The following is a 43,543-nucleotide window of genomic DNA, read 5'->3' as shown; positions in this document are numbered from 1 at the left end:
GGATCTACCACTGGTGGCTTTGGATCTACCACTGGTGGCTTTGGATCTACCACTGGTGGCTTTGGATCTACCACTGGTGGCTTTGGATCTACCACTGGCGTATTTGGATCTACTGAAGGCTTAGCGTTCGGATCTACCTGTAACTTAGGGTCCACTGGTGTATTCGCCTCGGTTGGTGACTTAGGAATATCCGCCACAGGTCCAACCATATTAGTTGGCAAATCTAACTTTTGTGGAGTTGGTGCATCTGATAATTTGATTTGTGGATCTTTCTTTTCCACCGATACTTCATCAGGTTTATACGTTACTGGTGTAATTGGTGATTTATTATTTCCAATTAAATCTGCTAAATTAATAGTTGGTTTTTCGCCGGGTTTTTCATCTTTTTTTGCAGGATCAGCGACTAAATTTGGGAACATAGATTGTAAATCGCCCCCTGTAATACGATCATCTTTTTTCTCTTCTGTATTACTTGCTAGTTTTACTGGTTCTTTTCCTGCTGTCCTAAAGCCTTTGTCATAAACAAGATATCCTGACGTTCCTAGTAAAGCTACTGACATTACTGATATAGCGACTTTTTTCCCTAAGTTATTATTGTTTTCCTCCATGTCCTTTTCCCCTTTTCCTATCTTTATTGAATCCAACCGTTTGTTTTCATTTCTGTTAGTTTTTCTTGCGCGGCTCTTACTTCAGATTCATTTTCATTTGCCTGCACTGTTTTTCTTAAGAAGCGACTTGCTTCCTCGTATTTTTTCTGTTTAATTTTAAACATCCCGAATGCAAAATTCACATGCGGATTTTCATCGTTTTGTGAGTATGCTTCTGTGAAAAGCTTCTCTGCTTCATTTCCTTGTCCCACTTTATCGTATAAAATCCCTATATTTACAAGTGTATTTATGTCGCGTGTTCCACTGCTGACAACTCTATTGTAAGCTTCTAACGCTTGCTGATATGCAGCAGTACTCTTTGCGCCATCTCGCGTTTCATAAAACTGGCCCGCTTCGTAATACACAATTCCTAGTTGATTTAACAACTCAATATTTTTCATATCTTTTTGAATCGCTACTTGTAAAATGTGCGATGCTTGTTGATAATTTATTTCTTTCTTCGCACTATCAATTAAGTTTGTTTTATTCCAAAGCACATATAAATTTGAAAGTTCAATTGTATATATGGCATTCTTTGAATCTTGCATAATAGCTTCTTTAAAGAAAGATTCTGCTTTGTCTAACTGTACAGTTGCTGTTGAAAGTTGACCTTTTAAATACGAAACAATTGCCTTATCCTCATTTGTTTTCGTGCTCATTTTGACAATAACATCTTCTGCCTTTTCAAATTCTTTCATTTTCATATGACTTACAGCTAAATCTCGCATCGCATCTTTTTTGTATGGTTCAATTCCTTTTGCATTATTCGCTAACGCTTGTTCAAAATTTTGCACTGCTTCTTGATATTTTCCAATGCGGAAATTTGCTGAAGCTAATAAATAAGCAGCTTCATTATTTTCTTTATCTATTTCTCTATCTTTTATTAGTTTTGTAATATAATCGATTGCAATTTTATTTTTTCCTTCAGCAACGTAAATCGTTGCTAATTGGAGATATGCCTCGTCTTTACCCTTCACAGCAATTGCATGCCCAACAGCTTCTTCTGCTTTTATATATTTTTTATCATCATAAGCTTGTCGTGCTTGTTCCATAAACTTTTGATATTTAGCGTTTGTTGTGTAGAAATAAAATAACGTTGAACCACCTATAACAACCACTACAGTTGAACCAATAATCAAAATTCGCTTTTTATTCTTTTTCCACCATGTAGAAAAAGCTGATGGTTCACTTTGTTCATGCGCTACTGTAAGTGGTTGATTTGATGCTTTTGCATTTAAAATCTCATCATCTATATCATATTCCACTTGTTTTTTCGTCTGTTTCCGGCTCTGTAGAATACTATTTGGAACTGTAATTGTAGCTGCTACTTCTTGCTGCGACTCTGTTCCTTGTCCTTCTTTTATCTCTTCAATAATGCTTTCAATTTCCTGCTTTAATGCCTGATCAATGTTTGGAAATTGTACGATTCGTGAATAGACGAAACAAGCAAATGCTGCATTGTTTTCTCGTTCCAATTCAGTAGCTAATTCCAAATAATGCTGTAGGACCATTTTTTTATTTATTTCAGGCTCTTGACTCTCCATAGTTTGAATGATATATGCGAGTTCTTTTTGCAGAGCTGTTGATGGATTGAGTGAATTGAAAATTATTTTATACTCATATAATGCCGCTTGTTTAAATCCTCTCTCTTCTAATAATCTTGCAATTTCCAAACATTTTGATACAAAAAGAGAGTGTTCTTCTGCTGACTGCCTTTCCGCATCAATTTTTATTCTTTCTCTCACGCTATTAAATACATCGTACCACTGTGCAAAGCTTGGGCATTCTGCGAAAGAGTTACTACTCCATGCCTGCTTAAATAATTTTGCAATTTCCCCATTCCATTGATTATGTAATACTTGCTGAAGTAACGTATATCTTTCACATTCTGTCTGCATTTCTTCCGTTTTAAAGTAACTTGCATCCGTCCATTTTTTATTTCGAACTTCTTCACTACACCAACTCAATATTTCTCCTAATAAAATGGCACCTGCAAATCGATCGGCTTCTTTTTGCCATACTCCACTTTTTAAATACATTGGTGCGTAGCCCGCTGAACCTGCTGGCAATAACGAAGGTCTTTTCGTTTTTGGACCATACATTTGCTCAACATCAACAAGTTCGATATAGTGTTGGCCTTCAATTCGATTTTCACTTAAGAAAGGTATGAGTACGTTGCTAGACGATAAATCATTATGAGCAACTTCATTTTCCTCCATCATTTTAAGTGTTGTAAGAAATGCTTCTGCAATAAAGAAGCATTGTTCTTTTGATAACATTAGTTGTTCTTGTAAAATATCAGCCCAAGTTGGACCTTCAATCCAAGGCATTACAATACTATTAGCAAGATCTTCTGATTTTTCGATTGCAGATGTATGTTCTTCTTTAGTAACGATATAGCGTGAACATACTTTAAGACCTACTAAGGAAGAAAGTGGTTTCAAAAATGCTAGTTGATGTTTTTCCTCGCGATAGCGTTCCTTAAAAACTTTTAATGCAATTCGTTCCACACCATTTTCCTGTTGTAATTGATAGACTGTTCCTTGTCTTCCCTCTTGACCATAGGGCATTTCAATACCAATTACAGCTGGGTGTTTCTCAAAACGATAAACATCTTTATTAAGACTAATTTTTTCTCCTACTTCTGGTCGGAATCCCATTTTATCCCCTTACTCTCGTATAACAATTTTTCAAAAAAAAGACCAGGAACAATAGCTCCTGATCTTTTGCAATTGTTCTATTCTTAGTATGCGTTATCTGTGTTACGGAATTTATCAGCAATACGTTTTAAGTCTGTTGAAATACCCTCTAAGATTGGAATATATTGCTGCATTGCTTGTTTAGATTGGATAAATTCTCCACGGAACTTCGCTTGTGTTGCCCCAGCCCATTGTCCTTCTAAACTATTAATATCGCCTTCAAGTCTATTAATTTGACTTTGTGCTTCTCCTGCTGCGTTTTTAAAGTTTCCTGCGATTCTTTCAAGTTCTTCTGGTGTGATTTTAATTTCTGCCATCGTAATAATTTCCCCTTTCAAATCATAAATGATACAACAATTAGATTATAAACTATATTCATACAATTTTAAAAGAGTTAAATTACAAAAAAATTCTATTTTCTAGTAATTTAACCCTATTTTAATATTATTTCACTTTTAATTCAGACCATTTCACACTAATTTTATCTGTCATCGTGCGAAGTAAATGTAATGGTGTATATGCACATTTTATTTTGATTGGCTTTCTACGTATGCAATATCCATCCCCGCTTAATAATTCTTGATCCATTTCAGTATGTGGCAGTTTCATATTAAAGAAATACACATCGTTATTTTGTGTCGTTCCCAATAAATAACCAATACTTCTCTTTCTAATTTCTGCAAACCATTTTTCATGTGAATAGCTATTTAAGCTAGACGTAGTAGCCGCAGTCATAAAGTGAATCCCTTTATTTTTACAATTTTGGACTATTAGTTCCATTTTGTTTTTTGCCTCATAATCAGTAGATAATACAGTTAACATTTGATCAATATCATCAATTGCAATGATTATCCTCTTATATGAAAACTCCACTGTTACGTTTGAATCTATAGAAGGCATTACTGCTTCTCTATTATTTATTAACTCTAACAATTCATCTAACATTTCTTTTAATTGCATACTATCTGTAACCTTCTTCTTTACATGAGGTAAATCTCCCAGAGCTAATATGCCTGTAGGTCTTTCACCAAGATCTACTAAGTATAGCTCAACCTTTTCTGGAGAGTATTGGTATGCAGTCGTGAACAGAAGCGTTTGTAATAGCGATGTTTTTCCACCTTCTATTCTTCCCCCAACAAATATATGACTCATTTCGTCTAAAGAAAAACTTTGCAAACGAATGTCCTCTGTTTCTATACCTGCTGAAATTTGGGCTGTTTCTAATTCTTCAATCATATGCTCTACAAATATTTCTTTAGGTACCATTGGAATAGCTTTTGCTTTTTCACCATTCCATTCTCCATTCATTTTTTGAATAATTGTTTTTAATTGTTGAGAGTACTCAAGTTCACTTTCACCAATAAACGGCAATGCTGCTTGGAATAGTTCCGGCGGTTGCCCTTTCATTAATCCACGGCCAACAGGAACTTCAATTAATGGGAATTTAGGTCTGCCAACTAAGTTATGATATTCTGTTCCATCTTGCAATTCAAATGTAAGTGCCATCGGTATATTATTCCGAACACGATCGAACATATCAATTGTTTGATTCAGAGAGAAATAGAAATATACTCCGTATGTACTTGATTCGCGTAATAATAATTCTAATACTTCATTTTCTTTCTCAAATTCATTTTTGAACCTTATATAACCATCTACCATTACTACTATAGCTGGTATTTTCTTTTCTACCATTCGGTTATACATAGAGAATGACTTTGCACCGATATTAGAAAAACTCTCTTTTCTATGCGTGATTTCCTTCTTTAAAAATCCGAATAGACGTTTCATTTTCTCATTTTCGCCTTCTTGTATAATCCCGCCTATATGAGGTAAATCTCTAAAATCTAAGAACATTCGACCAAAATCAATAACATAGAAATTCACTTCTTCTGGTGTATGAGATACAGCTAAGGACATAATAATTGTTTGCAACATCGTCGTTTTTCCTGTACCTGGCATACCATAAATATTTAAATGCCCTTCTTGTAAATCTAATTTCTGAGGAAATTGTGCTTGATTTGCAACATCATCAATTAATCCTACTGTTACTTGTAAATATTCTTTCGGTTTATTCCAATCAGCAATTGTCCAATTTTCCATAGCATAAAATTCTTTTAACAATAATTTTTCTGGTAATGGATCCAGCCATGGTCCTGGTAATGCTTTAATATTTTCTTTTTCTGATACGCTCTGTACATATTGAATAAAAGCCTGTAATTGCTTTGGACTATTTGTCATTGGTTTTGGACGCTTTTTCACTTTTATTCTTTCACCGGAAAGCTTCACTTCTGTAAAGTCAACAATATCAAGAACTTTCTCTTCATCCGGATTATAAGGTGCTCCGCTCCATGCAGATTGGAATAATTCCAATACTTCATTGCTACCAACTTGGAGATACCCTCGTCCTGGTACATTGATTTTAGATGCATCTGGAATCTTTAACATTTCACGACTATCCGCGTCATCTTGTACACGTAAACAAATTCGAAAACGCGAGTTACTCCAAATCTTGTCATTTACAACCCCTGAAGGTTTTTGAGTTGCTAATAATAAGTGGACCCCTAAAGTTCTTCCTATGGCAGCGACACTAATTAGCTCGTCCATAAATTCAGGTTGTTCCTTTTTCATTTGAGCAAACTCATCAATAACAATAAATAAATGTGGTAAAGGTTCTTTTTCACGCCAGCTTGTTTCATAATATTCATCTAGATGCTGGACATTTCCAGCCTGAATGAATAATTTTTGTCTCCGCTCTAATTCTGCCTTTAATGATATTCTGGCACGCTCAATTAAGTTTGGATCCTCTAAGTTCGTAATAGATGCAATAATATGTGGTAATCCAGCAAATGTGTTTGACATTCCACCACCTTTATAATCGATAAGCATAAATGCCATCTCATGAGGGTGATAGGTTGCTGCTAACGCTGCTATTATAGACTGAATCACTTCACTTTTTCCTGATCCTGTTGTACCAGCCATTAGACCGTGTGGACCATGCCCTTTTTTCTCTATTTTATCGTGAATATTTAGAAAAACAGGTTTACTTCCTTCTCTCACACCAATTGGAACCGGTAATGAAGTCGGATATCTATTTTCTTTCCATCTCTCTAGCACTTGTAACTCTTCCATGTTTTTAGCTTGAAACAAGTCTAAAAATGTTAATACTTTCGGAATGTTGGCTGCTGTAGAACTTTTCATTCGAATTGGAGCAATGCTTCGCGCTCCTAGTTCACATCGCTCGAATGAAAGTCGATCTACTTTAAAACTAGCACGCGTTGTCCCACTATTTTCAGCTGAACTTGAAAACGTTTCTACTAACTCACCATTTTCTCCATTTAAGCTTATTACAAGATCACATTCCATCGGTAAGCGTTCCTTTTGTTCCGCAAAAATAAATGTAGAAGCTCCTACACTTTCACCTTCTCTAAGTAACATTGGAATTAAAGGGTCATCCTCTAAAAATTCTCTCGCTGATAAGAAAAAGACGTACATTGGAATTAAAGGAACTTTTGCATCCGCTTGCGCAGAAGAATTATAGATTCTACGCATATTAAGTGGGGTAAATAGTACTTCAGCTAGTTTCTGTGCATCTTGTTGATTTTCAGATAAAAAGCGCATACTTCTCTGTTCATCCCATACGTGAGGAAGCCACCTCATCCAATCCCATTGTTTTTTCTCTTTCTCATGATAAAAGGCTGCTATTTTCACTTCATTCGGTGCATGATGCGTCATAATTTGTGTCGTTACAATTCGAATAAAGTTTAGTCTATCTTCTTTATTTCCGACTACACCAATTACGTCGTTTTTTTTCAAAGAAATTGAAATGTGTCCATTTGGTATCGTATTGAAATCCCTTTTCACATTTTGCGCTTCTGTAACTAATGGATTTTCTTCATAACCTTTCTGCTCAGGTACCTTCAATTCTACAAGGAATGGTCTTTCTCCTGTACCAATACGAATATCTAAAAAGTCTGGACTTTCAGGTGTACGCTCCCATAAATTACTGTCTCGGTTTTCAATTCTTTGTACACTTTTTAATGGGCTTGGATTTTGTGTAATTAAATATTTTGCTTGTTCAACCTTTAGCGTATCTAATTCCACTCGATGCTTTTGAATTTGCTCTAAATATCTTGTTTGTAATTGTTCAACCATTTGACGATGTTCTTTCTTTTTACGGAAATGCCCCATCGTTGTAATTACATATGATCCCAACATTGGAATACTTGAAACCATCATTAATGGCATATAACTTGAATTCATCTTCATAAATTTCATCATTACAAAATATAATACCAATGTTAAAACCGTCATCATTGCTGGCAGTAACATTGTTTCAATTGAAAACTTCGGCTCCTCCGGTATATTCGGCGGATCATGAATAATAACATCCCCTGTTGGTATATCTACTTTCACACGCGGAGAGCGTTGAAAATACGGTGATTTTTGCACAAAACATTTCTCCTTCCCCATTCAAAAACTATTACTCAATAATTTTCCATACATAATCTTCTTCACTAGTAGATATATCTTGTTTAACCGGTTCATTATAAACTTCTTCTGCCGGTAGCATTTCAAAAGAAGGGATAATCGATCCTTTTTTATATAGCATTACATATTGTCCATCCCACACATCATTATCGCGCAACGTTTCATCATTTCGAATAGAATGCCATTCTTCTTTATCTTTTGCCACTCTAATTTCATAGATACCGCTCAATGCTTCATCTATTTTTTCATGATGTAAAATTGCTTCAATAATTTGCACTGCTTTCACATCATTAGGAATTGCAATATCTATCTCTTCATTTGACTGTTTTATGTATGTCACAATAATCTCTTCCACTTTTATTCACCTTTTTTCCATCGTGTTTGTTACCAAGAAACATCTAAAAATGAAATATCATCGCTTGTCGGGGAGTTCTGCGCCCTCTCAATTTCTTTTAACACTTCCTCAAAGTTATACTGTTTAAGCGACACAAGTCCGTCTGAATGAATAACTATCCGATTAGCTTCGTGTCTAGATAATGTCTTTGAAAAAACGGCCAATTCCCCACCGATAATGCCACGCTGTGTAGACCATCTTTTCTCTATATTTCTCTCAAACTTCATTACATCCGAACAATTCTCATTATTTTGAAACAATTTCACAAATGAATCACCATGTGAAACTAACGTTATTTGTGCCTTATCTTGATTTGAAATGCGTTCTATTTTCCCGCCAATAAACATCGCTTCGCTACCTTGTTTTCGCTTTTCTTCCAAAACATCGCGTAGTAACCACGGTGTTTCTTCTGGCAATCGAAATGCACTCACTTCCTCTGAAGCTTCTTCTATCCAATTTTTTAACTGTTCATTTAATAATGTAGTAATATCCAGTTCACTTTCTTGACATGTTTCAAACAAGTTTAATAACTTCATACCAAGAAACTCCGCAGCAATTTCACCATGAAAAGACAGCCCTACACCGTCACATAACGCAAATATGAAACTAGTTCCATTATCTTGAAATACTAGGAAGTCCTGTCCACTCTCATTTAAATCCTGTGTTTCTTTTGCTCTTACATAACTATATCGATAAGTAAAATGTTTGCTTTTCTTTTCTTGCAATACCGTTTCTTTCTCTTGCGACAGGATATATTTCACCATATTTCTCCCTCCTACCGAACCGGCGTCGCAGCAGACATTTGAAATCCAAGTGACACTAAATCCGCATTTGTACCAGGAAACATCATCACCGCACCATCTGCAATATGGAAACCATATTCAGTCATCATCTCACGATAGCTTTGAGGAATAGGCGATGAAAGTTTTTGCAACTTTGCACCATACTCATCCGTAATTTCTGTATTTGACATAATTCCTTCCCACTTCTTTATATTAGTAATTTGTTCTTGCATAATTTCATCTGAAATAAAAATATTTTCAACTAGCACATTTCCATCAGGTACAGACATATCCATAATTCTTCGCACAATTAATTCTGGATCTTCACCAGTTGAAGCACCGTCTGTCATATGACAAACCACAGGAGCTGGTCCATCTTGTAAATTTGGTAATTCCTTTTGCAATAACTTCTCCACTACAGAAAAAGCTTTTGCTGTATCAGTTAAGCGATGCGTTTGAATTTTTTCTAATGGGCGCAGTCTTGCTACCTCGTCTATTGTTTTCACACCGCCCAATAAATCAAAAACATGATCGCTATAGGCTAAAATAGATAACTTATACCTTGGAAGCAAGCGACTACCTTTTGTTGAACGAAATACCATTTGGCGAATTGCTAAAGAAAGAGCATCCGTTACAATATCAATTCTTCTTTTTTCTTCTCCCCCTGCATCCATCATTTGATTCATTGATGCGCTTACATCAAGAAGGTAAATTATATACGCTGGTGTTTGTTGTGTTGCTTGTGTTTGATATAGCATGTTTCATACCCTTCCATACATTATTATATGAACTTTTTTTATATTCATATTTCATTATAACTTATGAATTTTCTTTTTCTCAATTCATTATAAAATGTTCTTAATATAATTTACATATTTTCACAAAAAAAATTTATTCCTTTTAACATATGTTGAAAGGAATAAACCCCTTCTATACTATAGAAGGGGTTTATTATTACGGTATAAGACGCGTACAATCTCTCGGAAAAGCACTCGCCTCTCGTACATTTGTTAATTCTAATAGTTTGTATACAACTCTCTCTAATCCAATTCCAAAACCACCATGTGGGGGACAACCGTATCGGAATGTATTTAAATAAGATTGAAATGTATCTGGATGTAATCCTTTTTCTTTAAAAGAAGCAAGTAACAGATCATAATTATGAATTCGCTGTGCCCCTGATGTTATTTCTAATCCCTTATATAATAAGTCAAATGAATCAGTAATAGATGAATTCTCTTTATTCGGCATCGTATACATCGGCCTAGCTTCTTTCGGATAATATGTGATGAAAACTAACTCACTCTTATATGTTTCCTTCACATATTTGCCTAGTAGCTTTTCACCTTCTGTATCTAAATCTCCAATTGGCGACTCTTTCCGGTATTTATTTTTCAAAATTTCTTGCGCTTCTAACAATGTGATTTTAGGTATTTCTGTAATAATAGGTACTTCTATTTGTAATAGTTGTAGTTCTTTTTCACAGTTTTTTGCTACTTGTTGAAACATATATCGTAAAACATCCGTTTCTAATTGCATCACTTCATAAAAATCATGAATAAATCCAAGTTCTACGTCTAACGATATATATTCATTCAAATGACGGGAAGAGTTATGATGTTCCGCTCTGTAAACAGGTGCAACTTCAAAAACACGTTCTAACCCCCCAGCTACCATCATCTGTTTATAAAACTGTGGTGATTGTGCTAAATAAGCTTCTTTTTGAAAGTATGGAAGCTTAAAAACATTCGCTCCTCCTTCTGCCCCTTGCGAAACAATTTTCGGAGTAAATATACGTGTGAAATCGTTCTCTATAAGAAATTCACTAAAGCTCTGAACGAGTGTAGATTTCACTTTAAATATCGCTGCGGTTCTCTCATGTCTTAATGATAATACCCGCTCATTCAGTAGTTGATCTAAGCCAACTTGTAACTTCTTTTTATTTATTTCAAACGGAAGTGGTTCTGCGCCATTTAATATTTTCACTTCGTGAGCAAGTACTTCTACGCCTAATTCTGTTTTTGACGTCTCAACTATTTCACCAATTACGTGGACAACACTTTCTACATCGACTTTGAATCCAGCTAACTCGTTTTCTAATACACATTGAATTACTCCCGTTCTGTCCCGTAATAATAAAAAACTAACATTACCTAGATGACGAATCTTTTTTACCCATCCTTGAAGTGATACAACCTTTCCGCTTTGCTCCGTACATTCTTTTGTGAGTGAACGTTTCATGATTTGACCCATTACATTTCCCTCCAGTAATTTTATATTTATTTACGTTATTGTTGTTGTCATCGTCATCATCCACGGTCACTCACCTCCTTTCAAAGAATACAAAAATCCGCCCCTAAAAATAGGGACGGATTTTTCCGCGGTACCACCCAAATTGTCATAATGACCATCTTAGCCCTGATAACGGTAGGTACCGTTTGCTTTTACTAATTATCACGTTCAAAACAACACTCACAGGTGTCTTTCCATCATGCGGTATCGCAATCTTTCCAGCAACCGATTGCTCTCTGTAGACCTTTGCATCATGTACTTTTCCTGATCATCACTTTTTATATTTACAGAGTATTCTATCTCTTCACCCTATAAAATGCAAGCACTTTTAAATATATTTTTATTTTTCACATCCAGTTTTGTACAATCTCCTCTAAAGCCATTCCACGTGAACCTTTCAATAAAACAACATCCTTTTTCGTTATAACTCTCAATACTTCCTCTGCTATCTCGGCTTTATTATCAAATGACTGTACTTTTCCTGTATGATAGTTCTTTCTTGCTTCTTCCGCTACAATTTCGGCTAACTCTCCATACGTAAATACATATTGAATGCTCTCCTCATTTAACATTTTACCAATTTCTCTATGATATGTTTCAGCTTTCCTCCCTAACTCCAACATATCCCCAATCACTATAATTTTTTTATTATAGACATTTAATTTCTGTAACGTTTCAATTGCAGCCTTCATGGAGGAAGGACTGGCATTCCATGCATCGTTAATAATTGTAAAACCTGTTTTAGCGGTTAAAAACTGAAAGCGCATTTGTGTAATATTTATTTCTTGCAATGCTTCTTGTATTTTTTCTATAGGGACTTTGTAAAATTGACCTACAGCGATTCCGACAATCGTATTAAAAATATTATGTTTTCCATGTAAGGGAACATCGTACTGTATTTTTGAATTATTTAATTTAAAATGAACACCATATTCATCTAATTGTACGTTTGTTGGAAACAAATCATTTGTATACTTTCCACCAAATGACTTACATTCTATACCTAGCATATTAATATTTTGAGAAAGTAATGGCTCATCACCATTATATAAAAACAGTCCATCGTCATTTAATCCGTCTACAATTTCAAATTTAGCCTTCGCAATCTCTTCTCTTGATCCAAGCGTTTCTAAGTGAGACTGTCCAATCATTGTAATAATCGCTACATCTGGCTGAGCTATTCGTGATAATTTTCGAATTTGTCCTTTTTCACTCATTCCCATTTCAAGTATTAAGAACTCAGTATTTCGTTTCATTTCTAAAATTGTTAACGGCAAACCGATTTGACTATTAAAATTTCCCTTTGTTTTATGCACTCTATAAGTTGAACTTAAAATGCCTCCTATTATATCTTTTACCGTAGTCTTGCCATTACTACCGGTAATTCCTATTACTTTTACATTTATCTCGCTTCGATAAAATTGTGCCAATTGTTGCAAAGCAAACAAAGTTTCATCTACAAATATAATTGGAATCCCTTTTGGCGGAGTACCGTAAGACTTTTTCCATAAGGAAGCGACAGCCCCATTATCCATTGCCTCTTTCACATACTCATGCCCATCTTTCACCCTAATGATTGGAACGAATAAATTTCCTTCTTTAATATTTTTGGAATTTATGCAGACACCATCTACCTCTATAAGATGAAAGGATTCTTGTAATCCTTCTCCATTTACTATCTCTTTAAGTTTTTTCAAATTCATTTGAATCAAAGTATCACCTTTTTCCATTTAATTACATATTTACCGTTTTATTTACGCATATTAATAAAAATTTTATAGTGAGGTGTTAATATGAAAAAAGCGATTAGTTTCTTTCTTCTTTTGTTATGCCTAATTGTAGTGAATGAAACATACGCCTACTCACCAAAATCTTTACCCATCTCCCAAAACTCTGATCAATGGCAAGTGAATATTGATGAACCGAAAAAAATAAGCAACAAGGTACTTCAAGCTAAAAAAGATGAATTTCAAACCTATCAATTTTCAGTAAAAAATGTTGGCAAAAACGAAGTATATAACGTTCAAGTTGAAGTCTTTCGTAATGAACCAAATATGAAAACAAAATACGAACTCTTTTCACGAAAAGAAAGTCGTCTCGCAAGCGGGAAAATCGGATTTAAACATGCTAACTTCCCTGTTTCTACAAAAGCAGATGAGGTTGATATAATCATTACTTGGCAAGAACACCCTTTCCGCTCAATGAGAAACGGTCAAAAAGTTGAGTTTAGGAAATTTAAAGAGCATTTTGTTTTTAAAGACGAGAAAAAATAAATGGAATGCGGATAAATTCACACTATCATTCATATAGCTTAATTTACTAGTACCAGTTCTTAAGCAAATTAAAAAGTCGTGGCTTATAACGCCACGACTTTTTATATTAATTCGTACTAATTCCTCTTGCCGCCCAAATACGATCGATATCAGCAGCGTGTTGTCCGCCATATAAAAGAGCATCTGCTTGCTTAATCGCTTTTGCTCCATCACTGAATTTAGAATTTGGCGTTAATGACCAATGTGATTGTAAAATAATTTTTGTTGCAACATCACGGCCAAAAGCTTGTGCCATCTCATATTGTCCTTGTGACCAAATTTCACCGTCAGCATGTACTTGATTTTTTATATCTTTCGGATACACTTTATTCGTATCTAATCGGCGTAAGCACGTTGGATCTGAACTAGAATAAGCCGCCGCATCCCACTCTCCAACACACGCTTTTCCGTAACCTGTAGTCGATACAGCATCTTCATAAGTAGCACCTAAGAAGTCACCAAATCCTTCTCCCATCGCTCCGCCTTCTAGTGAACTTCCAAACCCAGGAACTTGATTATCTTGAATTGAATGTCCATATTCATGCGCAATAATGCCAGCATCTTCTGCATCATCGACTCCTCCAGTACCGAAAGTTAAAGCCTTTGTTGATGGTGAATAAAATGAGTTATCAGCTGTTGTTCCATTTACATTTACTTTAATGGAACGATTGTTAATATTTTGAAAACCAAGACTTTGAATATAACGCTGCAATGTATCAATATGATAATACGACATCACATCTTCAAAGCTATCATTTGCACGTGTATAGTTGAATTGTAAGTTTGTAGATTTTGTTCTCGCTTTTGAAGATATCGTTACATACTCTCCAATTAAAAATCCTGTCCCATCTAAACCTTTTAACGTAACAGTTTTTAATTGATTCGTTAGCGCTGTTGAATCTGCATCGTTATTATCTTTTAATCCTGCTAAACTCCCACTTGATACGACAGGGTTAGGTAAAAATACTTTTCCTGTTCCTTCTACTTTTCGGTTTATATCCACCTTTTTAATTAACTTTCCATTTTCCGCATCAATAAATGTTTCCCATGCACCAAATGGATTATTAGAATGGACAACCACTTTATATACTGGACGAGCAATTCCCTCTTCAATAACGTATCCAAATTCTTTATCTGTAGGAGCCCATAAGTTTTGCTCACTTGCTTCTCCAACATACGCCATTGATTTTTGTATTGCATCTTTTTCACTAATTTTTTCCGTTACTTGCTTCACACCTGTAACAGGCTGATAATCAGAAACAGCAAGTACACCCTTTCCCTCTCCGTTTAGAGTTACTGTAATTTGATTTGAAAATACAGGTGCACCATTCACAACTTGTTGGAACCTAACATATGAAGCTACAGGCGTTTCTGTTGTAGAAATATATTGCAAGTCTGAAAGGTCTGGCTTTAATCCGTACTGATTGGCATTCCCTTTTAAATATTCAATAGCTTTTTTCTGTGGCGAATAAGCTTCCACCTTTACTTGTTTCTTTGTCTCTACTGCAGAAACAGTAGAAAGCGTCCCCATTACTAATGGCACAGTCATCGCCATTGCCACCATTTTTTTATTAAACATAGAACCACTCCCCCTAATAAAGTAGCCCAACCTTTTCCCATTACCACTAGGCAATCATTCTTTACAAAATGGATGGATAAAAATTGAATCTACGTTTAATTCTCTATGAACAATTCTATTACCTTTGTATTTATTACAGATGAAACTTTCTCAATAATTGCATGTAAAATGAAATAAATTTTTAAAAGAACCGTATGAAGAACAGACTTGTTTTTACCTAACGGTAGGTTGAAAATAAAAATAATTCATGATATGTTTTATGAAAGGAGGCGTTACAATGAGTAAAAGTGAAGAAACCTTCTCTTCAATTATGGATGTTAGTTACCGATTATTTGCTGAATACGGCATTGCTAAAACAACTTATACGATGATTGCTGAGGAAGTTGGGATTGCAAAACCATCTATATATTATTACTTTAAATCTAAAGATTCTTTAATTGAAGTTATCTTTACTGAATTATGCAAGGCTATGCAGTTTTCTGCGTTTTTCGATACAGAAGCATTTACGAAAGAAAATTTTGTTGAGAAATGTGTTGAAATTGGCTTTAAAATGATAGATGAACAGCTTAACGATCCATATTTTAATCGTGTGTTGCAAGAATATGTATTACTATCTTCAAGAAACGATATGTACAAAGAGCGATTACTAACTGTGCAAACAGAATATTTACAAGGATTTGAATCACTCCTTACAAAAGCAACTGAACTTCAATTAATTGAAAATAAAAACCTAGTTTCAAAAGCTCATATGTTAGCATTAGTGCTTGATAATATCGGGAATTTTATGATGTTACATGTAGATATGAATTATAAACAAATATGGATTGAGGCTGTAAACAGCATTTTTGAAAGAAGGGATTGAAGTGAATACAAAAAAGCGCATTATCGGATTGGATTTTGCTAGAGCTTTGGCGATGTTTGGTATGCTGCTTGTTAATTTTATGGTGATAACAGGTGCAGAAGGAAATGGTCCCCCATTTTTAATAACTTTCATGTCACTTTTTGAAGGTAGAGCTTCTGCCTTATTTGTTATACTTGCTGGAATTGGCATATCTTTAATGACTAGATCATCTGTTGCTAGCAATGAAAAAATAAAAATTTCTAATAGACGAAAAATCATATGGAAACGGGCACTATTCTTATTTATTTTAGGATTACTTTTATACGTAATGGAGTGGACTGGGGATATATTACACTACTACGGTGTTTACCTTTTCGTTGCTGCATTACTCATTACAGTACGAAAAAAAGCATTACTATTGTTATCTATTATTATCCTACTCTTGGCACAATCTCTTCAGCTTACTTTCAATACTTTCGAAGGTTGGGGAGGCCCTACTCCATTTATAAACTATGTAGACTTCTGGACAGTAAACGGTTTTCTTCGCAATCTATTCTTTAATGGTTATCACCCTTTTTTCCCTTGGTTTTCGTTCTTCTTAATCGGTATGATAATTGGCCGACTAGACCTTCATAATAGGAGAATTAGAAAGAGATTACTCTTTCTCGGTATTACAACCACAATATTGACAGAACTTTTATCAGAAGGACTTACCTACTACTTTATTCCATACATCGGCAAAGAGGCAGCTACATTTTTGTTTAATACAGGACCCATTTTACCAAATTTATTATACATTTTATCTGCTACTGGATCAGCCTTTTCTATATTAATAATTTGCCTCTATATCACTGAAAAATTTGAAAATAATTGGTTTGTTACTTCCATTGTACAAACCGGACAATTAACATTAACTCATTATGTAAGTCATGTATTTATCGGGATTGGGACATTAATTCTATTAAATAGAATGGAACATCAAACACTACTTTTTGTTTTATTATTTGCTACTGCATTTTTCATTTTCAGTATTTTGTTTAGCATATTATGGAGAAAGAAATTTTCTAGAGGACCTATCGAATGGATTATGAGGAAATTAGCTAGTTAATTTACCTTCATACAAAAAGGAAGTTGGAATCATTCCAACTTCCTTTTTTCTTTACTGAGCAGCACTTAATTTAATGCGGACTTTTGTCTCACCTAATGAAAGTTCATCGTCTTCATTCGTTAAGTGACCAAATGTAAATTGTTTAACGAGTAAGTTTTCTTCCAACAACTCTTTATGATTCGTTAATGTTTGCTTCAGCTCTTCCTCTGTATCAAGAATAACATCCACTCGTAAATTTACTGGTAAATTCAACTGCTTACGATATTCTTGAACGGCGCGAATAAACTCACGTGCTACTCCTTCTTGTAACAATTCTTCCGTTACATTTGTATCTAACATTACTGTATATTGTCCGTTAGTCGTATTAGAGAAGCCTGATTTTGCAACTTTTTCAACCATTACATCTTCAGCTGTTACAACTACTTCTTCTCCTGAGGCTGCTTCGTAAACTGCTCTTTCTGTAGATACAAAGTTTTGTACCTCGTCTTGTGATAATTGTTTTAGCCAACCATTTACTGCATTTACATTCTTACCGAACTTCGGTCCCGCCGTTTTAAAATTCAGCTTTAATTGATAGGATGTATACTTCGTTTCATCTAGTTCAACGTGGAACGATTTTACATTTAGTTCATCCATAACGATATCACGATAAGATTCCCAATCCATAACATTCTCGTTATGCTCCAGTAATACAAGTTCTGCTAACGGCTGTTTTACTTTTAAAGAATGTTGATTACGGTTACTTCTTCCAAGTTCAACAACTTGTAAAACAGCATCCATTTCCGCTTCTAATTTAGGCTGTAGTAACCTTTCATTTACAACTGGATAATCCTCTAAATGAACGCTACTTCCAGTTAAATTCAAATGAATATCTTCAGCGACAAACGGTGTAAATGGTGCAATTAGTTTACTAATTGTTACAAGCACTTCATGAAGTGTCTCATATGCAGCTGCTTTTTCAGCATTCATACCAGATTCCCAGAAACGATTACGTGATCGTCTTACGTACCAGTTACTTACTTCATCTACAAGCGCCGCGATTTCACGAGCTGCATTCGTAAATTGATAATCATCAAGCGCTGTTCTCACTTTTTTCGTTGTGCTATGCAATCTTGATAATACCCATTCATCTAATTTCGTCCGCTTTACATCATACGTTTCGTTCGGATTATACTCATCTAAATTTGCATATAAAACGTAGAAGCTATACACATTGACTAACGTATCTACAAATTTAGATTTTGCTTCCAGTACTGTTCTTTCAGAAAAACGCTTTGCATTCCACGGAGCACTGTCAACGAGTAGAGCCCATCTTAGAGCATCTGCACCAAACTTCTCTACTAAATCAACTGGATCTAGTGCATTCCCTTTACTTTTAGACATTTTCTGTCCTTCCTCATCTAGAACATGCCCTAGTGATAACACTCGTTTATACGGTACTTTTCCTGTATATAGTGCTGATACAGCTAATAAACTATAAAACCAGCCGCGTGTTTGATCAATTCCTTCTGCAATTACATCTGCTGGAAACTGTTCTTCAAATAACTCTTTATTTTCAAACGGATAATGATATTGCGCAAATGGCATGGAACCACTATCAAACCAAACATCAATTACTTCTGGTGTACGATTCATTGTACTTCCGCATTTTTCACAGCAAACTTGCACTTCATCTACATACGGCTTATGCAATTCTAAATCTTCCGGTGTTTCTTTCGTACTATGCTTTCTTAAATCAGCAATGCTTTTCGGTGCAAATTGATGATTGCAACTTTCACATTCCCAAACATTTAATGGTGTTCCCCAATATCTATTTCGGCTAATATTCCAGTCCACCATGTTTTCTAAAAACTTACCAAAGCGTCCATGTTTCATATGATCTGGATACCAAGTAACAGTATCGTTATTTTGTAAAAATGTTTCCTTAATTGCAGTCGTTCGGATTAACCAACTCTCTCCTGCATAATAAAGAAGCGGTGAATCACAACGCCAGCAATGCGGGTAACTATGTTCATACTTTTCTTTATGGTATAGTAAACCTTCCTTCGCTAAATAACGAACGATATCTACGTCACAATCTTTTACAAATTTACCTTTCAAAAATGGTACTGCTTCTGTATACTCACCTTTCTCATCTACAACATGTAAGAATGACAATCCTTCACTTTGAACGACTCTATAATCGTCTTCCCCATATGCTGGAGCGATATGAACAAGTCCAGTACCACTATCTGCCGTTACGAAATCTGCTCCGATTACACGGTAACCATTTGTAACTTCTTTCATTGGAAACGGTGCTGTATAAGAAGTATTTAATAATTCTTCCCCTTTATGAACAGATAGTACTTCATAGTTTTCTTTTAATACATCTTGTACACGTTCTTTCGCAACAATGTATACATGACCTTCTTGTTTCGCTTTAACGTATTCCATATTTGGATGTACAGCGAGTGCAACATTTGCTGGAAGTGTCCAAGGTGTTGTTGTCCAACCTAGGAAATATTCATTTTCACTACCTTTTACTTTAAACTTAACTGTTGCACTTAAATCTTTTACTGTTTTATACCCTTGTGCAACCTCATGTGAACTTAGTGAAGTTTGACAACTTGGGCAATATGGTGAAACTCTATGCCCTTTATACAATAATCCTTTTTCATGAATCGTCCCTAAAATATGCCATACACTTTCGATATATGGATTCTTTAACGTAACGTATGGATCATCCATATCTACCCAATAACCGATACTTTCAGTGAATTCACGCCACTGCTTCTCGTATGTGAATACACTCTCTTTACACTTCTTAATAAATGGCTCAATTCCATACTCTTCGATTTCATGTCTACCAGAAATACCGAGTTGCTTCTCAACACCTAATTCTACAGGCAAACCGTGTGTATCCCATCCCGCTTTTCTTAATACTTTATAACCAGCCATCGTTTTATATCTTGCTACTACATCTTTAATTGTTCGTCCAAGTGCATGACCTACATGCGGTAGTCCGTTCGCCGTTGGTGGTCCTTCATAAAACACAAAAGATTGTGCGCCTTCTCGATTCTGAATTGATTGCTCAAAAATGCTTTTCTCGTTCCACTGTTTACGAATACGTGTTTCTCTCCCTACAGCTGACTCTTTTACATCTACTTTCTTCATCTACAATCACTCCTTTGAATATTTTAAAGCACACAAAAAACCCGTCCCTATGAAGTAGGGACGGGTTTACCCGCGATACCACCCTAATTCTATTAGCTCTTCACTAATAGCACTTAGCAACGTACTATCATACGTGTTCTTTGTAACGGTAGACATCCGTCCGGGCTTACTCACTTTCAGCCTCGGCTCCTCGGAGATGATTTTCAAATAACGTCTGCACACCGGCTTTCAGCAATATACCGGCTCTCTGGGGAACAGTACACTATTTTACTCTTTCTCGTCTTCAGATTTGTATACTTTGTTAAAAGCTATTCTATTCCATCGGGCAATAAATTGTCAACTAATTCAAAATATATTTTTACTCTTTTTCCCTATTCGTATACAATTACTTTTCAAATTCTCGCAATGCTGCTAAGTTTTCATCATCCTCGATAAGTTCAGCGAAAAATCCTGACTCATCCTCACGAAGTACAATTTCAAGCTCTTCTTTCGCCTCTTCCATTCTGTTTAACTGTGCTAAATAACAAGCACGATCGTATCTTGCTAACAAATCACTCTCATCAATTGTTAATACTTCATTTGTTATTTTTTCTGCCTTTATCGTTTGTCCGGCACCATGATACGAAGATGCTAAAGAAAGAAGAATTGCAGTTTCATTTGGATGGTGTATAGAAGCATTTTTCAATACATGAATTGCCTCTTCAAACCTTTCTTGACTTTGATACATTTCTCCTAAAGTAAGAAACGCTCTACTTACAAACGGCGTTTGCTCCGTTAATTGTAAGGTAATCTTTTCTGCTTTTCTTACTTCCCCTGCTTTAAAGTAGACTTGTGCTTGCAGAAGAAGGGTATCATAATCATCTGGTAACTCTCGAACCATTTGCTTTGTTAATTCCGAAGCATCTCGTAACATATCTTCTTCCTCACACTCTATGAAAAGATTTACAAGTTGCTTCGCTACATCGTAATCCCATTTATGTTCTAACGATGTTTGCAATACATCTCTTGCCTCTTTATACATCGCCACATTCTCGTAAAATAGTGCAAATCGCTGCGCTGCCATACTATTTTTCGAATTTAACTTTAAGGAAATTTCATATAAATCAATGATTGTAGTAATAATCGAAATTTCTTTCGCACGGTTTTTCATACGATAAAAAGCTCTCGTAAATATGGATTTTTTCGGCTGTTCATTTTGTTGACGTTCAATCCATCTTTCTGTAACCGCAGATGCAGCATACATAAATGCCATACTTCTTTCTACTTTTTTCACTTTTAATGTATGAAGAAAATCTCGTATGTTAGACAATTTCTTATGTTGTTCTGTCGCTTTTACATATACATCAAATATACGTTCATTCTTTACATCTTTTTGTATCACTTTCATTGCAATTTCAATCGCTTTTGCATTTCTATTTTTCACTAATACTTTTGCATAATGATATAGAACTTCTGTATGCTCACCATCTACTTGTAGTGCTTCTTCAATCTGCGCTTGTTCTTTATCTATTTCATCCATCGCTCCATATACGTAGGCAATCGCATCTAATCGCCATATTTCAGGTACTTCGTCTGCTAATTGTTCCAGTTCAGTCAGTAACTCTTCCTGAAGATTCATCTCTACTGAAAGCTGTGCCAAATATTCCATATTAATATGCAGCGGCTCTTCTTTCATTGCCTGAACCATATGACTTTGTTCTTTAGAGCGGTTTTCTTCTTTTTCGTATATTTCTGCAAGCTGTAAATGTACACCTACGAAATTCCCATCAAGCTCTAAACATGTTTCATACGCTTGTTTTGCTTCCACCAATTGCCCTAATGCCATAAGTGTTTCACCAATTCGGTAATAAGGTAATGCTGTTGCCTTTTGTTCTATCGCCTGATTATATCTTTTCATCGCTTGGCCGTACTGCCCAATAGATTCATATAAAATACCTGTATAACAACCGAATTCACTTACTTCATTTCTTTCTTTGTGTAGCGTTCTTAAAAATGCTATCCCTCGTTGTACAAATACAGTTCCTTTAATTCGATTCACATATTCATCTAACGCACTTGCTACATTATATTCGCTCTGCTTTATACCACTCTCTAACTTAGACAACGCTACTTTAAACCCTTCTTCATTTCCACCAAGTTCAACCTCAGCATCCCATAAAACCATTCCCGCATTCATATGAAAATCTTGACTCTTTTCAATTTGTTTTTCAATACCGAGAATATATTCTTTTGCTTCCATGTATTGCTCTCTTGCCATATAAACTTGTGTAAGTCCGAAATGAGAATAAACATCCTCATCATTTTCTTCTAAAGCACGCTTATACAATACTTCTGCTTCTTCCAGACTATCATTTTGAAAGTGATAATCACCTAATTTTACGTATAGAGGTGCTTTATCATCACAATTCTCAATACCTTTTGATAAAATTTCTTTCGTACTTTCCTCATCCTTCAAATCAGATTCGTATATTTCCGAAAGTTTCGTATAAATGTAAGGTGCATTGCTATCCAAATGAATCGCTATTTTAAGCCCTTTTATCGCTAAATATAATTTCCCTAAATGATGCGCACATCTCGCTCGCTCATACCATACATGTGCTTCATTTTTATACTCTTTTAACAGATCGTTAAAGATTTCATACGCTTCTTCATATCTTTCTAAATCTATTAATATTAACCCGTGATTCGTTAAAGTGAATCTTTCTGGACTACGTTCTAAAGCAACTTGAGAAAACTGCAATGCCTTTTCAGATTGATCGATATACATATATGATAATGCGAGAAAACTCCAAGCAATCGGCTGATCTGCATCTAATTGTAATGAGGAACGAAAACTTGAAATTGCTTCTATATAACTTTCCTGTTCAAAAGCATATCTTCCGTTTATTAAATGATATAAAGCACGATTATTTTTCTTCTCAACACTCGCGAGCATTTGCCCTGCTTTTTCTAATTCTTGAAGGCGAATAAAGCACTGCGCACCATGTAATTTAACAAAATCTGAGTTCGGAAACCTCTCCATTAACTTTTCAATACAAGATAAAATAAACTTATTATCTACTTCAACATCTAAATGTTTAATCGTATATAACCACGTATTCGGATTATCACTCGTCTCTTTTAAAAACTGTACTAAGCTATGAATCCCATCTTTATCTTGTTCATCTAAATGATCCGTTAAAGAAAAAATGGATTTAAAATAATGATTTTCTTCTTCATTTAAAAATGATAATTGTTCCTTCTTTTCTTTCGGAACAAACGTAATCGCTAAACAACCTGTATAACGATATTTTTCTTGTAACTTACTATATTCCACAATAACTGGTTCTATAAAGTTCGGATCTTGAACATAAAAAGCTTGTAACGTATCATCATATCCAGCTAGCACTTGCACATGTGAAGCATGCTCAATATCTATACTTAATAAAACGGGAATCGCCTGATCTAGCAGTCTCTTATAATTTTCCACATTCCCTTTAAAATAACGATATTCATAACCTAATTCTTCTAAATAAGAAACAGTATCTGAAAACTTCGAGCCAGTCATATCAAAAATAAACTCTGCTATTTCATCTTGTGTACGTTTTTCTCCCCATAACTGCAACATCATTTCTAAACTTGTCGGCACACAATAATTATCCTTTTGTACAATTGGAACTATAGGTAAGTGAACCTTTTTTCCATCTGGATTTTTTTCTAAATTATGATATAAAGACTCTTTTAAACTTTTTTCTTCTTTTAATAACTGTTGTAAATCTACAAGTTTATTCATTTTGTAAAACGCTTCTGCACGTAAATGTACAAAATAAGCTTTATAAGCATGATAAGGGAGCTGATTATTTATATTATCTATTACCGCTAACATCTCTTCATACTTCTCTAAATCTAATAAATATTTTACCTTTTCAAAATGAAAATATGGTACTTGCGGGAACTTTACAATCGCATCATCAATTAGCTGTAATGCACGTTTTTGTTCTCCTTTATTCGCATATAACTGTGATAATAAATAGGTAGATAACTCTTCACAATCTTTATGCTGCATGCCAGCTATAAATTGTTCTTCTGCTTTCTCCCATTCACCTGTATGCATATAGACGTAGCCCCATTTATCAAATACAGCACGTGCACTGTACTCTTCTGCCTTTTTCATATAAAAAAGGGCTTCTTCATTTCGTTTCATTTCTAGCAAACATCGTACTAACGTAAAATATGTTTTCGCTAAAAGATCAACTTTTATTTCTTCTTTATTTACCTCTTCTAACGAATCTTTTAACAACTGTTCTACTTCAAGTATTTTCCGCTCATCGATTAACTCATCACAATATAAAGAGAGCGTTCTCATATTTGGGAATTTTTTATATGCATAGCGAATGAGGAATGAACTGTATTGGTGCATAAGCCCTTCATCAGTAAGACGTATTAATATATCAAACTCTTTATGTGAAGGAATATTAGCAAGCCAATTCTTCAAATAAGATAAAGTATTCTTTTCTTTTATATATGAAATTTCATTATTTATTTCCTGTAATCCATCTATAAATCTCTTGTCTTTCAAACAAGCATCTAACTGCTTAAAATCTAGCATGTATTCACCTCGAATATTTATTTAAACTGCTACTTGCTTAGATTTTACACATCATATAGTAGGTATTCAACTAAAATCACTTATAATGAGTGGTATTAATTAATATTATTCAAATTTATAACAAAATATAGTAAAAATGATTGTTTTTCTCTGTATTTTGTTTGATTATATGTAATAACGTAACATGTGGATCTTATCTTTCGAAAGGTGAACTCTGTACATAAAATTATATCGGCGATAATTCAAATATATCAGCGATTATATGTCGAATATCGACATTCAGCGACATTTTTCATCGTATTACTACCCTTTAACATACTATTTCACCAAATGTAATTTTCATATTCGGAGCGTATACTAAAGAGGAATGTAAATGATATGCTTTAAAAAATCGTAGTTCAGCTTCATATTGAGCTAGCGCATCATCATATGTTAATTCCCTGGCCATTAAACGTTCTATAAATTGCTGTTTATCTCCTGGATTGCCCGCTATTCCCTCTTCTTTTAAAGAATGATACAAATCGTTTTTATCTTTGTAATGTATATTAGCGTCTAAAAAATTCACTTTATCACTCACTCGACACTCAATATTTTTCACACCTAATTCACTTAAATACATCGGTATTTTCATGCCGATATTGCCATCTTTACCGTTTCTCTTCGTATCACATTCAAATAATTTTTGCAAAATACCTAGCTGAATAATTTCCGATTGCTCCTCCCCATCTAACACGTATGAAGACATATTTGAAATCCAATGTGGTTCAAAACAGATTATTTTTCCGCCCTTTTTAACTGAATGCATCATTTTTTGTAGCATCGTTTTTGGTGAACTCATATGTAACAAGAAAGCATGACAAATTGCCATATCGTATGTATTGTTCAATTCAATTTCTGTAGCATCTCCCTCAATAAATTCTGATTCATATGGGAGTAAACGAAACAACTCTCTCGCTTCCGCTATTAATGTTTTTCCACTATCAATGCCTGTATACTTGGATCCTTTTGGAAGTAATGGCATTAATATTAAGCCTAAATAACCATATCCACAACCGTAATCAACGATATGTACTGGCTTAGTGATCTTCCAAACTGTATTTACTAAAAAGCTTACATAATCGTCATTGTAATATAAGTCTCTTGTGTTTTTTAAATATGTTAGTTTACTGTTCCAATCGTACGTTTCCAAGTTGAACGCCTCCTTTTATATACAAAACTACAGTTCTCTATATAATAGCCGTATTCCTACGTCATTCCTAAAATTTCAAAGCAAAAAAGCTAGTGTATTTTAAAGATACGCTAGCTTTTAATTCGGAAGAAAGGTAGATAACTAGAAGTTTAATTCGAACAATCACAATCTAAACAATCCGTACAGTCTACATCACCACAATCTGATTTTCTCTTTCTTTTGTTTCTTTTAAGATAATAATACAGCAGCCAAATCAGTAGTGCGCAAATAACAAAAGCTATTATTGCTTCTGTATACTTGTTTTGAATTATAAAACCGATTCCACTTCCGCCTGAAATAAAAATTAGAATTAAGTAAACCCAGAACATTTATGTAAATACCTCCGTTACTATATACCTTAAGATAATATCCATATAACACTAGACGAAATGGATAACCCCATACCATTACCGCTTAATACACCGGTAGTTACTCTTAGCAAATTTGTGCTGCTTCTCCGTTTCCACTTTTGGGTGAAACCATCAATGAGTAACGGAATTTGAGCAGAAAATGATAGTATGATTGCCAAAAGAAATGAAGGGGTTATATAAAAATAAATTGGAAACATTAAAATACCGATAAGCATGCCTGTACAACGCGCACATAAAGGTATGTACTTTTGTAGTTTAAGGAAACTTCTTTCCGCTCTTCTATGACAAGGAATTTGCAAAATTAAAGTTCGGATCAATATGAATCACCCTCTCTAAAAAGATTTTAATTGATTTTGCAAAAGAATTATATATCTAATAAAAAAACAAACCAGGTTCATACTAAAACCGGTTTGTCAGTTTACTACTATGCTACATCTCCTCAGGAGCATCCACCCCAAGTAAACGTAATCCTTCTTTTAATACAACCGTCACAGCATACACTAATGCCAGTCTGCTATCTTTCTCTTCGCTCTCTTCCAATATACGCACATTTCCATAATATTTATTAAACGATTGTGCTACATCTAATACGTATTTCGAAATGATTGATGGCCCATTTTTGGTGAAGGCTGCTTCAATTATTTGCGGGAATTTGTTTAGTAATTTTACGACACTCCAACTATGATCATCTTTTAATACAAACGTACACGTTTCAAATTCTACACTTTCTTTTCTTAAAATAGAGCAAGCACGTGCATGTGTGTACTGGACATATGGGCCTGTTTCACCTTCAAATTTCAGCATGTTTTCTAATAAAAATTCGATATTGTGCATACGTTCGTTTTTTAAATCGTGGAAGATGACTGCACCAACACCGACTTGCTTTGCTACTTCTTCTTTTTGCTTTAAGTTTGGATTTTTCTCTTCAATATTTTGTTTTGCAAGTTCGATTGCTTCCTCAAGTACCTCTTCAAGTAAAATAACTCTCCCTTTACGTGTCGACATTTTCTTACCATCTTTTAAAATGAACCCAAACGGTACATGTTCCATTCCATCAACCCAAGTATATCCAAGCTTTTTTAATACAGTGAAAAATTGATTGAAATGTAAACTTTGTTCCGGGCCAACTACATATAATGCTTTATCAAATGCGTATGTGTTTTGACGATATAACGCTGCTGTTAAGTCACGCGTTGCGTAAATAGTCGCACCATCTGATTTTCTAATTAAGCAAGGCGGCATTCCCTCTTCTTCTAAATTAACAACTAATGCACCTTCTGACTCTTCAAGCAAATCATGTTCCTCTAAAATCCCAATAAAGTCTTCCATTAAATTATTATAAAAAGCTTCTCCTTGATAATTAGTAAATTCAACACCGAGAAGTTCATAAATACGAGAAAATTCTTTTAAGGATTCGTGACGGAACCAATTCCAAAGCTCAACTGCTTCTTCATCACCTTCTTCTAATTTCTTAAACCAAGCGCGTCCATCTTCTTCTAGTTCTTCGTCGTCTTTTACCTCTTCATGGAATTGAACATATAACTTAAATAGTTCACGTATTGGATCCTCTTTAACTACTGCTTCATTTCCCCATTTTTTATAGGCGGTAATTAACTTTCCAAACTGTGTTCCCCAATCCCCAATATAATTAATTCCTACAACTTCATAGCCACATTTTTCAGCGATATGTTTCAGGGAATTTCCAATCATTGTAGAACGTAAATGCCCCATCGAAAAAGGCTTCGCGATATTTGGAGAGGAATAATCGATAACGACCGTTTTTTCACAGCCAATGTGATTTTGGCCGTACTCTTCTTTCTCCGCTAAAACCGTTTTTAATACTGCATCACTTACAGTTTCACGATTAAAAAATACATTTACGTAAGGACCAACAGCCTCTGTTTTCGTAAAGAACGGGTCACTTAATTTCTCCGTAACTTCCTTTGCGATTAAAGCTGGTGATTTTTTATATTGCTTCGCAAGTGAAAAACATGGGAACGCTGCATCTCCAAAATCATCTTGTTTCGGTGTTTCAATTAATTCTAAAATTTGGTTTTGCGTTAATTCATCCTTTAAAATACTGGATAAACTTTTCGCAAAATGCGTGTTATAATCCATGAAATAACCTCCTTATTTTTTAAAACACAAAAAACTCGTCTCTAAAAAAGAGACGAGTTTTAACCCGTGGTACCACCCTTGTTGTTCATTACAAACCACTTTCCCGTTTATAACGAGGACAGGGGGCCTCGGCTTACTCTACTATTCGTTCAAGAAGCATCTCCGAAGTGCGCTTCATCTTTTTCTTCCGCACTAGGCTCACACCATCCCTAGCTCGCTTTCCGTCTAAAAAAGACTACTCTCTTCATCACAGACAGTATATTTAATTAATTATTGCTTATTATACATCTTTTCAAACAATTAGCAAAGGTCAATTACACCAAAGTGAAACTTAGCACTTTTTCTTTTGTATACGTGAAAATTATGTTTTTCAAATCTAGAACTACGGAAATGATCTTTCAGAACGACACGCTTTCTCGCCACACGCTTCGCTTCCGCAATTGTTTCGTCAGTAATATCATGATACAAAGCGAAGTGTTTTAACCCTTTTATTCCATCTGATTCTATGACAGTTTCTTCAAACATTGGATCCAGATAAACAACATCATAACTATTATCCTCACATTGTTTTAAAAACTCAAAATGCCCCGTTTGCTTTACATTAATTCGTTGCATTGCTTCATCAATTTCAGAAACGGATGAAGACCATGTTTGCAAACCATTTCCCATGATGTAAGCCATATATTCATTGCCTTCAAGTCCTGTTACTTTTCCGCTTTCACCAACAATATAACTAGCTACAATACTATCTGATGCCATACCGAGCGTACAATCTAACACTGTCATTCCGCTCTCTAATTTAGCAGCTTGTACAAATGGATCGTGTTCTCCGCGCATTAACCTTTTCACACGAAACATCGCTGAGTTTGGATGAAAGAAAAACGACTCTTCCGTACCTTTTGGATAAATAGCTAATCGGTTTTTGCCCACAACAAGTATATCTTGTTCATACTGCTCATGCAGTGTATGTACTGGTATGTCATTACGTTTAACGAAAGAACTATTTAATTCTGCTGCTACCTTATTTGCATAATCTGTCATTTCTTTGTTTGTTCTTCCTGCTGTTGTTACTATCATTGTTTCACCTCTATATAAAGAAAAGAGGGAGATTTACTCTCCCCCTTCTTTAGCAATTCTTTTCGAAAGCTTGTTCTAAGTTCGTAATAATTTCGTCCATAGTTGCACCTTCAATTTCATGACGGTGAATGAAGTGAACAACTTCTTTTCCTTTTAATAATGCCATTGATGGTGAAGATGGAGGAATTTCTCCGAAGTATTCACGCATTTTTGCAGTAGCATCTTTATCTTGACCTGCGAATACAGTTACAAGATGATCAGGTTGTTTTTCAGCACGAACAACTGCTTGACCTGCTGATGGACGTGCTAAACCAGCTGCACAACCACAAACAGAGTTTACAACTACTAAAGTTGTGCCTGCCGTGTTTTCCATAAATTCTGTTACAGCTTCTTCTGTAGTTAACTCTTCAAATCCAGAACGTACTAATTCTTGGCGCATTGGAATTACCATTTGGCGCATGTATTCTTCATAAGCATTTGACATCTTGTAATCTCTCCTTCAACTTTCATTCCAAGTTCATCATATCACGCTCTATTAATAGGTGCAAAAGAAACATAACGATGATTTCATTTTTTTGAAGGGATTTCACAAACCCCTTCACGGCAATGTCCAACTGGGACAAGTTTTCTATTGTTAGCGATATAATCGTATACTTTACTTCCAAATCCAAGTACGATAGATAGCTTTATAAAAGGCACTGCAAACCAATAAGATGGAACAGCCTTTGCTAATACATGTATGCTATGAATTCCGTCATACCACTTACTATTTTTTAAAATATACAACCTTTGTTCCATCTTACTTTGTAGTTCTTGAGAAATTTCATACCTCTCAACTATATCTTCATCTCGAAATGAAACAAATTTCATCTTACCCTTTTTATCTAGTTTTTTCGTACGATCTGCAACCGCCGTACACATCGGACACCAACTATCATAGAAAACAATCATACATTATTCCCCTTTACGAGACTCCGTCATTTGTTTCCATACAGAACCTTTTGCTTCTTCTCCGCCCTCAATACGCTCTAATGCTAGACGCGCTTGCATTGCTACTTCAAACTCTGGATCATCTTGCGCTGCTTTTAATGCTGGAATCGCACTTTCATCTCCAAGTTCAAATAAGAACATCGCTGCACGCCAGCGTACTAATTTACTTGGATCTTTCAGAGATTTAATCATAACGAACATCGCTGCTGGGTCACCTACGTCTGATAAGCAATCGCCCGCTGTACGGCGTACACTTACTGAACGATCTAATAGTGCTTTATATAATAACGGTAATACTTCATCACCTTTTACCATACCTAAATATGCTGTTGCTAAACGACGGATTGAAACTTTTTCATCATCTAACGCCATCTTCAACACTGGAATATCGTCTTCTGTAGGATCCATTTGTTCTAATGCTGCAAAACGGTTTTTCCAGTCAGCATCTTTCATCATCTCTTCTGTTACTTTATATGGCTCACGCCTTTGAATCGTTACTTCAACAGCCCCTGCCTGATTTAATAATTCTGTAACCGTTTCATTTACACGTTCTTCTGAATAAGCAGCAACAATTTCTTCTACTACTTCTTTCCCGATTTCTTCAAAATTACCGTAACGTGTACTTTGTTCCACCCATTTACGTTCTTTTACAACGTTTGGTGCAGACATTTGAACTTTCATAATTGATTCTTTAAAACGATCTGGTAAACCAACACGTTCTTCCGTCGTTCCATCTGTTAACTTTACTTGCATGGGAATTGTAAAGAACATTTGAACAAACACTTTCACTTCTCCAAAATGAGCAAGTTGTTGTTCTTCACTTTCTTCTACTACTTCTTCGCCGAAAACAGCACGAACTTGTTGTAATAAAACTTTCCAGTCATACTTTGCATTTCGCTCCACCGCTAAAAAGTCGGCTACATGATATACACCTTTAATGCCTTCAATTTTCAAAATTTCTTGCACTTGCATTGGCGCTTGTTCTTTATTTTCATTTGTATAATTATTACGCGCTCCCGATGGTAATACTTCATTCAAAATAACTTTCATTGTATTTGGACTTGGCGTCGGTTCAATTGCTTTAATCTTCACGTAAAAAACTCTCCTTTATTGCGTGTTCTTAGGTGTATTGTAACATGTTCCACCTCTCTAAACCTACTCGGATGCTTTATCTTGCTGATTTCTTTCCATCATCATACTTTTTCATTCTTTCTCTTTCCACCTAATTCCCCCAAACCATTGTTTAAAGTCCTCTCTTATTGCGATGCGCCCTCCCGTCTTCTCTCCAAAAAGGTAATACTCTCAATCATAACTTCCGTTCTATATATTCTCTTTCCTTGTTCATCGTCGTAATTACTCGTATGAATACGCCCTGTAATCCCAACAAGAGACCCCTTCGTACAATATTCAGTTACATTCTCAGCCGATTTTCGCCAAACGACACAATTAATAAAATCTACTTGTTGCTCACCTAAACTATTTCGAAAACCTCTATTCACCGCAACACATACTCGTGCATAAGCGACGCCTTGCTTTGTGTAGTATAATTCTGGCTCCTTTGTCAATCTACCGATTAATACAACTCGATTCATCATAAGTTATACCACCTCACATATTTTTCTTCATTGTAAAGAAAAATGTGTGGAGGGTAAAAAGTGTAAAATAATATATTTTATAGTAAAAAAATTATTTCATATCTTATAAAAACAAAAAAGAAACCTAACATATTATAAACATGTAAGGTTTCAAAAAATTATACTTCACTGCAGGATATGTAATATCCTCCGCGAGCCATCTTTATTTCAACACGGTACAATACACTTCCTAAATAAAAAGTAATCGATTTTACTTTACTCTCAAATTTAAGTTGTTCATTACATTCAGCTGCATACCCTACGATAGCTGAAGTAATAACTTCCGATGATGGATACGTTAAAGCTTCATCTAGTTCTATGAAAAAACTTTTAGAAAATAGTTTTTTCATAATCCCTTTTTTCTCTTTCATCATATTCCATCCCCTTCAATTTAAAGTTATTAACATCCATATTATACCACATCATCAATTTATCTTTGAAAATAAAAAAATCCTGCATTTTTCATGCAGGATTTTTTTATTAGTCATTTTTCGTAAAGTATGAAACGAAACGAAGAATTTCTAAGTATAACCAAACTAATGTAAGCATTAGTCCCATCGCAGTGTACCACTCCATATATTTCGGAGCTTGACTACGTACACCATTTTCGATTAAATCGAAATCTAGTAATAAGTTTAATGCAGCAACTACGATAACAACTGCACTAATAATAATACCGATTGTACCGCCTTGGTGAATGTACGGAACAGTCACACCAAACATGTTTAGTAGAAATACGACTAAATACATAACCATAATTCCAAGTGTTGCTGCCATCACGCCTGTACGGAATTTATCCGTTACCTTTACTACGCGTGTTGCATATAACACTAACATTGCAAATAGAATTGAGATTGTTAGTAATACAGCATTTAAAACGATAGAATCGCCAAATTTCATTGTATAAACTGCTGAAATACTACCTAATACAACCCCTTCTACTGCTGCATAGATCGGTGCACCAAAAGGTGAAATACGCGGGAAGAACATAGATGCAAATGCGATGATTGCTGCAACTACTAATGCACCAATTAACACCGGCATTTTCATCGTGCCCTGCACCATCTGTATGTATGAATAGACAGACGTTGCAAGTAGCAAGATAAGCATAATGAACGTTTTGCCTACTGTTCCGCCAATCGTCATCGCAGAAGCGCTTGCTCCCTCTTTACGAAATGCCTCTTTTTTCAACATTGGATTAGATGTTCTCATTTTTTCCCTCCTAAAATAGGTTCTACCAATAGTGTAAAGTTTTTCTCTTTACTTTTCAATATATGCAGCTTGTTTTTATTTTAATCCTTCAACAATATCCGATAGTTCACTCCATCTTTCCATCGTCTTTTCTAGCTCTTCTTCTGTTTTTTGCTGCGTTTCAGACAATTCTTGAGCTTTCGTAAAATCAGAACCAACATTCGCTAGCTCTTCTCCAATAGATTCCAGTTTTTCTTCAAGTCCTGCAATTGTATCTTCAATTGTATCCCATTCGCGTTGCTCGTTATATGAAAGTTTACGCTTACGTTGTTGTTTCGGTGCTTCTTCTACTACTTTTCTCTCTTTTTGCACTTCCGCTTTCTCAATGAGCTCTCTCGTTTTTTCCATTTCTAAGTAATCAGTATAGCTACCTAAAAATTCACGTACTTCGCCTCCGCCAGCAAAGATGAACAATTCATCAACTACTTTATCTAAGAAGTAACGATCATGCGATACAGTTAAAACGACACCTGGGAAATCTTCTAAATAATCTTCTAACACTGTTAATGTTTGTGTATCTAAATCATTCGTAGGCTCATCCAGTAATAGTACGTTCGGTTCTCCCATTAATATACGTAATAAGTATAAACGTCTTCTCTCGCCACCAGATAGTTTACCAAGCGGTGTACCATGTGAATGTGGCGGGAATAAGAAACGTTCTAACATCTGAGACGCACCAATTACTTTTCCATCTGTCGTATGAATAACTTCCGCAATTTCTTTAATGTATTCAATCATACGTTGATTTAAATTCATCTCTTCATTTTCTTGCGTATAATAAGCAACTTTTACAGTTTGCCCAACTTCAATTTCACCACTATCAGGAGATAACTTACCTGCAAGCATATTTAATAGCGAAGATTTCCCGCTTCCATTCGCTCCAATAACTCCGATACGATCGCCTGGTTTCACAATATGATTAAAATTGTTCAATACCGTTTTATCACCGAATTTTTTTGTTACATCTTTTAACTCAAGTACTTTTTTCCCAAGGCGGCTACCGCTAAGTGCAATATCAACAGACTGTTTTGCAGCTGGTCCTTCTTGACCTTTTATCTCTTCAAAACGTTGAATACGTGCTTTTTGCTTTGTCGAACGAGCTTTTGCCCCACGGCGAATCCACGCTAGTTCACGGCGATATAAGTTTTGACGCTTTGATTCTTGCGCAAGTTCTTGCTCTTCACGAAGTGCTTTCGCTTCTAAAAACGTACTGTAATTCCCTTCATAACTAAACAGTTTTCCATTATCTAATTCGAAAATACGATTCGTCACACGATCTAAGAAATAACGATCATGGGTTACAAGTAATACCGCACCTGTATATCGCGCTAAATATTCCTCTAACCACTCAACTGTCTCATGGTCAAGATGGTTCGTAGGCTCATCTAAAATTAATAGGTCCGGTGTTTCAATAAAACACTGCGCCATCGCAATACGTTTTTTCTGCCCACCAGATAAATTTCCAACAGTTGCTGTGAAATCCGTAATTCCTAGTTTCGTTAATAATGATTTGGCATTCGCATTTGCTTCCCACGCACTCATCGCATCCATACGTTGTTGCACTGCAAATAATTGTTCCTGTACTTTTTCATTACTTGGATCTTTTTCGATATGTAATAGCGCCTTTTCATAATCACGAAGAAGACGAATTAAAGGTGTATCACCATGGAAGACTTGTTCTAATACTGTTAATTTCTCATCAAACTCAGGTTGCTGTGATAAATAACTAATTGTATACCCACGTGAATGAGTCATATCACCTGTGTCAGGAATTTCTGCCCCTGCAATAATTTTTAATAACGTTGATTTACCAGTACCATTTACACCGATAATTCCGGCACGTTGTCCTTCTGCAATACTAAATGATAATCCATCAAATAACGGTTTTTCTCCATATGATTTTGATAAGTTTTCCACAGTTAACATTTTCATATTTGTGCATTCCACTCTTTCATAAATTGTTCAATAAACTGTTCCATATAACGATGACGAACTTCAGCCTCTTGTTTTGCTGCGTTCGTATTCATTAGGTCTTTTAGTTTTAAAAGTTTTTCATAAAAATGATTTAGAGATGGGTCATTATTTTTTCTATATTCATCTTTCGTCATCACTTCACGCGGAGGAATAGTTGGATCATACATTAATCGCCCTTTCGCTCCACCATATGCAAATGTGCGAGCTATTCCAATTGCACCAAGAGCGTCTAAGCGATCTGCATCTTGAACAATCTTCCCTTCAAGTGACTCAACTTTACCGCCATGACCACCTTTATAAGACATATTGGCGATGATATGAAGAACATGTTTACTTTCCTCTTCTTCAACATGTAACTCTTCTAACCAATCAGAAACCTTTTTCATTCCTGCTTCTTCGCTTTCATTTAACTTCTCATCTGCCACATCGTGAAGTAATGCTGCCAATTCAATTATAAAACGATTTCCTCCTTCTTGCTCGGATAAAGAAATCGCCAGTTTATGTACGCGCTCAATATGATACCAATCATGCCCACTCGCATCTTTTTCTAAAATATGTTTTACAAAAGTAATTGTTTTTTGAACCTTTTCTTGTTTTGTCATTTTATCTTCACCCAGTTACTTATTGTAACACGCCCGCATTTTTTCATCACATATTTTCTTGTCCGCCCATACACTGGGTGGTAGGCATCATCATGAAGGAGGAATAAATATGTTCTATAATAATCAACCGCCTTACCCACAACAACCATTTTATCCTCAGCAACAAGAACAAAGATATACAGAACAATATGAAGAACAAGAGTTACAACAGCAAGAGCAACAATATGAACAAAATCCATATGCAACGCCGCAAAATCAAGAAACTAATTATCAACAAAACTCATACGACACACGTCCAAATTATGAATATCCACAAAATCCATATACAGCACCACAAAATCAAGAAAAACAATTTCAGCAAAATCCATTTGTAACACCGCAAAATCAAGAAACTGAATATCAACAAAATCCATATGATACACGTCCGAATTATGAGTACCCTCAAAATCCATATACAGCACCACAAAATCAAGAAAAACAATTTCAACAAAACCCATACCCAACTCAGTCTCAACAACCGCAATACCAACAACAAATGTATCAACCAAACTACAACGCACGTGTCTCACCACCTAAACCACCAACAATTGATCCGACTCAACCACAAATTTTACCGCCTGGACCTACATTCGATATTACACAGCCTCAAATCTTACCACCTGGACCAATTACAGAACCAACACAACAACAAATTCAACAAGTTGTCGGTACACAGTTTTTACCTTTAAAGAAACCTGTGCTAGATTTCGTAAAACCTTGGGTAGATTACGGTTTGAATGAAGCGAAACATACATCACACAAACATGCTTTAACAGAGGTTGCTGCAATTATGTTTTTAGTTGGTAAAGGATTTAATCCGACGATTGCGCATTATATTGTTGAATCTTGGGAGAAGAATGAGCAGTTTTAGGGTTGTTTATTTTTTATTAAATAAAACTATAAAAGCGTCAAAAATGCCTGTTATACAAGCATTTGCGACGCTTTTTATTTGTTATATGTTTTAAAACAGTAGTTTCATATTAATTGAGTGGAAAATATGAGCAAATAATCGCCTTTTAATTTAACTGTATTTGATAAATTTTCATTTTATAAACCATTCATTATTTCTCTGTTTATTTTTTCCTATTATCTTATAATTTAAATTAGGAAAGGGAGGAAAATATATATGTCTAAAAATGAAACTGTACTATTAAATCAAATTGAGATAGTAATTGAAATTTTAAAAAATATACAAAAAGAAGATCCCTTCTATAAAGATTTATTAAAACGATTAAACCGTTTAGCCACTTATCAGCAAAGTAAATCTCGTGGAATTAAAGGTGCAGTGAGAGCCTATACTGAAACTGGTCTCGTAAAAAGATTTGACGATTCTCTACTTATTGAATTAGATAAATTAGAGACTATGCTAAATGAAAATAAATAATATTAAACCGACTTTGAAAAATGACTCAGATATGTAGAAGAACAAACTGATAGAATCTTAAAGGAAACTTGCATGTATCCCCTTTTTAGAAAAACAAGTAAAACTTTAGTCAGTGGGGTTTTATTCACCCACGACGCGAGTAAAGGTGTGAAAAATTTTGAGTAATATGAATAAAAGCCGAATTGAAATTCTAAAAATGAAAGCAAAAAGAAATGGTAGTAGAAAAGAACTGATAGACGAACTTTCTAATATTGTTACAGTTTCTATGGACTCATTTATGGATCCAGAATCTAATGATTTATTTTGTAAAGACTTATTTAATACGCTAGCACAAACTTCAAACATAAAAAATTTTGGTAGCACTAATTATGAAGAAAACGGAAGACTATCAATAGCATTGTTAAAAGAAATAGCTAAAACTATTAAATTTCCAGTTAATGAAGGGAGACTCTTTTTCTCTAAGGGTGGTAAATTTGAAGCAGTTAAACTGAACATTACTGAAGTATTTGAGAATTTAGAAGCGTTATCAACCATATCAAGATTTCTAACTGGATATGCAGATTTTGTATTAGTTGGGGACGATTTAGAATTCGGGATTGTTATTGAGCGCACTGAATACCACTACGAATTCAGTATGTGGGGCGTATCCACAATATGAAATACGAAAATACAAAAGACCACTTCAAAAATGAGAGTGGTCTTTTTATTACTTTATCTATCAACCTTTTCAAATTATTCATATCAAAACTTTCTTTTAAGATCTTCTCTTCCTAGGACCTATAATTAATTTAATCGCCGTTCTTTCTTGATCATTAATAGTAACTTCTTGAAATGCTGGAACAAAGGCCAAATCAATACCACTTGGAGCAACAAATCCTCTTGCGATTGCAATTGCTTTAATCGCTTGATTTAAAGAACCAGCCCCAATCGCTTGAATTTCCACATTACCACTTGTTCTTAGTACACCTGCTATTGCACCTGCAACTGAATTTGGTTTTGATTTTGAAGATACCTTTAATATATTTTCCATGTAAGTTGCTCCCTCTATTATTTAATTACTCTTTCGTTACCATACTAAATATTTCAACGTATCTTTTACTACTATTCACACCAAAAGCAAACAATACTATATATGTACATTCATTCGATACTTTTTGTCTTCTTCCTGCCCTGCTACGTAAATAAAGTCCGATGACTATAAACCCTAATATACAAACATTTAAAATACAGGAATTCACTTAAACGATTACATCATTGAAACTGAGGATACTGGTTTTAATCGTCAAAGTATTGTAACTTGTGATAATGGTATTAATTCAGTTGAATTAACAGTTATAAAACTAAGTTAATATTCATCTTCACATTCAGATGCTATTTCAGCATTTTTTTTATTGAATAATGTTCTTTTGATTTCTATCGTTTCCCTCATAAAACATACTTTTCTGTTAATCTAATAAACATGAAAAAAGTACCAAACTCTTCTACTACAAAAGTTCGGTACTTTTTTATCATTCTTTCTTACTTCTCTACATAAACCGACTTAACAATTGTACGATTATATGGTTGTCCTTCTTTATTCATCCCTTTTATATCCATCGTAACGTTATATACTCCTGGTTGCTTTATGTTCTTCAAAGCACCAGTAAATGTATTGTTATTCACATTTTGTAATTCATTAAATTCAGAGACTAGTTTTCCTTCTTTATTAACTACTCTTACTGTTATGGAAAGATCCCCTTTCATTTCAGGTGCCACAGGTGATTTTTTCAGTTTATACTCAGATTTATTCGCTTTAACTTTGGTAGGCATTTGAAGTACAAATGGTGCGTCGCTCTTGTAATCGCTTACAACTAAGTATGCATCTTTCGACTGCTTCGCCATCATTTTAACTTTCCATTCTCCTACATCCATTTTATCAAATTTAAATGTTCTAATTGTCGCACCACCAAAGAAAGATTCATCTTCACCAGTAGTTATAACGCTATCCTTATTTGTATACATTTTTCCTTTTGGAGATATCATTTGTACTTCTACATCCGAAGAAGCAGTTAATATAGAAACGATTCCTCCTGCCTTTTTATCAACCGTAACAGTTTGCTCTATCCACTGATTTTGTGGCAATTCCCCACCTAAAATGTTTTGATTGGAAGTTGTATTTAATTGTTCTATATTTTCATTTGTACTAGTGCTGGATGCTACTAAAGCTGGAACCGGTACATTTGCTGTACGTAAATATAGTTCAATTCGTGAGAAAACAGCTGATCCCTTCCGTATATTATCATGATCAAATCTGGAATCTGTAAATAAATGAGTTCCATACGGCAGCTTAGCACTCCACTCATTTACTAGTCCATCATTTGAACCGTATGATGACAAATATAATCCGCCCATTGATAACGCCGAAAATACAGGGCCCCAGCTAGTCCCAGTAACTGTATAATAACGGTTTAATTTAGCTGTTGGATTATTATCAATCGTTGAACGAAATTTTGCCATTTCACCCATTTGTAATGAATACGTACCATCATCTTTTTGACCTAATATAGAAGCAAGCCACCCTGCCCACCAACTGTATGATAAATCCGCTAAATTTGATCCATGATGTGGCGTCGCAAGCGTAATCACATTTCCGACAAATCGATTTGCACCATATCCTACTAATGCAGCTTGTGTATCGATACCGCCTTTACTATGTGCTACAATATTAATTTTTTTACCGAAATGGTTATATATTTCTTCTAATTTTTGTGCTAACAATTTTCCGTTATCCCACTGACTAGCTGATCCTTTCCCAGCAGCATCATATAATTGTATAAATACTGTTTGATAGCCTGCTTTCAAAGCATAGTCATACATATCATTCATATCGTGATACACTGTCTTTCCATACCAACTATCAGCATTCCCATTCCTTCCTTGCACAAAGAGAATTGGAGGTTTATTCTCATCATAATTAGCTGGTTTTTGACCTAAAAACCATTCTCCAGGTGTAAAGACTTCTTGATCTGGAAATCCTGTTTTAAGCTCGTTTACAACTTCTGCTCGCACATTTGTGCTAATCATTGGAACCATGATAAAAAATACAATTAGTAAGGCAACACATCTTCTCATCAATCGCATGTTACTCCCCCCACTTTTTTTGAAAGAAGGTGCTCTTTGTAATATTTTTTATCTTCTCTCTTAATACTAGATAATCTCTTTACTTAAACAAGATCTTTTCCCTATTCTCAAGAGATTACTAGTACCCCTTCTTCCTTTACACACGTTATTCTCTTTGATTCTATCTCTTCCTTTTGAGAGAACGCTACAAAAAAGTTTCTCAACAATTGTTAACTTTACTGAATCTAAATCTCCCTAAATTATTATTGTTTATATAAAACATACAAATCTTGAAAAAACTTTAGTAAAAAAACACTTTATTACCAGCTAATTATAAAAAAACTTAATGAAGATATGTACTTTTATTTAATTAAATACAAACTAAACGAATAGAAGCTTATATTGTAAGACTTTCCTATCATTAAATATTAAACTGAAATTTCCGAATAGAAAATAATATTTCCAGAAACATATATTGTGATAATTTTTATAGACTTGAATTAAATTTTTAGAAGTACTAACCTAGCGGTGAGCAGAAGAAAATTCTGTAAAAAGAAAGGAGAATGCTTTATGATGACCAATTTACAAAAGGAGTTTTTTAAACGACTAAAAATTCCTGCAAAAGAAATAACATTTAATGATTTAGATGAAATTCTCTTGAAAATGGGCTTGATTCTCCCCTATGAAAATCTCGATATTATGGCTGGTACTATTAAAAACATCTCAAAAAATAACTTAGTAGAAAAGTTACTTATTCAAAAACGAGGCGGTCTTTGTTATGAATTAAACTCCTTATTGTATTACTTTTTAATTGATTGTGGATTTCAAGTATATAAAGTAGCTGGTACTGTTTATGATCTTTACGATAATAAATGGAAACCCGATGATGGTCATGTCATTCTCATATTAAATCATAATCATAAAGATTATGTTATAGATGCAGGTTTTGCATCTCATCTACCTTTACATCCAGTCCCTTTTAATGGAGAAGTCATCTCTTCTCAAACGGGAGAATATCGAATTCGCAAACGAACTACCCGAAAAGGTACACACATTTTAGAAATGAGAAAAGGGGCTAACGGAGAATCTACAAATTTCTTGCAATCTGAACCTTCACATGAATGGAAAATAGGCTATGCTTTCACTTTAGATCCAATAGATGAGAAAAAAGTGAATAACATTCAAAAAGTAATTGTAGAGCATAAAGAATCTCCTTTTAATAAAGGGGCTATTACTTGTAAATTAACTGATTATGGTCACGTTTCATTAACAAATAAAAATTATACAGAAACCTTTAAAGGCACAAAAAATAAAAGTCCAATAGAATCAAAAGATTATGCTCGCATTCTTCGTGAATCTTTTGGAATAACGCAAGTGAAATATGTAGGAAAAATACTAGAAAGAGGCTAGTTGACTAGAAGTATTCCATAATAAAGCAGATTCCATATTTAGAATCTGCTTTATTTTATATTTTGTTATAAAGAAATTTGTTTTGCTCTTACCTTTAATTTTCAATGATATACTCATCATCATATTTATCGTATTGGAGCCCTGATCCTATTTTTGATTCCGTAACTTGATCTCTTAAAAACGGTGCAGCTTCCATTTTGCTAGTTGCAATTTCAATTCCATATTTTTTCGTTAAATGAGCCAACTCTATTAAAAACCACTCTCTTCGTAATGTAACTGGAATATCAAATGTTCTTCTTTTCATATATAATAGCACCTCTTTTATTTTCATAGCTTAAAAATATCAATAACTTCCAATGAAACATTATAGTATATGCATGTCCATTTTAAACGTGCTATTACAAAAAGAATACTTTAGTTTACATAAAATAATTATGTATTAGTAGAAAGAGGCTTGTCCTCCTCTTTCTACTCTAGAGATTTAAATTAAGAACATCTTGGTACACCTAAAGCTAAAAATAAACCAGCTACTCCTGCTGTAATCGGTACTTTCAACGTAATTACATCGTCTACTTTCGTTACTAAAAAGAACGCATTACCTTCTTGTAATATACAAGTTACCAATAATTGAAATTCCATTCAAATCTCCTCCTTTCAATCGACATACTATACTTTATGAATTCTCTTTAAAAACGTAATAGTAAATATATCTATTTTTCCTTATATAACAATAAATGTTTGTCAGTCTATTAAAATACTAATTTTCTAAATTTATATAAATCGTGTAATATCCAATAAGTTCCTATATAATCAATAGTGAAAATCTTACAAATGGAGGTATGAAAATGACGATTTTGAGTAATATTGGTGCAGCTTTATTTTTAATTGCTTTTATTCTTTTAATTCTATGTATCATTTCATTCTTTAAGAAAAATGGAAAAGCAAAACAGTATGGTCGTCCTGCCGTTATTCTTTTTATGATTTCAATTGTATTAATAATAACTAGTGCTGAGTCCTCTAATAACCCAATTGTTGAATTCTTTTCTATTTTAAGTTTTGTTTTATTTGTTTTCTTCCTTGTTCTGGCAATTTTATCTGTAATTAAAAAGACAGGTGTAGCAAAAAAACAATTTATTATCACTGCTATTTTATTTGTCATTTTTGTTGCATTATTAAGTATTTCAGCTCCTTCTTCTGAAAAGACGGCAGCAACTAGTAAACAAGTTGCTTCTAACACTACAGAACACAAAGATAGCGACAAAAAAGAACTAGAAAAAAAAGAAGCGGACGAAAAAACTCAAAAGCAAGAAAAGGAGAAGCTTCAAGCCGAGGAACAAGCTCATAAACAAGAGGATGAAAAACGTCTGGCTGATGAGCAAGCTCGTAAACAACAAGAGGAACAGAAACGTCTGGCTGATGAACAAGCTCGCAAACAACAAGAAGAGCAAAAACGTCTGGCTGATGAACAAGCTCGCAAACA

Annotated in this window: 36 protein-coding genes, 2 pseudogenes and 3 other annotated features; of the genes and pseudogenes, 9 read left to right on the top strand and 29 right to left on the bottom strand. The window is 34.6% G+C overall.

What is annotated here, in order from left to right; translation table 11 throughout:
* From ACQVV1_RS28540 to ACQVV1_RS28500, 9 genes and pseudogenes are all read right to left on the bottom strand, one after another.
* Positions 1-608, bottom strand: a pseudogene (locus ACQVV1_RS28540) (hypothetical protein); the annotation flags it as partial.
* 23 nt (positions 609-631) lie between these two features.
* Positions 632-3,307, bottom strand: coding sequence for a tetratricopeptide repeat protein (locus tag ACQVV1_RS28535; RefSeq protein ID WP_242251779.1), 2,676 nt, complete (start codon positions 3,305-3,307; stop codon positions 632-634).
* Between the two features lie 83 nt (positions 3,308-3,390).
* On the bottom strand, positions 3,391-3,663 hold the full coding sequence (locus tag ACQVV1_RS28530; RefSeq protein WP_000807831.1) for a WXG100 family type VII secretion target: 273 nt from the start codon (positions 3,661-3,663) through the stop codon (positions 3,391-3,393).
* 127 nt (positions 3,664-3,790) lie between these two features.
* Positions 3,791-7,798, bottom strand: coding sequence for a type VII secretion protein EssC (essC, locus tag ACQVV1_RS28525; protein WP_242251778.1), 4,008 nt, complete (start codon positions 7,796-7,798; stop codon positions 3,791-3,793).
* A gap of 31 nt (positions 7,799-7,829) precedes the next feature.
* Complete coding sequence (locus ACQVV1_RS28520; RefSeq protein ID WP_060630646.1) at positions 7,830-8,192, bottom strand: ubiquitin family protein; 363 nt, start codon at positions 8,190-8,192, stop codon at positions 7,830-7,832.
* 29 nt (positions 8,193-8,221) lie between these two features.
* Positions 8,222-8,995 (bottom strand): hypothetical protein, encoded by a 774-nt coding sequence (locus ACQVV1_RS28515; RefSeq protein ID WP_242251776.1) that lies wholly within the window; start codon positions 8,993-8,995, stop codon positions 8,222-8,224.
* Between the two features lie 11 nt (positions 8,996-9,006).
* On the bottom strand, positions 9,007-9,771 hold the full coding sequence (locus ACQVV1_RS28510) for a vWA domain-containing protein (RefSeq protein WP_242251774.1): 765 nt from the start codon (positions 9,769-9,771) through the stop codon (positions 9,007-9,009).
* Positions 9,772-9,967: 196 nt separating this feature from the next.
* Complete coding sequence (gene aspS / locus ACQVV1_RS28505; RefSeq protein WP_242251772.1) at positions 9,968-11,266, bottom strand: aspartate--tRNA(Asn) ligase; 1,299 nt, start codon at positions 11,264-11,266, stop codon at positions 9,968-9,970.
* 108 nt (positions 11,267-11,374) lie between these two features.
* Positions 11,375-11,586: a binding site (T-box leader), on the bottom strand.
* Positions 11,587-11,652: 66 nt separating this feature from the next.
* Positions 11,653-13,035 (bottom strand): UDP-N-acetylmuramoyl-tripeptide--D-alanyl-D-alanine ligase, encoded by a 1,383-nt coding sequence (locus ACQVV1_RS28500; protein ID WP_242251770.1) that lies wholly within the window; start codon positions 13,033-13,035, stop codon positions 11,653-11,655.
* A 63-nt stretch (positions 13,036-13,098) separates the two neighbouring features.
* Between ACQVV1_RS28500 and ACQVV1_RS28495 the strand changes: the two genes are divergently transcribed.
* On the top strand, positions 13,099-13,578 hold the full coding sequence (locus ACQVV1_RS28495) for a hypothetical protein (protein WP_431169857.1): 480 nt from the start codon (positions 13,099-13,101) through the stop codon (positions 13,576-13,578).
* A 106-nt stretch (positions 13,579-13,684) separates the two neighbouring features.
* On the opposite strand, the gene ACQVV1_RS28490 is transcribed toward ACQVV1_RS28495, so the two are convergent.
* A complete protein-coding gene (locus ACQVV1_RS28490; RefSeq protein ID WP_242251766.1) occupies positions 13,685-15,196 on the bottom strand; it encodes a M36 family metallopeptidase in 1,512 nt (503 codons plus the stop codon).
* A gap of 277 nt (positions 15,197-15,473) precedes the next feature.
* On the opposite strand from ACQVV1_RS28490, the gene ACQVV1_RS28485 reads away from it, so the two are divergent.
* Both ACQVV1_RS28485 and ACQVV1_RS28480 read left to right on the top strand, forming a co-directional pair.
* Positions 15,474-16,058, top strand: coding sequence for a TetR/AcrR family transcriptional regulator (locus ACQVV1_RS28485; protein ID WP_431169855.1), 585 nt, complete (start codon positions 15,474-15,476; stop codon positions 16,056-16,058).
* A gap of 1 nt (position 16,059) precedes the next feature.
* Positions 16,060-17,145, top strand: coding sequence for a DUF418 domain-containing protein (locus ACQVV1_RS28480; RefSeq protein WP_242251762.1), 1,086 nt, complete (start codon positions 16,060-16,062; stop codon positions 17,143-17,145).
* A 51-nt stretch (positions 17,146-17,196) separates the two neighbouring features.
* Here the strand turns inward: ACQVV1_RS28480 and ileS are convergent, their stop codons facing one another.
* The 15 genes from ileS to ACQVV1_RS28405 all read right to left on the bottom strand — a co-directional run bounded on the left by ileS (position 17,197) and on the right by ACQVV1_RS28405 (position 36,131).
* Positions 17,197-20,298: an isoleucine--tRNA ligase gene (ileS, locus tag ACQVV1_RS28475; protein ID WP_431169854.1), complete on the bottom strand. Its 3,102-nt coding sequence runs from the start codon at positions 20,296-20,298 to the stop codon at positions 17,197-17,199.
* 53 nt (positions 20,299-20,351) lie between these two features.
* Positions 20,352-20,591: a binding site (T-box leader), on the bottom strand.
* Between the two features lie 92 nt (positions 20,592-20,683).
* Positions 20,684-24,886 carry a bacteriocin-processing peptidase family protein gene (locus ACQVV1_RS28470; protein WP_242251758.1) on the bottom strand — a complete coding sequence of 1,401 codons (4,203 nt, stop codon included), beginning with the start codon at positions 24,884-24,886 and terminating at the stop codon, positions 20,684-20,686.
* 310 nt (positions 24,887-25,196) lie between these two features.
* On the bottom strand, positions 25,197-26,075 hold the full coding sequence (locus ACQVV1_RS28465) for a class I SAM-dependent methyltransferase (protein WP_242251757.1): 879 nt from the start codon (positions 26,073-26,075) through the stop codon (positions 25,197-25,199).
* A 149-nt stretch (positions 26,076-26,224) separates the two neighbouring features.
* Positions 26,225-26,443, bottom strand: a complete 219-nt coding sequence (locus ACQVV1_RS28460) for a hypothetical protein (RefSeq protein ID WP_242251756.1) — start codon at positions 26,441-26,443, stop codon at positions 26,225-26,227.
* Positions 26,444-26,472: 29 nt separating this feature from the next.
* On the bottom strand, positions 26,473-26,802 hold the full coding sequence (locus ACQVV1_RS28455) for a DUF2085 domain-containing protein (protein WP_242251755.1): 330 nt from the start codon (positions 26,800-26,802) through the stop codon (positions 26,473-26,475).
* 112 nt (positions 26,803-26,914) lie between these two features.
* Positions 26,915-28,603, bottom strand: a complete 1,689-nt coding sequence (gene argS / locus ACQVV1_RS28450; RefSeq protein WP_431169853.1) for an arginine--tRNA ligase — start codon at positions 28,601-28,603, stop codon at positions 26,915-26,917.
* Positions 28,604-28,648: 45 nt separating this feature from the next.
* Positions 28,649-28,863 (bottom strand) — a binding site (T-box leader).
* A 40-nt stretch (positions 28,864-28,903) separates the two neighbouring features.
* Positions 28,904-29,680, bottom strand: a complete 777-nt coding sequence (locus ACQVV1_RS28445; RefSeq protein WP_242251751.1) for a class I SAM-dependent methyltransferase — start codon at positions 29,678-29,680, stop codon at positions 28,904-28,906.
* 49 nt (positions 29,681-29,729) lie between these two features.
* Positions 29,730-30,164, bottom strand: coding sequence for a BrxA/BrxB family bacilliredoxin (locus tag ACQVV1_RS28440; RefSeq protein WP_000063705.1), 435 nt, complete (start codon positions 30,162-30,164; stop codon positions 29,730-29,732).
* Between the two features lie 83 nt (positions 30,165-30,247).
* Positions 30,248-30,631 carry a thiol-disulfide oxidoreductase DCC family protein gene (locus ACQVV1_RS28435; RefSeq protein ID WP_063223264.1) on the bottom strand — a complete coding sequence of 128 codons (384 nt, stop codon included), beginning with the start codon at positions 30,629-30,631 and terminating at the stop codon, positions 30,248-30,250.
* Positions 30,632-30,634: 3 nt separating this feature from the next.
* Positions 30,635-31,762, bottom strand: a complete 1,128-nt coding sequence (locus ACQVV1_RS28430; RefSeq protein WP_242251749.1) for a conserved virulence factor C family protein — start codon at positions 31,760-31,762, stop codon at positions 30,635-30,637.
* A gap of 164 nt (positions 31,763-31,926) precedes the next feature.
* The gene (locus ACQVV1_RS28425) at positions 31,927-32,265 is read right to left on the bottom strand and encodes a single-stranded DNA-binding protein (RefSeq protein ID WP_098264272.1); all 339 of its coding nucleotides are present in this window, start codon (positions 32,263-32,265) and stop codon (positions 31,927-31,929) included.
* A 158-nt stretch (positions 32,266-32,423) separates the two neighbouring features.
* Complete coding sequence (locus tag ACQVV1_RS28420; protein ID WP_242251748.1) at positions 32,424-32,678, bottom strand: DUF4318 domain-containing protein; 255 nt, start codon at positions 32,676-32,678, stop codon at positions 32,424-32,426.
* A 106-nt stretch (positions 32,679-32,784) separates the two neighbouring features.
* Complete coding sequence (locus ACQVV1_RS28415) at positions 32,785-33,516, bottom strand: Bax inhibitor-1/YccA family protein (protein ID WP_242251746.1); 732 nt, start codon at positions 33,514-33,516, stop codon at positions 32,785-32,787.
* Positions 33,517-33,591: 75 nt separating this feature from the next.
* The gene (locus tag ACQVV1_RS28410; RefSeq protein ID WP_242251745.1) at positions 33,592-35,487 is read right to left on the bottom strand and encodes an ABC-F family ATP-binding cassette domain-containing protein; all 1,896 of its coding nucleotides are present in this window, start codon (positions 35,485-35,487) and stop codon (positions 33,592-33,594) included.
* The gene (locus tag ACQVV1_RS28405) at positions 35,484-36,131 is read right to left on the bottom strand and encodes an HD domain-containing protein (protein ID WP_242251743.1); all 648 of its coding nucleotides are present in this window, start codon (positions 36,129-36,131) and stop codon (positions 35,484-35,486) included. The genes ACQVV1_RS28410 and ACQVV1_RS28405 overlap by 4 nt, the downstream gene beginning before the upstream one ends.
* A gap of 109 nt (positions 36,132-36,240) precedes the next feature.
* Between ACQVV1_RS28405 and ACQVV1_RS28400 the strand changes: the two genes are divergently transcribed.
* The 3 genes from ACQVV1_RS28400 to ACQVV1_RS28390 all read left to right on the top strand — a co-directional run bounded on the left by ACQVV1_RS28400 (position 36,241) and on the right by ACQVV1_RS28390 (position 38,212).
* Positions 36,241-37,041 carry a hypothetical protein gene (locus tag ACQVV1_RS28400; RefSeq protein ID WP_242251741.1) on the top strand — a complete coding sequence of 267 codons (801 nt, stop codon included), beginning with the start codon at positions 36,241-36,243 and terminating at the stop codon, positions 37,039-37,041.
* Positions 37,042-37,296: 255 nt separating this feature from the next.
* Positions 37,297-37,554, top strand: coding sequence for a hypothetical protein (locus ACQVV1_RS28395; RefSeq protein WP_063222818.1), 258 nt, complete (start codon positions 37,297-37,299; stop codon positions 37,552-37,554).
* A gap of 157 nt (positions 37,555-37,711) precedes the next feature.
* Positions 37,712-38,212 (top strand): YxiF family protein, encoded by a 501-nt coding sequence (locus ACQVV1_RS28390; RefSeq protein ID WP_242251739.1) that lies wholly within the window; start codon positions 37,712-37,714, stop codon positions 38,210-38,212.
* A gap of 96 nt (positions 38,213-38,308) precedes the next feature.
* Here ACQVV1_RS28390 and spoVS read toward each other — a convergent pair whose 3' ends face one another.
* Entirely contained in the window at positions 38,309-38,584 is a 276-nt protein-coding gene (spoVS, locus tag ACQVV1_RS28385) for a stage V sporulation protein SpoVS (protein WP_016088106.1), read from the bottom strand.
* A 235-nt stretch (positions 38,585-38,819) separates the two neighbouring features.
* Here spoVS and ACQVV1_RS28380 point away from each other — a divergent pair.
* Positions 38,820-38,903, top strand: a pseudogene (locus ACQVV1_RS28380) (preprotein translocase); the annotation flags it as partial.
* A gap of 169 nt (positions 38,904-39,072) precedes the next feature.
* Here the strand turns inward: ACQVV1_RS28380 and ACQVV1_RS28375 are convergent.
* Positions 39,073-40,674: a lipase family alpha/beta hydrolase gene (locus ACQVV1_RS28375; RefSeq protein WP_242251737.1), complete on the bottom strand. Its 1,602-nt coding sequence runs from the start codon at positions 40,672-40,674 to the stop codon at positions 39,073-39,075.
* A 549-nt stretch (positions 40,675-41,223) separates the two neighbouring features.
* On the opposite strand from ACQVV1_RS28375, the gene ACQVV1_RS28370 reads away from it, so the two are divergent.
* A complete protein-coding gene (locus ACQVV1_RS28370) occupies positions 41,224-42,063 on the top strand; it encodes an arylamine N-acetyltransferase family protein (RefSeq protein WP_242251735.1) in 840 nt (279 codons plus the stop codon).
* A gap of 94 nt (positions 42,064-42,157) precedes the next feature.
* Here ACQVV1_RS28370 and ACQVV1_RS28365 read toward each other — a convergent pair whose 3' ends face one another.
* Both ACQVV1_RS28365 and exsG read right to left on the bottom strand, forming a co-directional pair.
* Positions 42,158-42,367, bottom strand: coding sequence for a hypothetical protein (locus tag ACQVV1_RS28365; RefSeq protein WP_000830253.1), 210 nt, complete (start codon positions 42,365-42,367; stop codon positions 42,158-42,160).
* A gap of 182 nt (positions 42,368-42,549) precedes the next feature.
* Entirely contained in the window at positions 42,550-42,702 is a 153-nt protein-coding gene (exsG, locus tag ACQVV1_RS28360; protein ID WP_000395678.1) for an exosporium protein ExsG, read from the bottom strand.
* A gap of 206 nt (positions 42,703-42,908) precedes the next feature.
* On the opposite strand from exsG, the gene ACQVV1_RS28355 reads away from it, so the two are divergent.
* A partial coding sequence (locus ACQVV1_RS28355; RefSeq protein WP_431169850.1) for an excalibur calcium-binding domain-containing protein occupies positions 42,909-43,543 on the top strand: 635 nt, incomplete at its 3' end.

This window comes from Bacillus basilensis (assembly GCF_050630465.1).
GTDB lineage: Bacteria > Bacillota > Bacilli > Bacillales > Bacillaceae_G > Bacillus_A > Bacillus_A basilensis.
The sequence above is the reverse complement of the archived record's forward strand: the minus strand, read 5'-3'. Positions and strand labels throughout refer to the sequence as shown.

Bases quoted from the DNA above. Each gene is read 5' to 3' on its own strand.
- ACQVV1_RS28535 (WP_242251779.1), bottom strand. From the start codon at position 3,307: ATGGGATTCCGACCAGAAGTAGGAGAAAAAATTAGTCTTAATAAAGAT.
- ACQVV1_RS28530 (WP_000807831.1), bottom strand. From the start codon at position 3,663: ATGGCAGAAATTAAAATCACACCAGAAGAACTTGAAAGAATCGCAGGA.
- ACQVV1_RS28515 (WP_242251776.1), bottom strand. From the start codon at position 8,995: ATGGTGAAATATATCCTGTCGCAAGAGAAAGAAACGGTATTGCAAGAA.
- ACQVV1_RS28510 (WP_242251774.1), bottom strand. From the start codon at position 9,771: ATGCTATATCAAACACAAGCAACACAACAAACACCAGCGTATATAATT.
- aspS (WP_242251772.1), bottom strand. From the start codon at position 11,266: ATGGGTCAAATCATGAAACGTTCACTCACAAAAGAATGTACGGAGCAA.
- ACQVV1_RS28500 (WP_242251770.1), bottom strand. From the start codon at position 13,035: ATGGAAAAAGGTGATACTTTGATTCAAATGAATTTGAAAAAACTTAAA.
- ACQVV1_RS28495 (WP_431169857.1), top strand. From the start codon at position 13,099: ATGAAAAAAGCGATTAGTTTCTTTCTTCTTTTGTTATGCCTAATTGTA.
- ACQVV1_RS28490 (WP_242251766.1), bottom strand. From the start codon at position 15,196: ATGTTTAATAAAAAAATGGTGGCAATGGCGATGACTGTGCCATTAGTA.
- ACQVV1_RS28485 (WP_431169855.1), top strand. From the start codon at position 15,474: ATGAGTAAAAGTGAAGAAACCTTCTCTTCAATTATGGATGTTAGTTAC.
- ileS (WP_431169854.1), bottom strand. From the start codon at position 20,298: ATGAAGAAAGTAGATGTAAAAGAGTCAGCTGTAGGGAGAGAAACACGT.
- ACQVV1_RS28470 (WP_242251758.1), bottom strand. From the start codon at position 24,886: ATGCTAGATTTTAAGCAGTTAGATGCTTGTTTGAAAGACAAGAGATTT.
- ACQVV1_RS28460 (WP_242251756.1), bottom strand. From the start codon at position 26,443: ATGTTCTGGGTTTACTTAATTCTAATTTTTATTTCAGGCGGAAGTGGA.
- argS (WP_431169853.1), bottom strand. From the start codon at position 28,603: ATGGATTATAACACGCATTTTGCGAAAAGTTTATCCAGTATTTTAAAG.
- ACQVV1_RS28445 (WP_242251751.1), bottom strand. From the start codon at position 29,680: ATGATAGTAACAACAGCAGGAAGAACAAACAAAGAAATGACAGATTAT.
- ACQVV1_RS28440 (WP_000063705.1), bottom strand. From the start codon at position 30,164: ATGTCAAATGCTTATGAAGAATACATGCGCCAAATGGTAATTCCAATG.
- ACQVV1_RS28435 (WP_063223264.1), bottom strand. From the start codon at position 30,631: ATGATTGTTTTCTATGATAGTTGGTGTCCGATGTGTACGGCGGTTGCA.
- ACQVV1_RS28425 (WP_098264272.1), bottom strand. From the start codon at position 32,265: ATGATGAATCGAGTTGTATTAATCGGTAGATTGACAAAGGAGCCAGAA.
- ACQVV1_RS28420 (WP_242251748.1), bottom strand. From the start codon at position 32,678: ATGATGAAAGAGAAAAAAGGGATTATGAAAAAACTATTTTCTAAAAGT.
- ACQVV1_RS28415 (WP_242251746.1), bottom strand. From the start codon at position 33,516: ATGAGAACATCTAATCCAATGTTGAAAAAAGAGGCATTTCGTAAAGAG.
- ACQVV1_RS28410 (WP_242251745.1), bottom strand. From the start codon at position 35,487: ATGAAAATGTTAACTGTGGAAAACTTATCAAAATCATATGGAGAAAAA.
- ACQVV1_RS28405 (WP_242251743.1), bottom strand. From the start codon at position 36,131: ATGACAAAACAAGAAAAGGTTCAAAAAACAATTACTTTTGTAAAACAT.
- ACQVV1_RS28400 (WP_242251741.1), top strand. From the start codon at position 36,241: ATGTTCTATAATAATCAACCGCCTTACCCACAACAACCATTTTATCCT.
- ACQVV1_RS28395 (WP_063222818.1), top strand. From the start codon at position 37,297: ATGTCTAAAAATGAAACTGTACTATTAAATCAAATTGAGATAGTAATT.
- spoVS (WP_016088106.1), bottom strand. From the start codon at position 38,584: ATGGAAAATATATTAAAGGTATCTTCAAAATCAAAACCAAATTCAGTT.
- ACQVV1_RS28375 (WP_242251737.1), bottom strand. From the start codon at position 40,674: ATGCGATTGATGAGAAGATGTGTTGCCTTACTAATTGTATTTTTTATC.
- ACQVV1_RS28370 (WP_242251735.1), top strand. From the start codon at position 41,224: ATGATGACCAATTTACAAAAGGAGTTTTTTAAACGACTAAAAATTCCT.
- ACQVV1_RS28365 (WP_000830253.1), bottom strand. From the start codon at position 42,367: ATGAAAAGAAGAACATTTGATATTCCAGTTACATTACGAAGAGAGTGG.
- exsG (WP_000395678.1), bottom strand. From the start codon at position 42,702: ATGGAATTTCAATTATTGGTAACTTGTATATTACAAGAAGGTAATGCG.